54 protein-coding genes, 3 tRNA genes and 2 riboswitches (2 of these 59 only partly in view) are annotated in these 55,024 nt (G+C 64.7%); of the genes, 24 read left to right on the forward strand and 33 right to left on the reverse strand.

What is annotated here, in order from left to right; genetic code table 11:
- The 3 genes from AC0L3X_RS21540 to AC0L3X_RS21550 form a co-directional block, all read right to left on the reverse strand.
- Positions 1–605 carry the start of a caspase family protein gene (locus AC0L3X_RS21540; RefSeq protein WP_283016963.1) on the reverse strand. 748 nt of this gene lie to the left of the window's left edge, so only the first 605 of its 1,353 coding nucleotides appear in the window; the start codon lies at positions 603–605; the stop codon falls past the left edge of the window.
- Positions 606–715: 110 nt separating this feature from the next.
- Positions 716–1,354: a glutathione binding-like protein gene (locus tag AC0L3X_RS21545; protein ID WP_283016962.1), complete on the reverse strand. Its 639-nt coding sequence runs from the start codon at positions 1,352–1,354 to the stop codon at positions 716–718.
- Positions 1,355–1,366: 12 nt separating this feature from the next.
- Positions 1,367–1,960: a cysteine hydrolase family protein gene (locus tag AC0L3X_RS21550; RefSeq protein ID WP_283016961.1), complete on the reverse strand. Its 594-nt coding sequence runs from the start codon at positions 1,958–1,960 to the stop codon at positions 1,367–1,369.
- 127 nt (positions 1,961–2,087) lie between these two features.
- Between AC0L3X_RS21550 and AC0L3X_RS21555 the strand changes: the two genes are divergently transcribed.
- From AC0L3X_RS21555 to lepB, 6 genes are all read left to right on the forward strand, one after another.
- Positions 2,088–2,921, forward strand: coding sequence for a LysR family transcriptional regulator (locus AC0L3X_RS21555; RefSeq protein WP_283016960.1), 834 nt, complete (start codon positions 2,088–2,090; stop codon positions 2,919–2,921).
- Positions 2,922–3,063: 142 nt separating this feature from the next.
- Positions 3,064–3,351 carry a GIY-YIG nuclease family protein gene (locus AC0L3X_RS21560; RefSeq protein ID WP_071912533.1) on the forward strand — a complete coding sequence of 96 codons (288 nt, stop codon included), beginning with the start codon at positions 3,064–3,066 and terminating at the stop codon, positions 3,349–3,351.
- 205 nt (positions 3,352–3,556) lie between these two features.
- Positions 3,557–3,626 (forward strand) — tRNA-Phe (locus AC0L3X_RS21565).
- A 4-nt stretch (positions 3,627–3,630) separates the two neighbouring features.
- Positions 3,631–3,696: transfer RNA gene (locus tag AC0L3X_RS21570), tRNA-Asn, on the forward strand.
- 335 nt (positions 3,697–4,031) lie between these two features.
- On the forward strand, positions 4,032–5,183 hold the full coding sequence (locus tag AC0L3X_RS21575) for a slipin family protein (RefSeq protein WP_283016959.1): 1,152 nt from the start codon (positions 4,032–4,034) through the stop codon (positions 5,181–5,183).
- A 163-nt stretch (positions 5,184–5,346) separates the two neighbouring features.
- Complete coding sequence (gene lepB, locus AC0L3X_RS21580) at positions 5,347–6,093, forward strand: signal peptidase I (protein WP_283016958.1); 747 nt, start codon at positions 5,347–5,349, stop codon at positions 6,091–6,093.
- Between the two features lie 96 nt (positions 6,094–6,189).
- On the opposite strand, the gene AC0L3X_RS21585 is transcribed toward lepB, so the two are convergent.
- The 3 genes from AC0L3X_RS21585 to AC0L3X_RS21595 all read right to left on the reverse strand — a co-directional run bounded on the left by AC0L3X_RS21585 (position 6,190) and on the right by AC0L3X_RS21595 (position 8,987).
- Entirely contained in the window at positions 6,190–6,807 is a 618-nt protein-coding gene (locus AC0L3X_RS21585; RefSeq protein ID WP_354102224.1) for an SEL1-like repeat protein, read from the reverse strand.
- 180 nt (positions 6,808–6,987) lie between these two features.
- Entirely contained in the window at positions 6,988–8,628 is a 1,641-nt protein-coding gene (gene groL / locus AC0L3X_RS21590; RefSeq protein ID WP_473316731.1) for a chaperonin GroEL, read from the reverse strand.
- 44 nt (positions 8,629–8,672) lie between these two features.
- On the reverse strand, positions 8,673–8,987 hold the full coding sequence (locus tag AC0L3X_RS21595; protein ID WP_008139213.1) for a co-chaperone GroES: 315 nt from the start codon (positions 8,985–8,987) through the stop codon (positions 8,673–8,675).
- 378 nt (positions 8,988–9,365) lie between these two features.
- Here AC0L3X_RS21595 and AC0L3X_RS21600 point away from each other — a divergent pair, with 378 nt between their 5' ends.
- On the forward strand, positions 9,366–9,653 hold the full coding sequence (locus tag AC0L3X_RS21600; RefSeq protein WP_014494242.1) for an usg protein: 288 nt from the start codon (positions 9,366–9,368) through the stop codon (positions 9,651–9,653).
- A 160-nt stretch (positions 9,654–9,813) separates the two neighbouring features.
- Positions 9,814–10,353 carry a cupin domain-containing protein gene (locus AC0L3X_RS21605; protein WP_283016956.1) on the forward strand — a complete coding sequence of 180 codons (540 nt, stop codon included), beginning with the start codon at positions 9,814–9,816 and terminating at the stop codon, positions 10,351–10,353.
- Between the two features lie 133 nt (positions 10,354–10,486).
- Here AC0L3X_RS21605 and AC0L3X_RS21610 read toward each other — a convergent pair whose 3' ends face one another.
- A complete protein-coding gene (locus tag AC0L3X_RS21610) occupies positions 10,487–11,737 on the reverse strand; it encodes a NupC/NupG family nucleoside CNT transporter (protein WP_283016955.1) in 1,251 nt (416 codons plus the stop codon).
- A 160-nt stretch (positions 11,738–11,897) separates the two neighbouring features.
- Here AC0L3X_RS21610 and AC0L3X_RS21615 point away from each other — a divergent pair, with 160 nt between their 5' ends.
- Entirely contained in the window at positions 11,898–13,136 is a 1,239-nt protein-coding gene (locus AC0L3X_RS21615; protein ID WP_283016954.1) for an MFS transporter, read from the forward strand.
- A gap of 210 nt (positions 13,137–13,346) precedes the next feature.
- Here the strand turns inward: AC0L3X_RS21615 and AC0L3X_RS21620 are convergent, their stop codons facing one another.
- The 7 genes from AC0L3X_RS21620 to AC0L3X_RS21650 form a co-directional block, all read right to left on the reverse strand.
- Positions 13,347–14,105 (reverse strand): SDR family oxidoreductase, encoded by a 759-nt coding sequence (locus AC0L3X_RS21620; protein WP_028150002.1) that lies wholly within the window; start codon positions 14,103–14,105, stop codon positions 13,347–13,349.
- A 33-nt stretch (positions 14,106–14,138) separates the two neighbouring features.
- Positions 14,139–14,897 carry a proteasome-type protease gene (locus AC0L3X_RS21625; RefSeq protein ID WP_283016953.1) on the reverse strand — a complete coding sequence of 253 codons (759 nt, stop codon included), beginning with the start codon at positions 14,895–14,897 and terminating at the stop codon, positions 14,139–14,141.
- A 114-nt stretch (positions 14,898–15,011) separates the two neighbouring features.
- Complete coding sequence (locus tag AC0L3X_RS21630) at positions 15,012–15,419, reverse strand: carboxymuconolactone decarboxylase family protein (RefSeq protein ID WP_283016952.1); 408 nt, start codon at positions 15,417–15,419, stop codon at positions 15,012–15,014.
- 54 nt (positions 15,420–15,473) lie between these two features.
- Positions 15,474–16,673 carry an acyl-CoA dehydrogenase family protein gene (locus tag AC0L3X_RS21635; protein ID WP_473316732.1) on the reverse strand — a complete coding sequence of 400 codons (1,200 nt, stop codon included), beginning with the start codon at positions 16,671–16,673 and terminating at the stop codon, positions 15,474–15,476.
- A gap of 150 nt (positions 16,674–16,823) precedes the next feature.
- Positions 16,824–17,672 carry a transglutaminase family protein gene (locus tag AC0L3X_RS21640; protein ID WP_283016950.1) on the reverse strand — a complete coding sequence of 283 codons (849 nt, stop codon included), beginning with the start codon at positions 17,670–17,672 and terminating at the stop codon, positions 16,824–16,826.
- A gap of 169 nt (positions 17,673–17,841) precedes the next feature.
- Complete coding sequence (locus AC0L3X_RS21645) at positions 17,842–18,786, reverse strand: alpha-E domain-containing protein (protein ID WP_028150006.1); 945 nt, start codon at positions 18,784–18,786, stop codon at positions 17,842–17,844.
- Between the two features lie 4 nt (positions 18,787–18,790).
- Positions 18,791–20,209 carry a circularly permuted type 2 ATP-grasp protein gene (locus AC0L3X_RS21650; protein WP_354102221.1) on the reverse strand — a complete coding sequence of 473 codons (1,419 nt, stop codon included), beginning with the start codon at positions 20,207–20,209 and terminating at the stop codon, positions 18,791–18,793.
- A gap of 277 nt (positions 20,210–20,486) precedes the next feature.
- On the opposite strand from AC0L3X_RS21650, the gene AC0L3X_RS21655 reads away from it, so the two are divergent.
- From AC0L3X_RS21655 to AC0L3X_RS21665, 3 genes are all read left to right on the forward strand, one after another.
- Positions 20,487–21,224 carry a competence/damage-inducible protein A gene (locus tag AC0L3X_RS21655; protein WP_166091725.1) on the forward strand — a complete coding sequence of 246 codons (738 nt, stop codon included), beginning with the start codon at positions 20,487–20,489 and terminating at the stop codon, positions 21,222–21,224.
- Between the two features lie 38 nt (positions 21,225–21,262).
- A complete protein-coding gene (gene gpt / locus AC0L3X_RS21660) occupies positions 21,263–21,790 on the forward strand; it encodes a xanthine phosphoribosyltransferase (protein WP_028150009.1) in 528 nt (175 codons plus the stop codon).
- Between the two features lie 86 nt (positions 21,791–21,876).
- Positions 21,877–22,497, forward strand: coding sequence for a hypothetical protein (locus AC0L3X_RS21665; RefSeq protein WP_135216894.1), 621 nt, complete (start codon positions 21,877–21,879; stop codon positions 22,495–22,497).
- Between the two features lie 37 nt (positions 22,498–22,534).
- Here the strand turns inward: AC0L3X_RS21665 and AC0L3X_RS21670 are convergent, their stop codons facing one another.
- The gene (locus tag AC0L3X_RS21670) at positions 22,535–22,765 is read right to left on the reverse strand and encodes a hypothetical protein (RefSeq protein ID WP_063982454.1); all 231 of its coding nucleotides are present in this window, start codon (positions 22,763–22,765) and stop codon (positions 22,535–22,537) included.
- A complete protein-coding gene (locus AC0L3X_RS21675) occupies positions 22,765–23,787 on the reverse strand; it encodes a methionine synthase (protein ID WP_354102220.1) in 1,023 nt (340 codons plus the stop codon). Before AC0L3X_RS21675 ends, AC0L3X_RS21670 begins: the two co-directional genes overlap by 1 nt.
- A 110-nt stretch (positions 23,788–23,897) precedes the next feature.
- Here AC0L3X_RS21675 and AC0L3X_RS21680 point away from each other — a divergent pair, with 110 nt between their 5' ends.
- The 3 genes from AC0L3X_RS21680 (at position 23,898) to AC0L3X_RS21690 (ending at position 26,356) form a co-directional block, all read left to right on the forward strand.
- Positions 23,898–24,599 (forward strand): glutathione S-transferase N-terminal domain-containing protein, encoded by a 702-nt coding sequence (locus AC0L3X_RS21680; protein WP_354102219.1) that lies wholly within the window; start codon positions 23,898–23,900, stop codon positions 24,597–24,599.
- A gap of 171 nt (positions 24,600–24,770) precedes the next feature.
- Positions 24,771–25,379, forward strand: coding sequence for a 2-hydroxychromene-2-carboxylate isomerase (locus AC0L3X_RS21685; RefSeq protein WP_354102218.1), 609 nt, complete (start codon positions 24,771–24,773; stop codon positions 25,377–25,379).
- Positions 25,379–26,356 carry an NADPH:quinone oxidoreductase family protein gene (locus AC0L3X_RS21690; protein WP_354102217.1) on the forward strand — a complete coding sequence of 326 codons (978 nt, stop codon included), beginning with the start codon at positions 25,379–25,381 and terminating at the stop codon, positions 26,354–26,356. Before AC0L3X_RS21685 ends, AC0L3X_RS21690 begins: the two co-directional genes overlap by 1 nt.
- A 106-nt stretch (positions 26,357–26,462) precedes the next feature.
- On the opposite strand, the gene AC0L3X_RS21695 is transcribed toward AC0L3X_RS21690, so the two are convergent.
- The 9 genes from AC0L3X_RS21695 to AC0L3X_RS21735 form a co-directional block, all read right to left on the reverse strand.
- A complete protein-coding gene (locus AC0L3X_RS21695) occupies positions 26,463–27,353 on the reverse strand; it encodes a crotonase/enoyl-CoA hydratase family protein (protein WP_473316734.1) in 891 nt (296 codons plus the stop codon).
- A 138-nt stretch (positions 27,354–27,491) separates the two neighbouring features.
- Positions 27,492–28,913, reverse strand: a complete 1,422-nt coding sequence (locus AC0L3X_RS21700; RefSeq protein ID WP_354102216.1) for an amidase — start codon at positions 28,911–28,913, stop codon at positions 27,492–27,494.
- A 2-nt stretch (positions 28,914–28,915) separates the two neighbouring features.
- Positions 28,916–30,079, reverse strand: a complete 1,164-nt coding sequence (locus AC0L3X_RS21705) for a M20 aminoacylase family protein (RefSeq protein WP_354102215.1) — start codon at positions 30,077–30,079, stop codon at positions 28,916–28,918.
- Positions 30,080–30,092: 13 nt separating this feature from the next.
- Complete coding sequence (locus tag AC0L3X_RS21710; protein WP_354131451.1) at positions 30,093–31,598, reverse strand: M81 family metallopeptidase; 1,506 nt, start codon at positions 31,596–31,598, stop codon at positions 30,093–30,095.
- A 213-nt stretch (positions 31,599–31,811) separates the two neighbouring features.
- Positions 31,812–33,461: an ABC transporter ATP-binding protein gene (locus AC0L3X_RS21715; RefSeq protein ID WP_354102213.1), complete on the reverse strand. Its 1,650-nt coding sequence runs from the start codon at positions 33,459–33,461 to the stop codon at positions 31,812–31,814.
- A gap of 14 nt (positions 33,462–33,475) precedes the next feature.
- A complete protein-coding gene (locus AC0L3X_RS21720) occupies positions 33,476–34,363 on the reverse strand; it encodes an ABC transporter permease (RefSeq protein ID WP_028150021.1) in 888 nt (295 codons plus the stop codon).
- Between the two features lie 20 nt (positions 34,364–34,383).
- Positions 34,384–35,325 carry an ABC transporter permease gene (locus AC0L3X_RS21725; protein ID WP_014494267.1) on the reverse strand — a complete coding sequence of 314 codons (942 nt, stop codon included), beginning with the start codon at positions 35,323–35,325 and terminating at the stop codon, positions 34,384–34,386.
- Positions 35,326–35,506: 181 nt separating this feature from the next.
- Positions 35,507–36,808, reverse strand: coding sequence for a D-amino acid dehydrogenase (locus AC0L3X_RS21730; protein ID WP_354102212.1), 1,302 nt, complete (start codon positions 36,806–36,808; stop codon positions 35,507–35,509).
- Between the two features lie 67 nt (positions 36,809–36,875).
- Positions 36,876–36,989, reverse strand: a riboswitch (glycine riboswitch).
- 3 nt (positions 36,990–36,992) lie between these two features.
- Positions 36,993–37,096: riboswitch (glycine riboswitch) on the reverse strand.
- Positions 37,097–37,189: 93 nt separating this feature from the next.
- Complete coding sequence (locus tag AC0L3X_RS21735; RefSeq protein WP_354102211.1) at positions 37,190–38,320, reverse strand: M20/M25/M40 family metallo-hydrolase; 1,131 nt, start codon at positions 38,318–38,320, stop codon at positions 37,190–37,192.
- Between the two features lie 267 nt (positions 38,321–38,587).
- Between AC0L3X_RS21735 and AC0L3X_RS21740 the strand changes: the two genes are divergently transcribed.
- Entirely contained in the window at positions 38,588–40,198 is a 1,611-nt protein-coding gene (locus AC0L3X_RS21740) for an ABC transporter substrate-binding protein (protein WP_063982465.1), read from the forward strand.
- 213 nt (positions 40,199–40,411) lie between these two features.
- A complete protein-coding gene (locus tag AC0L3X_RS21745) occupies positions 40,412–42,007 on the forward strand; it encodes a glycosyltransferase family 39 protein (RefSeq protein ID WP_283016938.1) in 1,596 nt (531 codons plus the stop codon).
- 203 nt (positions 42,008–42,210) lie between these two features.
- On the opposite strand, the gene AC0L3X_RS21750 is transcribed toward AC0L3X_RS21745, so the two are convergent.
- Together AC0L3X_RS21750 and AC0L3X_RS21755 are read right to left on the reverse strand one after the other, a co-directional pair.
- Complete coding sequence (locus tag AC0L3X_RS21750) at positions 42,211–43,413, reverse strand: multidrug effflux MFS transporter (RefSeq protein ID WP_404979444.1); 1,203 nt, start codon at positions 43,411–43,413, stop codon at positions 42,211–42,213.
- Between the two features lie 180 nt (positions 43,414–43,593).
- Positions 43,594–44,172 (reverse strand): TetR/AcrR family transcriptional regulator, encoded by a 579-nt coding sequence (locus AC0L3X_RS21755; protein WP_473316736.1) that lies wholly within the window; start codon positions 44,170–44,172, stop codon positions 43,594–43,596.
- 98 nt (positions 44,173–44,270) lie between these two features.
- On the opposite strand from AC0L3X_RS21755, the gene AC0L3X_RS21760 reads away from it, so the two are divergent.
- A complete protein-coding gene (locus AC0L3X_RS21760; RefSeq protein ID WP_354102209.1) occupies positions 44,271–45,050 on the forward strand; it encodes a crotonase/enoyl-CoA hydratase family protein in 780 nt (259 codons plus the stop codon).
- Positions 45,051–45,300: 250 nt separating this feature from the next.
- Positions 45,301–46,584: a hypothetical protein gene (locus AC0L3X_RS21765; RefSeq protein ID WP_354102208.1), complete on the forward strand. Its 1,284-nt coding sequence runs from the start codon at positions 45,301–45,303 to the stop codon at positions 46,582–46,584.
- A gap of 120 nt (positions 46,585–46,704) precedes the next feature.
- On the opposite strand, the gene AC0L3X_RS21770 is transcribed toward AC0L3X_RS21765, so the two are convergent.
- Positions 46,705–46,793 (reverse strand) — tRNA-Leu (locus tag AC0L3X_RS21770).
- A 175-nt stretch (positions 46,794–46,968) separates the two neighbouring features.
- On the opposite strand from AC0L3X_RS21770, the gene AC0L3X_RS21775 reads away from it, so the two are divergent.
- A complete protein-coding gene (locus AC0L3X_RS21775) occupies positions 46,969–47,394 on the forward strand; it encodes a twin-arginine translocation pathway signal (RefSeq protein ID WP_354102207.1) in 426 nt (141 codons plus the stop codon).
- A gap of 21 nt (positions 47,395–47,415) precedes the next feature.
- On the opposite strand, the gene AC0L3X_RS21780 is transcribed toward AC0L3X_RS21775, so the two are convergent.
- Both AC0L3X_RS21780 and AC0L3X_RS21785 read right to left on the reverse strand, forming a co-directional pair.
- Positions 47,416–48,618, reverse strand: a complete 1,203-nt coding sequence (locus AC0L3X_RS21780) for an FAD-dependent monooxygenase (protein WP_354102206.1) — start codon at positions 48,616–48,618, stop codon at positions 47,416–47,418.
- 19 nt (positions 48,619–48,637) lie between these two features.
- Entirely contained in the window at positions 48,638–48,883 is a 246-nt protein-coding gene (locus AC0L3X_RS21785) for a zinc-finger domain-containing protein (RefSeq protein WP_008562814.1), read from the reverse strand.
- A gap of 318 nt (positions 48,884–49,201) precedes the next feature.
- On the opposite strand from AC0L3X_RS21785, the gene AC0L3X_RS21790 reads away from it, so the two are divergent.
- Together AC0L3X_RS21790 and AC0L3X_RS21795 are read left to right on the forward strand one after the other, a co-directional pair.
- A complete protein-coding gene (locus AC0L3X_RS21790) occupies positions 49,202–50,338 on the forward strand; it encodes a hypothetical protein (protein WP_354102205.1) in 1,137 nt (378 codons plus the stop codon).
- A gap of 38 nt (positions 50,339–50,376) precedes the next feature.
- Positions 50,377–51,132, forward strand: coding sequence for an alpha/beta fold hydrolase (locus AC0L3X_RS21795; RefSeq protein WP_166091920.1), 756 nt, complete (start codon positions 50,377–50,379; stop codon positions 51,130–51,132).
- Here the strand turns inward: AC0L3X_RS21795 and AC0L3X_RS21800 are convergent.
- The gene (locus tag AC0L3X_RS21800) at positions 51,118–52,494 is read right to left on the reverse strand and encodes a hypothetical protein (RefSeq protein ID WP_354131454.1); all 1,377 of its coding nucleotides are present in this window, start codon (positions 52,492–52,494) and stop codon (positions 51,118–51,120) included. The two genes, AC0L3X_RS21795 and AC0L3X_RS21800, sit on opposite strands and share 15 nt — an antisense overlap.
- A gap of 277 nt (positions 52,495–52,771) precedes the next feature.
- Here AC0L3X_RS21800 and cysE point away from each other — a divergent pair, with 277 nt between their 5' ends.
- Positions 52,772–53,596 carry a serine O-acetyltransferase gene (cysE, locus tag AC0L3X_RS21805; RefSeq protein WP_014494283.1) on the forward strand — a complete coding sequence of 275 codons (825 nt, stop codon included), beginning with the start codon at positions 52,772–52,774 and terminating at the stop codon, positions 53,594–53,596.
- Positions 53,597–53,720: 124 nt separating this feature from the next.
- On the forward strand, positions 53,721–53,939 hold the full coding sequence (locus tag AC0L3X_RS21810; protein ID WP_007602550.1) for a DUF3126 family protein: 219 nt from the start codon (positions 53,721–53,723) through the stop codon (positions 53,937–53,939).
- A gap of 116 nt (positions 53,940–54,055) precedes the next feature.
- On the opposite strand, the gene AC0L3X_RS21815 is transcribed toward AC0L3X_RS21810, so the two are convergent.
- A complete protein-coding gene (locus AC0L3X_RS21815; protein ID WP_473316737.1) occupies positions 54,056–54,451 on the reverse strand; it encodes a PaaI family thioesterase in 396 nt (131 codons plus the stop codon).
- A gap of 72 nt (positions 54,452–54,523) precedes the next feature.
- A protein-coding gene (locus tag AC0L3X_RS21820; RefSeq protein ID WP_085401688.1) for a hypothetical protein crosses the window boundary here: on the reverse strand, positions 54,524–55,024 show its 3' portion. The gene runs 207 nt beyond the window's last position; 501 of the gene's 708 nt are visible here — the last part of the coding sequence; the start codon falls outside the window, past its right edge — the gene reads right to left on this strand; it ends in the stop codon at positions 54,524–54,526.

Raw genomic sequence — 55,024 nt, forward strand, 5'->3', positions numbered from 1 at the left:
GTGCCGTCGGCGGCGACCTGCCCTGATTGCGTCGAGAACGACACGATCGTGCCGCGCGGCGCCTCGACTTTCGACAGGCCTCGTCCGATCGAGGCGGCGCGCGTCGAGCCGGCAGAGCGCTTCAAGGTTTCGGCCAGCGGATTGTCGCGGCAGGAATCGAGCACGAGGATTCGCAAATTCTTGGCCTGCTGCAGATCGTTCACGATGTCGTCGACCCGCACGAAGCGCTTGAGGTCTGCTTCATCCGTCAGCACGGCGTCGACAGGCATTAGATAGTTCACGCCGTTGTACTGCATGGCATGGCCGCTGTAGTAGAACATGGCGACATCGGCCCGGCTCGCGGCGCGCGCGAAGCGGATGGTCAGGTCCTGCATGTCGGCCTGGCGCAGGTCGATACCCTGGAACACCTCGAAACCGCTGCGCTTGAGCGAGGCTGCGACGTCTTCGGCATCGTGCGACGGGTTGGGTAGCTGCGCCGTAGAGACATAAGCGCCGTTGCCGATCACCAGCGCAACCCGCGTGTCCGCCGATGCGGGGCCAAGGCTCAGCCAGAGGGCGAGGAGGGGCAGGAAAAAATGACGCAAAATTCCAGAAGGAGCACGCATGAATGCCTTCCAGGGAAATATCGAAAAATATTCACCCAGATTAGCGCATGCCGCGTCGGTATCAATGCCCTCGCTGCGGACCCGTCAGATTTAGCGACCGTGACATCCTGTCACGCCGGGTTTGCCGCCACCGTCTTGCGCAGCTCCATCTCGGTCGCAATCGCCTCCCGCACGCTGGGCCGCCCCTGCATGCGCGCGAGATAGGCCGACAGGCTTGGCCATTGCGCGATGTCGACGCCCGCGGGACGGAGCAGCAGCAGGGCCCAGGCGAGGTGGGCATCTGCGACGGTGAAACGGTCGCCGACGAGGAATTCGCGGTCGGCGAGATGTGCTGATGGCACCGCCAATGTCTGCGTGATCCTCGCACGCGGCTTGGCGAGCGAGCCGTCGTCCTTGTACCAGAAGGTCGGAAACAGGAAGGCCTTGTGGATCTCGGCGCCGATGAAGCTCAGCCATTCCTGCAGGCGGTAGCGGTCGGGATCGCCGAACCGGGGCGCCAGGCCCGCCTCCGGCTTCGCATCGGCGATGTATTGCAGCACCGCCGCGCTTTCGGTCAGCCGTTCGCCGTTCTCCAGCACCAGGACCGGCACCGCGGCCTTCGGCGACACGCCGCGGAAATCGCCGTCGTCGTCGGCGACCGTCTTGGTCCGGAGATGCACCAGATGATAACGCGCATCGAGGCCGGCCTCCATCAGCGCGATGCGGCTCGCAAGCGAGCAGGCCATCGGCGAGAAATAGAGCTGCAGCATCGCGTTGCTCCGTTATTTCAGCGCATCGCCGCGCGCGATGATCGCGAAGCGGTCGGATAGCTCGGCGAGTGCAACCTCGTGGATGGTCCGGGCGTCCAGCGTGCCGCCGCGGCCGTCGGGCAGGTCGCGCGTGGCGCAGGCATCGGCGTCAACAGTCGTGCGAAAGCCGAGGTCGAGCGCGGCACGGGCGGTGGAGCTGACGCACATATGCGTCATGAAGCCGGCCAGTACGATGTTCTTCCTGTCGGTTGCGGCAAGGCGCGCCTGCAGATCAGTGCCGGCAAATGCATTGGGCAACTCCTTCTCGATCACCAGCTCGCCGGCACGGGGGCTCAGCTCGGCGACGATGGCGCCGCGGTCGGCGCCGCGATCGAACAGGCTGCCGGCCTTGCCGCGATGGGCGATATGGATGATCGCGGCTCCGCTCTCGCGTGCCCGTGCCAGGAGCGCAGCCGCCCGCGCGATCGCAGGTCCCGCGTCGGGCAGAGCGAGGGGACCCGCGAGATATTCGTTCTGGATATCGATCAGCACCAGCGCGGCGTCGCCAAGACGCGGCGGGTTGAGATCGGCACCGGCGAGCTGCAGCAGGGTCTTTGCGGTCGTCATGGTCTGGAAATCTCCGGGGCAAGAGGCTGCACAAACATAGCCTCGGGAATGCCTGCCGATATGCAGGGATATTGCAGCGGGTGGCTGCGATATTGCAGGCTGCTCCCGGCCGGTATAACCTGACGCAATGAACTGGGACGATCTGCGCATCATCGCTGCCGTCAGGGACGAGGGCACCTACGCGGGCGCCAGCGCGCGGCTGCGCATCGACGAAACCACGGTCGGGCGCAGGCTGTCGCGCATCGAGCGTGCACTCGGTTTGCGTCTGTTCGAGGCGGCCGACGGCGTCCGCAGGCCGACGCGGAGTTGCGAGGCGGTGCTGGCGCATGTCGAGGCGATGGCCGCACATGCCGCCGAGATCGGTCGCGTCGGCGCGAGCCTGGCAGGTCCGGTGGGACGCCTGCGCATCGCCTCCACCAACACGTTCGCTGAGGAGGTGCTGTCGCCGCGCGCGAGCGACTTCCTGCGCGCCAATCCCGGCCTGACGCTGCAATTCCTCACCTCGAGCGAGAACGTCAAGTTCTCGCGCTGGGAAGCCGATCTCGCCATCCGGCTGCGCAAACCCGACAAGGGTGACTTCGCGATCTCCAGGCTCGGCGACGTCAAGCTTTATTATTTCGAGCCTGTTGCGACCGAGGGCGAGCCGGTGCTGTGCGCCTATCCGGACGAACTCGGTGCCATTCCCGAGATGCAATTCCTGCGCATGAAGCAAGCCCGCGCGCGCTGCGTCACCGACAACGTTCGCGTCATCCGTAACCTGATCCGCGCGCATCGGGCCGCCGGCGTGTTGCCGGAGTATGTTTGCGCGGACTTGCTCGGCGATCGCCGCCTGCGCGCCACGCTGCTGCCGAAGCGGCGCGACGCCTGGCTGCTGGTGCAGAACCACCTCAAGCGCGATCCCGCGACGCGTGTGACGATCGACTGGGTGAGGGCGTGTTTTCAGGAAACGTCGCGCGGTTGACGTCACGCTTCAGTCATTCGACAGCAAGATCTCTTGTTGCATCTTTTGGTTGAGATTGTCTTCGCGTGATTCTAACATCCGGTCGTCATTCCGGGGCGGCGCGAAGCGCCGAGCCCGGAATCCATAACCACAGGCTGGAGGAATGGCCTACTACGTCTACATCCTGGCAAGTAGGAAGTACGGCACGTTGTACATCGGTGTAACGAGCGACCTCGTTCGACGCGTCTACGAGCACAAGACCAAGATCGTCCCGGGTTTCACCAAGCGATACGGGATCGACAAGCTGGTTCTGTTCGAGACTTTCGATGACCCCGTAAGCGCAATCGCTCGCGAGAAAGAGCTCAAGAAATGGCGGCGGGATTGGAAGACGCGATTGATCGATGAACAGAATCCGAATTGGGATGATCTCTACAGCGGCATCTCCAATTAGGGCCTGTGGTTATGGATTCCGGGCTCGCGGCTTCGCCGCGCCCCGGAATGACAAACCAAAAAAAATCTCGCACCACCCCCTTGCAACCCGAACGTGCTTCGTCTATTAGCGCCCTCCTTCGCTAGGCCATGGGTTCGGGCTCTCTGAGATCCCGGCTGGCGCGAGCCGCTCTGCGGTTTCGTGTTCCGCCGAATGAAGGGCAAACGCAGGACGTAGCTCATGGAGAGCGTCGGGCTGAACACCCGAAGGCATCGGTTCGATTCCGGTCTCTTGCACAAAGGATAGCTCAGTTTGGTAGAGCAGATGACTGTTACTCATCCTGTCGCGGGTTCGAATCCCGCTCCAGCGCTCCGTTTCAGCCTGAAAAGCTGATACCTCTGACGAGGACCGGACGCGCGCTTCAGTCGCAGTCCGGCCGTTTTGCCGAAAGGCTTACCGTCCGAACCTAGACACTGTGAGACCGGCTTTGCGCCGCGGGTCGATACCGCTTGCGCTGATGCCGGGTGGCTCCGCATGACCGCTCGACACGCGTCGAGCGATCGCGCGCGTGCGCCCGTCATCATGCAAGTTCAAGCCCCGGCCCGCTGATTTCCCGGGAAGCGTCGTCCGCGTCCTCACGTCCTTTGCAAACGAAACCTGCTGTCCGGCATCCGGCCGGGCGCAAACGAAGGAGGCGTGCCATGACCTGGCACTTGCTGATGTTGAACGTGACGGTGAAGGATGGCGAGCGTGCGTTGCTCACGCGCAACGGACAGCTCGTGCGCGTGCTCGCGCCCGGCAAGCATCGCTTGTTCGATCCCCTGCACGAGCTGAAGGCCGAGGTGCTCGACGTGGTGCGCAGCGAATTCCCCGCGGATCGCTACGCGGTACTGAAGGCCGCGCGGCCTGATCTGGCCGCTGAGCTGTTCGAGGCGATCGAGACCAAGGCGGACGAGATCGCCATCGTCAGCCTCGACGGCCGGCCCGTGCATCTGATGACGCCCTGGCAGGCGCGCGTCTACTGGAAGGTCGCGACCCGCATCGATGTCGAGCGCATCGATGTTTCCGCCGATCCTCGGGTTGGCGCGCGGCACCTGACCATGATCGAGCGCAACCGCTCGACCGTCGTGATGGAAGCGGTGGTCGAGAACCACGAGGCGGGCCTGCTCTATGTCGAGGGCCGGCTCGTGGAGCGGCTTGCGCCCGGCCGGCACGCCTTCTGGACCGTCGGCCGCAAGATCGAGGTGAAGCGCCTCGACCTGCGGCCCCAGGCGGTCGAGATCACCGCGCAGGAGATGCTGACCAAGGATCGCATCGCGCTGCGGGTGACGCTGACGGCGTTCCGCAGGATCGTCGATCCCGAGCGCACGGTTGCGACCGTGCCCGACGTGGATGCGTGGCTGTACCGGCTGGTGCAGTTCGCGATCCGCGAGGCGGTGGCGGGCCGGACGCTGGACGAGGTGCTGTCTGCGAAGGCGGCGCTGGATGCGGAGCTGCGCGACTATGTGCGTGCACGCGTCGCGGAGTCCGGCATGGAGGTGACCGAGCTCGGCGTCAAGGACGTGATCCTGCCCGGCGAGATCCGGGAGCTGGTGAACAAGGTGGTGGAGGCGGAGCGGGTCGCGAAGGCGAACCTGATCCGCCGGCAGGAGGAGACCGCGGCGACGCGTTCACTCCTGAACACCGCCCGCCTGATGGAGGAGAACCCCCTGCTGCTGCGGCTCAAGGAGCTGGAGTCGCTGGAGCGGCTGGTCGAGAAGGTCGGCCGCATCGACCTCCATGCCGGCAACGGCGAGGGCCTCGATGCCCTCCTGACCCGGCTCGTGCGCCTGAAGGCGCCCGAGAGCGCATGAAGCAGAAGGGCCGCCCACGGGCGGCCCTTCACATCTCCATTGTCGACGCTTGCGATGAACGCGTGCGCGCGCCCGTGCGACCAAAACCATGAGTGGGTATTGCACGCGCGCGAAGGTTGCGTAATCTCACGGTGACGACCACAATCTCGATCATGGCAAGCGAATGACCACTCTTCAGCAAACGATCCGCCCTACGGCCCGGCCGCGGGAATGGAAAGCGATCGTCGTCCTGATCCTGTTGATCCCGGTGCTGTGGTCGCCGCCGTTCCTGTTTCGCTTCTTCCTGTATCAGCCGTTCAACATTCCTTCCGGCTCGATGACCCCGACGCTGGTCGTCGGCGACTACGTCTTCGCCGCCAAATACGCCTATGGCTACGGCCGCTATTCCTTTCCTTTCGCACCGTCCTGGATCTCGGGCCGTGTCTTTGCGGCCGAGCCCGAGCACGGTGACGTAGTCGTGTTTCGCGCGCCAAAGGACACCTCGGTCGACTACGTCAAGCGCGTGGTCGGGCTGCCCGGCGACCGCATCCAGATGCGGCAGGGACAGCTTGTCCTCAATGACAGACCGGTGACGCGCGTCGCGCTCGCAAACGGGCTCGCCGGCACCGCCTGCGGTCTGGATGGCAGCGTCAAGGTCAAGCGCTGGCGCGAGACGCTGCCCAATGGCAATTCCTACATCACCTACGACTGCGTCGAGAACGGCTACTACGACAACACCAATGTCTACACCGTGCCGCCCGGCCATTTCTTCGTGCTGGGCGACAACCGCGACAACTCGAGCGACAGCCGCGTGATGGCAACGATGGGTTTCATCCCGATGGACAACCTCGTCGGGCGGGTGACGCGGATCATCTGGTCGCTCGACGAAGACGGCGAGCCGCACATGGAGCGGCTGGGGAAGGTGTGGTGAGGGGCGCCGCCGTCATTCCGGGGGGGCGCGTAGCGCTGAGCCCGGAATTCATTCGTCCGCAAGGTTCGTTTTCCGAAGGTCGTCGGGCCGAGCCCTTCAGTCGCCAATCTCTTTCAGAAAGGCCTTCGCGTTTGCGCAGGCTTCGTCCGTGACGCCAAAGCGGCAGGATTTCGCCAAGAAACGCCGCGCCCGGGCGTTGTTCTTTTCGACGCCGATACCTTTGATCAAGTGAAATCCCATCATCGTGCATGCCCAGGGATCGTCTCGGCCGCATGCCAGTTCATACGTCCGATTGGGACAGGCATAGTCGCCGCTGTCTTCCATGCTGGCGGCAACGTTCGTACAGCCTGAAGCAACGCCGAGCTTGCAGGCCCTCAGAAACAGCGCATCGGAGAGCGGCCCGGTCTTGATCATCCGCTGGACGACGAGTGCGGCTGCGTAGCAGTCGCTCGCGTTGCCCGCCCGACAGCGATCAAGGCACTGCTCCGCCGCAGCCGAGCATCCTTCGATCGAAAAAGCAGGTGCGCCCGCGTTCGCCGGCATGGAGTCAGCGGGGCATTGCTCGGCTCGCGGAAGCCAATCCGGCCATGTCCCTTCCATCTTCCCAATCGCGTCATTGTTGTCCGCCGCGTCTACGGGCGTCGGCGCGGAAAGGCCCGCAGCGGAGATGATGACAAGGGCTGCCAGCAGCGGACGTATCTTGCGGTGCGGCATTGCAATTCTCGTCAGGGCTCCACGGGATCCTGCAGCATTAGTGATCCGAAGGATACACCTTTGAATTGTAGGTGCGCTCGCAGGTCGCCACAAGGCGTTGCATCGGGGCGCCGCCCCAAAACAAAAACCCCGGCATCGCTGCCGGGGTTTCGCATTCCGTATCGTATCTGAACGGCTGGATCAGAAGTCCATGCCGCCCATTCCGCCGCCCGGGGGCATCGCCGGACCGGCGCCGCCCTTCTTGGGCAGCTCGGCGACCATGGCTTCCGTGGTGATCAGGAGCGCGGCAACCGAGGCTGCGTTCTGGATCGCGGTACGGACCACCTTGGTCGGGTCGATGATGCCCTTGGTGACCAGGTTGACGTACTCGCCGGTCTGGGAGTCGAAGCCGTAAGCGTAGGTCTTGTTCTCCAGGATCTTGCCGACGATCACCGAACCGTCTTCACCGGCGTTGATCGCGATCTGGCGAGCGGGAGCCGACAGCGCCTTGCGCACGATCTCGACGCCGGTCTTCTGGTCGTCGTTCTTGGTGCGCAGACCCTTGAGCTGCTCGGAGGCACGGAGCAGGGCGACGCCGCCGCCCGGGACGATGCCTTCCTCGACCGCCGCGCGGGTCGCATGCATCGCGTCATCAACGCGATCCTTGCGCTCCTTCACCTCGACCTCGGTCGCGCCGCCGACGCGGATCACCGCGACGCCGCCTGCGAGCTTGGCGAGACGCTCCTGGAGCTTCTCACGGTCGTAGTCCGAGGTGGTCTCCTCGATCTGCGCCTTGATCTGGGCCACGCGCGCCTCGATGTCGGCCTTCTTGCCGGCGCCGTTGACGATCGTTGTGTTCTCCTTGTCGATCATCACCTTCTTGGCGCGACCGAGCATGTTGAGCGTGACGTTCTCGAGCTTGATGCCGAGATCTTCCGAGATCGCCTGGCCGCCGGCCAGGATCGCGATGTCCTGCAGCATGGCCTTGCGGCGATCGCCGAAGCCCGGAGCCTTGACGGCCGCGACCTTCAGACCACCGCGCAGACGGTTGACGACGAGGGTCGCGAGCGCTTCGCCCTCGACGTCCTCGGCGACGATGACCAGCGGCTTGCCGGTCTGCACCACGGCCTCGAGCAGCGGCAGCAGCTCGTTCAGCGAGGAGAGTTTCTTCTCGTTGATGAGGATGTAGGCGTCGTCCATCTCAACGCGCATCTTGTCGGCGTTGGTGACGAAGTAGGGCGAGATGTAGCCGCGGTCGAACTGCATGCCCTCGACGACGTCGAGCTCGGTCTCGAGCGACTTGGCTTCCTCGACGGTGATGACACCCTCGTTGCCGACCTTCTTCATGGCGTCGGAGAGGAACTTGCCGATTTCGGCATCGCCGTTCGCCGAGATGGTGCCGACCTGGGCGATCTCGTCGTTCGAGGTGACCTTCTTGGAGTTCTTGACGAGGTCGGCGACCACGGCTTCCACGGCCAGGTCGATACCACGCTTCAGGTCCATCGGGTTCATGCCGGCGGCAACCGACTTTGCGCCTTCACGAACGATCGCAGCCGCGAGCACGGTTGCGGTGGTGGTGCCGTCGCCGGCCGCGTCAGCCGACTTGGAGGCGACTTCGCGCACCATCTGCGCGCCCATGTTCTCGAACTTGTCGTCGAGCTCGATCTCCTTGGCGACGGTGACGCCGTCCTTGGTGATGCGGGGAGCGCCGAACGACTTGTCGAGGACGACGTTGCGGCCCTTGGGGCCGAGCGTCACCTTGACGGCGTTGGCGAGGATGTCGACGCCACGCAGCATCTTGTCGCGTGCATCGACGCCGAATTTGACTTCTTTAGCTGACATCTGGATTTTTCCTTAGGTGTTTAGCTGGTGGGGAGAGGGGGCTCTTAGGCCGCCTTCTTCTTGGAAGCGGGGACGTCGAGGACGCCCATGATGTCGCTTTCCTTCATGATCAGCAGGTCGACGTTGTCGATCTTGACCTCGGTGCCGGACCACTTGCCGAACAGCACGCGGTCGCCGACCTTCAGGTCGATCGGGATCAGCTTGCCAGCTTCGTCGCGGCCACCGGGGCCGACGGCGACGACTTCGCCCTGCGAGGGCTTTTCCTTGGCAGTGTCGGGAATGATGATGCCGCCGGCGGTCTTCTCTTCTGCGTCGATACGCTTGACCACGACGCGGTCGTGAAGCGGACGGAATTTCATGCAGTCCTCCTAAGTAGTTGCACGGTATGGGAATTTTTTGGCGTTAGCAGTCTGTGCCCGCGAGTGCTAGCACAGGCGAAGCTGAAATAGGACAGGAATTTTGCGGGGGCAAGGGCTTCTAGCAGAAAATTCGGCACTCTGAAGGCCCGGGTGCCAGAATCTCTTTACCATCGTTAACCCGCTCGGTGACCGTATTAGCACGGAGCCGTCTCTGCTGCTAAAGCATTGAATTTCAACAGCTTGTTAAACTTTTGGGCTTGAGATGGATTGTCAGTTTGCGTCACATTTCTCTCATGTGAGCGCATCAGTACCGGGTGGCTCGTAAGGCGCACACCGACCAAGCCGCCCTTTGAATGCGCTCCTGCAAAGGAGGTTGGCATGGGCTTGCGGAGTGGGGGCGTTTCCGAAGATTTCCGGAAACAGCTTTTGGGTTACGGGCTGACGACGGCGCAAATTCTCTATCGGATGCCCGATCATCCCTCGCTTCTCCAGACCTACGTCTGGCAGAACTACGACATGTTTCCGAAATTTCCGGCGCTGAAGGATTTCCTGGCGTTCTGGCAGGAGAAGCTCGACGGTCCGCTCCATTCGGTGACCGTCGCGCATTCCAAGCTGATCAAGCCGGCCGAGCTGCGCGCCGTGGATGGCGTGTTCCGGCTGCATTGAACAGCGCGCCGGCATCGTAGAGTGGGCAAAGGCGCGCTCGCGCCGTGCCCACCATCTCTCCGCGATTGCATCTGGCAATGGTGGGCACGCTTTCGCTTTGCCCGCCCTACGATATCTCGTTCTGTGCTAGCCTCCGCCCATAACAACAGGGAGGCGGCCCATGGCCAAGAAAACAAAATCGCGCAGCGCAACCCAGGCCGCGGTGAAGAAGCGGAGCGGAGCCAAGGCCGTGGCACGATCCTCGGCGCGCAAGGCGGTGAAGGCGAAGGCGCGCACGACACCGGCGAAGGCCGCTCCGAAAAAGCCCGCCCGTCCCAAGCAGCGCATCGCCATCAGCCATCACCGCGAGGAAGACTTCAAGGCCGACGGCCTGCGCGCCTACGCAAAGTATCGCGACCTCGGCATCGCCGAAGCCAGCCACGGCCTCGCGCAAGCCCACGTGATCCGCCTGCAAGGACCCTGCGATCCGAACGAGGTGTCGAAGCTGCACTTCCACGACGTCGAATTCCAGATGGTCTACGTGCTCAAGGGCTGGGTGAAGACCTACATGGACGGCCAGGGCGAGACCTTGATGAAGGAAGGCAGCGCCTGGACCCAGCCGCCGAAGATCAAGCACATGATCCTGGATTATTCGGATGACGTGGAGCTGCTGGAGGTGATCCTGCCGGCGGAGTTCAGGACGGTGGAGTTGAAGGCGTAGACGCAGTCGGGAAGGGCGCGCACGTCTCTCCGCTCGTCATTGCGAGGAGCCCTTGCGACGAAGCAATCCAGACTATCTCCGCGGAAAGATTCTGGATTGCTTCGCTTCGCTCGCAATGACGGGTGGAGAGAGCCTAACTCAACACCCCCACCACCGCGCCCATCAAACACGTCGTCAGCGTTCCCGACACGATCGATTTCAGCCCGAGCGCGTTGATCTCCTCGCGCCGCCCCGGCGCCATCACACCTAAGCCGCCGATCATGATGCCGAGGCTGGCGAAATTGGCGAAGCCGCACATTGCGTAGAGCATGATCAAGCGCGAGCGCGGATCGAGCGTATCGGGCGGCAGCTTCGAGAAGTCGACATAGGCGATCAGCTCGTTGAGCACGGTCTTGGTGCCCATCAGGCTGCCGGCGGTCACCGCCTGGTCCCAGGGCAATCCCATCAGCCAGCACACCGGCGCCATCACGAGGCCGAGCAGCCGTTGCAGCGAGATCGCGGCGCCGCCGATATTGGGCAGCAGGCCGAGGATGGCGTTGACGAGATAGACCAGCGCCACCAGCACCAGCAGCATGGCGACGATGTTGATCAGCAGTTCGATCCCCGCGCTCGTCCCCTTCACGATCGCATCCATCGGGCCGGAGACGTCCATCTCAGGATCCTCCAGCGCGCCGCCGGTGCGCTTGTCGGAAGTCTCCGGCACCATGATCAGGCTGACGAGGATCGCGGCCGGCGCGCCCAGCACCGAGGCGATGACGAAATGGGCGGCGGCATCGGGAATGAGCGGCGCCAGCAGCGTCGCGTAGAGCACCAGCACCGTGCCGGCGATGCCGGCCATGCCGCCGGTCATCACCAGGAACAATTCGCTGCGCGTCATCTGCGCCAGATACGGCCGCACGAACAGCGGTGCCTCGACCATGCCGAGGAAGATGTTGGCCGCGGTCGAGAGCCCGACCGCGCCGCCGACGCCCAGCGTCCGCTCCAGCAGCCAGGCCATGCCACGCACGACCGGCGGCAGCACGCGCCAATAGAACAAGAGCGTCGTCAGCACGCTCATGACCAGCACGATCGGCAGCGCCTGGAACGCCAGGATGAAATCGGCGCCCGGCACCTTCGCGTCGAAGGGCAGGGGACCGCCCCCGACATAGCCGAACACGAAGGAGGAGCCGGCGCGCGAGGCCGCGGAGATCGCGCCGACAGCGTCGTTGATCGCCCCAAAAGCCCGTGCGACGACGGGCACTTTCAGGAGGACAGCCGCGGTGACGAAGGTCGCGATGAGGCCAATCGCCGCCTGCCGCAGCGATACGGCGCGGCGATTCTCCGCCAACGCGAAAGCGATCAACAGCAATGCGAAAATGCCGAGTGCCGACTGCAAGCGCAGCATGGTGTCCCCAAAACCCCCAATGATTATGGTCGCGCCCGCGTTGCAAACGCAATGCCGGGAGATGACCTGAACCTCCCGCTGTTGACAAGCAGGTGCGCCTCAGTCACGCGAGGGCACGTCGACATCAGGGGGCGGACGGTCCAGGGTGACCCAAGAGGCGATGCCAGAGCAGCCAATATCAGCCAGTCCGCCGGTCAGTGCCCGCGCGCTCCTCGCCCACCGCGCTTTCCTGTTCTTCCTGCTCTCGCGCAGCCTGTCGCGCTTTTCCAGCCAGATCGCGGCGGTCGCGATCGGCTGGCAGATCTATGATCTCACCGGCTCGGCCTTCGATCTCGGCATGGTCGGCCTCGTGCAGTTCCTGCCCACCGCGCTTCTGGTGTTCGTCGCCGGCCACGCCGCCGACCGTTTCGAGCGCAAGCGCGTGGTCCAGCTCTGCCAGCTCGTGGAAGCCGCCACCGCGCTCTATCTCGCAATCATCACCTATCTCGGCCTGGTCAGCGAGGTGCAGATCTTCATCGCGACCTTCGTGCTCGGCATTGCCGGCGCCTTCGAGAGCCCGACCACCGCGGCTCTCTTGCCGCTGATCGCGCCGCAGGGATCGCTCCAGCGCGCAACCGCAGTCGCGAGCGGCGCGGGGCAGGTCGCGACCATCACGGGTCCGGCGCTCGGCGGCTTTGCCTATGCGGTCGCGCCGCATCTTGCCTTTGCCGTGATGCTGCTGTTCTGGATTCTCGGGATGATTTTGACTGGCTTCATCCGGCCGCGCCCGCAGGCGGTCTCCAAGGAGGGGACGGACGCCGACAACATCTTCGCCGGCGTCCGCTTCATCCGCAGCAATCCGGCGATCCTCGGCACCATCTCGCTCGATCTGTTTGCCGTGCTGTTCGGCGGCGTCACCGCGCTGTTGCCGATCTATGCCCGCGACATCCTCCAGACCGGCCCGATGGGGCTCGGGATCTTGCGCGCCGCGCCCGCGGTCGGTGCGCTGCTGATGACCATGGTGCTCGCGCGTCACGCCATCTCGCGGCATGTGGGCCTGCGCATGTTCCAGGCTGTGATCGTGTTCGGCGTCGCCACGGTCGTGTTCGCGCTGTCGTCGTGGATGTGGCTGTCGGTGTTGTCGCTCGCGGTTCTGGGCGCCGCCGACACGATCAGCGTCGTGATCCGCTTCTCGCTGGTGCAGCTCTCAACCCCCGACGAGATGCGCGGCCGGGTCGGCGCGGTGAACTTCCTCTTCATCAACGCCTCCAACCAGCTCGGCCAGTTCGAGAGCGGCGTCGCAGCCGCGCTGCTCGGCGCGATGCCTGCGGCCGTGCTCGGCGGCGTCTGCACCGTCGCGGTCGCGCTGCTGTGGATGAAGCTGTTTCCGGCGCTGCGGCAGGTGGAGAGCTTGGAGTAGGGCTCCGCTCTATCATCCGTCGTTGCGAGGAGCAAAGCGACGAAGCAATCCAGAATCTCTCCGCGGAAACACCCTGGATTGCTTCGCTGCGCTCGCAATGACGATTGTGGAGGCAGCGCGGGGATTTAGCCGACGTCACCGCGTTTGCCAAAGGCAAGTCGCAACCCCACGCCGCCTACTGTGCATGGGGTTGTTTTTCACTTTTTTAGTTCAGCCCCGTCCGACAAACGGCATCTTGGTCGCCATGACCGTCATGGTCAGCACGTTGGCATCGAGCGGCAGGCCGGCCATGTAGGCGACGGCGTCGCCGACCGCCTTGGCGTCCATGCGCGGCTCGTGCTTGGTGGTGCCGTCGGGCTGCAGCACGCCGGGGCCGTTGACCATGCGATCGGTCATGGGCGTCGCGGCATTGCCGATGTCGACCTGGCCGACCGCGATGTCGTACATGCGGCCGTCGAGGTTGGAGGCCTTGGTGAGGCCCGTGATGGCGTGCTTGGTCGAGGTATAGGCCGCCGAGAACGGACGCGGCGCGTGCGCCGAGATCGAGCCGTTGTTGATGATGCGGCCGCCGCGCGGGCTCTGGTCCTTCATGATGCGGAAGGCGTGCTGGGTGCACAGGAACGGGCCGGTGAGGTTGGTGTTCACCACCGCCTGCCACTGCTCGAGGCTGAGATCCTCGAAGTTCACCGCCGGCGCGCCCATGCCGGCATTGTTGAACAGCACGTCGAGCCGGCCGTAGGTCGCCTTCACCTTGTCGAACAGCGCGGCAATGGAGTCCGGCTTGGTCATGTCCGCGGTGACGCACAGGCTCTTGCCCGCGGGGCCGAGCTTCGCGGTCTCCTCGAGCATGTCGAGCCGGCGCCCGACCAGCACCACGGTGAAGCCGATGTTCATCAACGCCAGCGACGCCGCGCGCCCGACACCAGTGCCCGCGCCCGTCACCACTGCGATCTTGTTTGCTTCACTCATCGTTTCCTGCCTTTTCTCTCTTCAAGTTGGCTGTCAGGTTTTTGGTTCTTTTTCGTTCTTGTAGGGCGGCCGCGGAATGTTCTGATGCGCCGCGCGCAAGGCCGCCGACCAGCGCGAGCGCAGGTCGTGGAAATAGGGCTCGCCCGCCTCGATGCGGTGGTTGAGATCGGCATCACAGGCGTCTGCACGCACCACCAGCACGTCGATCGGCAGCCCAACGCCGAGATTGGAGCGCATGGTCGAGTCCATCGAGATCAGGCTGGTCTTCAGCGCCTCGTAGAGCTCGACGTCGTAATGCATGGCGCGGTCGAGCACCGGCTTGCCGTATTTGTGCTCGCCGATCTGCAGGTAGGGCGTGTCCGTGGTGCACTCGATGAAATTGCCGGCGGTGTAGACCATGAACAGGCGCATGCGCGCGCCCTTGATCTGGCCTCCGAACAGGAAGGAGACGTCGAAGGAGACGTCTTCGGATCTCAGCGCCGGTCCTTCGGTCGCGTGCACCGCCCGGATCGCCCGGCCGATGCGCTGGGCGGCCTGGAACATGGTCGGCGCGTTCATCAGCGTCTCGATCTCGCCCGTGGTGGGGTCCTCCAGGCCTTCGGTCAGTGTCGACAGCACCGACTGGCTGATGGCGAGGTTACCGGCGCTGGCGATCGCCATGATGCGGTCGCCGGGTTTGGAGAAGATGTGGAGCTTGCGGAAGGTCGAGACATTGTCGAGCCCGGCATTGGTTCGGGTGTCGGCGATCATCACCAGACCGTCCCGAACCAGGATTCCGCAACAATAGGTCATTTCCCGTCCCCGAACGCGTTTGCGCGGAATTACTAGCCAATTTCGGGGAGGCATGAAACCCCCGATTCCCCGGGGGAGGTCGTCATTCTCCGGCGAAACGGTTGTCTCTGCCGCTCATTCAGCGGCATCGACGAGAAACGCCTCGTCGACGGGGACGCCGAGCGCCGTGACCAGCCGGTTGGTCTCCGCGGCCATGCCGACGATGGCGAGCATCTCGCCATATTCGGCCTCGGTCATGCCCTTGGCCCGTGCGCCCGCGGTGTGCGAATGGATGCAGTAGCTGCAGCCATGCGCGATCGAGACCGCGACATAGAGCATTTCCTTGATCTTGGGATCGAGCGCGCCGGGTGCCATCACCTCCTTGATGCTCTCCCAGGTCCGCCGCAGCGTCTTCGGATCATGCGCCAGCGCGCGCCAGAAATTGTTGACGAAGTCCGACTTCCGCACCTTGCGGATATCGTCGAAAACGGCGCGCGCCTCGGCGGAGAGTTCATCGTCCGAAAGCAGCTTTACGGTCGCCATGGGGTACCTCGCGGGGTCAGGTCTGATCCCGCGAGTGTAGCACGGCTCGAGCGCTCAGCCGGCATGCCCGGCCGAGCGGCGCAAGGCCAGCTTGCCGACGTCGACATATTGCCGCTGCTGCGCATGGGCGTGCTGCGCCCCGACGTGAACGTCGCGCAGGCGCCGCTGCAGCGGCGAGCTGTCGTAGACCGCGCTGCTTCCGGCCAGCGCAAAACAGGCATCCGCGATGCCGACGCAGGTCGTGGCGAGCCAGACCGCGGATCGGGCGCCCTCGATCATGAGGTCTTCGTCTCTCAGCGTGCCGGCGATCGCGCGGCGCCAGTGGCTGGCGATCTGCACCTCGAGCAAGGCCTGCGCAGCCCGGAGGTCGGCGGAAATCCGGCCGAGCTCGTACTGGAAGGTCTCGGACTCCCGCATCGGGACGGCCGCATACAATTGCTGCCTCCCGGTATGGGCCAGCGCAAGCAAGTCGTCGACAGTGCCTTCGGCGAGACCCACCGAGAATGCGCCGTGCACCAATGGCAACCATTGCCGCAACGCCTGATAGAGCGGACCCGACATGCGAGGGGGAGCTTCGACATCGAAGACATGGGTCTCGGGAACCAGCGTCTCCCGTAGCGTGATGTGATGGCTGCCGGTGCCCTTCAGCCCTGCCGCGTGCCAGGTGTCCTCGATCTCCCAGTCACGCGCCGGCAGCACAGCGACGCGAACCTGCGGCTTGCCTTGCGGGCCGGGGACCGGCTTGCCATTTTCGGTGACGATGCAGAACCCGCCGATCCAGTCGGCGTGGGTGCAACTGCTGGCGAACGGCCAGCGGCCCTTGACGCGATAGCCGTCGGCCACGCGCTCTGCCGTTCCACCCGGTTGGGATGAGCCGCAGATCGCCACGTCCGGACCGTCCTTATAAATTTGCTGGTACAGTTCAGGGTGTGCTGCGGCGGCGAAAAGGCTGCCGACTCCGCCGACAATCGAGATCCAGCCGATCGAGCCGTCGAGCTGGGTCAGTGCCTTGATAACCTCCAGTCCGGCCGGAAAATCCAGCTCCAGCCCGCTTTGGCTGCGCGGAACGAACATCCGGAAGAGCCCGATCGACCGCAGCCGTTCCACGAGGTCGGACGGGACGCGGCGTGCGGCTTCGATCTCCGCGGCGCGGGCCTTGATCTCGGGAGCCAACTCCCGGATCCCCGCAAGCATGTCTTGGTGGGGATCGCGCAGGGGCACGGAATGCTTCTTGTTCTTTTCGTGAAGCCGCATCTGTCTCAACCTCTGTTGCGGAAACGGATCACAACGGAGGTTGAAGAGATGGCGCTACGGGACGGTTTCAGCGCGGGCCGTCGTCGATTACAGCTGTAACGCTGCGACGTGATTGCGCCGCAGATGCCTCGTGACGAGATACCGCAGCGCCTAGCTTTGCCGCTGTGACTGCGACTGCGATTGCCCGCCGCGGCCGGCCTGCTCGACCTTCACGGCCACCGTCAGCGTCTCCGCACCGCCGCCATAGCGGGTGCCGCGCACGGGGGCTGCGCCGAGATAGTCGAGCCCGATCGCAACGCGGACATGGGCGTCGGTGGTGCAGATGCAGTTGGCGGGATCGAAGCCGACCCAGCCGAGACCGTCGACGTAAGCTTCCGCCCAGGCATGGCCGGCATCCTGGTGCACCGTGCCGTCCGAGCGCAGGAAATGGCCGGAGACGAAGCGCGCCGGCACGCCGCCGCTGCGGGCGCAGGCGATGAAGATATGCGCGTAGTCCTGGCAGACGCCGCGCTTGAGCGTGAACGCTTCGGCCGCCGAGGTGCCGCTGTTGGTCGGATCCTCGTCGAAGGTCATGTGATCGCTGATTTGCGTCATCAGCGTGTGCAGGAAGCCGAGCGTGTCTCTCTCGGCCTCGCTGCGCAACTGCCGCGCGACCGCCGTCATCGCCGGATTGACGGTGGTGAGGTCGGTGGCGCGCAAGAACATGCCGGCCGGAAAGCGCTCGTCGGCGCCGCGCAGCACGCCGCCGGTGTCGTGGGTCTCGATCAGGCCCTCGGCGGTGATCTTGATGTCGCCGACGGGTCCGCAGGACAGCACATGGGTGACGTTGCCGAAGGCATCCTCATGGGTGTCGAGCTTGGTGTCAGTCGAGACGTCGATCTGCCACTCCGCCACATACTGCCCGTCATGGCTGCCGGGCGTCATGCGCAGGATCTGGATCACGCTGGTGGCCGGCGGCTCGTAGCGATAGGTCGTGGTGTGCAGGATTCGCAGGCGCATGGTGGACCGTGAAGTTAGTGGTTAGACCCGCTGCCTATTGCGAAGAAGCTCGTCATGCCCGGGCTTGTCCCGGCCATCCACGATCTTCCTCGCCGCGCAAAAGCAAGAACGTGGATGGCCGGGACAAGCCCGGCCATGACGATATCCCGTTTTCGTCAGCCGGGGGACATCAGATCAAATACTGCTTCGTGATGATTTCGCCCAGCCTGGAATTGTCCGTGATGAATTCCTGAATGAATTCATGCACGCCGTGCTGGAAAATGTCGTTCATATTGCTGTGTTCCAGCCGGTTGCGGATGCCGCGGGCATGGCGCTGGGCGGGGCCCTGGCGGCCGTAGGCGACGCCGATCTGGTCGAGGTTGCGCACGAGATTGCCGTAGCAGCTTGCCAGTGAGCGCGGCAGCGTGTCGTTGAGGATGAGCAGGTCCGCAATCAGCCACGGCTTCAGCGTCTCGCGATAGACCCAGTGATAGGCTGTCAGCGCCGAGACCGAGCGCAGGATCGAGCTCCACTGATAGAAGTCGAGCGGGCCGCCGACATGCTCCTCCTCGGGCAGCAGCACATGGTACTTCACGTCGAGGATGCGCGCGGTGTTGTCGGCGCGCTCCAGATGCACGCCCATCCGCGAGAACCAGTAGGCGTCGTTGCGCAGCATGGTCCGGTAGGCCGAGCCGTCGAAGCGCAGCGAAGTCTCCTGCACGAAGCGCAGGAATTTGGCGAGATCCTCGCGCGTGGAGGTGCCCTTGCTCCAGACCTCCTGGAGTTCGATCCAGGCCGAGTTGATGGTGTCCCACATCTCGCTGGTGAGCGCGGTGCGCACCGAGCGCGAGTTCAGCCGCGCCGCCTCGATGCAGTTCCTGATCGATGATGGATTGCTTGCCGAGAACGAGAGGTAGTCGACGACGTTGTGCTCGTTGGCGACTTCGTATTGCTGATAGAAGCTCGCGGCGACGCCGGCGGTGAGAAGCGCCGAGTCCCATTCATTGGTCTTGCCGATATAGGCGGCGGGAAGCGCGGTGACGCGCAGCGTCGCATCGATGGTGCGCGCGAGATATTCGGCCCGTTCGACATAGCGGGCGAGCCAGTAGAGGTTTTCGGCGGTACGCGACAGCATCTGACTACTCGTCCAGGATCCAGGTGTCTTTGGTGCCGCCGCCCTGGCTCGAATTCACCACCAGGGAGCCTTCCTTGAGCGCGACCCGTGTCAGCCCTCCGGGCACGATCGTGGTGCTCTTGCTGCCGGTGAGCACGAAGGGGCGCAGGTCAACGTGGCGTGGCGCGAGGCCGCTTGCCGTACAGGTCGGGCAGGTCGAGAGCGCCAGCGTCGGCTGCGCGATAAAACCTTCCGGCTCGCGCTTGAGCTTTTCGCGGAAGGCCTCGATCGTCGCTTTCGTCGCGGCGGGGCCGATCAGCATGCCGTAGCCGCCGGAGCCGTGGACCTCCTTCACGACGAGCTCGCCGAGATTGTCGAGCACATAGGCAAGGTCCTTCGGCTCGCGGCAACGCCACGTCGGCACGTTCTTCAGGATCGGCTCCTCGCCGAGATAGAATTTCACGATGTCCGGCATGTAGGAGTAGATCGCCTTGTCGTCGGCGATGCCGGTGCCGACCGCATTGGCGAGCGTGATGTTGCCGGCCGCATAGGCCGACATCAGCCCGGGCACGCCGAGCACGGAGTCGGGACGGAAGGTGAGGGGGTCGATGAAATCGTCGTCGACGCGGCGATAGATCACGTCGATCCGCTTCACTCCCTCGGTCGTCCGCATGAACACTTCGTTGTTCTTGACGATGAGATCGCGGCCTTCGACCAGTTCGATGCCGAGCTTGTCGGCAAGGAAGGAGTGCTCGTAGTAGGCCGAATTGTAGACGCCGGGCGTGAGCAGGGCGACGGTCGGCTCGCCGGAGGCGCCTTGCGGCGCCACCGAACGCAGCGCGGAGAGCAGTTCGTCCGGATAGCGTTCGACCGGAGCCACCCTGTGGCGGGCGAACAGGTCCGGAAACAACCGCATCATGATCTCGCGGTTTTCCAGCATGTAGGACACACCCGACGGCGTACGGGCATTGTCCTCCAGCACGATGAAGTCCTCGGCATCGATCCGGACGATGTCGATGCCGGCGATGTGCACGTAGACGTCGTGCGGCACCTGCTGGCCGTTCATCTCGGGGCGGAACACCGGGTTCTGGAAGATCAGGTCGTCGGGCACGACCTCGGCGCGCAGGATGTCGCGGCCGTGATAGATGTCGCGCAGGAACATGTTGAGCGCGCGCACGCGCTGCTTCAGGCCCTTCTCCAGCAACGCCCATTCCTTGCCGGACATGATTCGCGGGATCACGTCGAAGGGGATCAGGCGCTCGGTGGATTCGGAATCGCCATAGACGGCAAAGGTGATGCCGATGCGGCGGAACAGGAGCTCGGCCTCCTGGCGGCGATATTCGAGCGCCTCGGGAGGCGTCTCCTTGAGCCAGCGCGCCAGCTCCTGATAGGCGGGGCGAAGGTCCCCGCCGGGAATGTTCATTTCATCAAACGCGACTGCCATAGATCCCGACTTGTCTCCGCAAGGCGTTGCGCCATTCGACAGGTCGCTAGGCCTTGGTGAAGACCGCAACGTCCTGGCCATGCGGCAAGAGTGCATGACTCTGAGGAGGTAGCAAGGGCTGGGCCAGCGCGATAAGCATGGAGTTGTGGCATTTGCCGGGGACAGCCGGGAGGGTGCCTCAAAAAATGGCTGAGGACTGCTTATTTCGGCAGCAAAACCGCGTGACTTCAACGCGTTACCTCGGCAAAGTCGGGCCGACAGGTGAGGGACTTAAGGTATGAGCGACATCGTCACGGCGGGCATTCTGGTCATCGGGGATGAAATCCTGTCCGGCCGCACCAAGGACAAGAATATCGGCTTCATCGCCGAATACCTGACCAATATCGGCATCGACCTGAAGGAAGTCCGGGTCGTCTCCGACGACGAGGACGACATCATCGCGGCGTTGGATGCACTGCGGCATCGCTACGCCTATGTCTTCACCACCGGCGGCATCGGGCCAACCCATGACGACATCACCGCCGACAGCGTCGCCAAGGCGTTCGGCGTCGGCATCGACCACCATCCGGAGGTCGTCGCCCGCTTCCGCGAGCGCTGGAGCGAGCAGGACCTCAACGAGGCCCGCCTGCGCATGGCCCGCATCCCCGATGGCGCCGAGCTGATCCAGAGCGCGACCATCCTCGCCCCCGGCTTCAAGATCGGCAACGTCATCGTGATGGCCGGCGTGCCCTCGATCATGCAGGCGATGATGGACATCGTCTCGCCCAAGCTGAAGTCGGGCGTGCGTATGCTCTCCGAATCGGTCCGCGCCAATGCGCGCGAAGGTGACATCGGCAGCCCGCTGCGCGCGATCGCCGCCGCCCATCCCGACACCATCATCGGCAGCTATCCGTTCATGGACGAAGATCAGAAGCCGAACACCAATCTGGTGGTGCGCTCGCGCGACGCGGACAAGCTGGCAGCGGCGATGGCGGCGGTGAAGGAAATGCTGGCAGGATTGAACATCACCCGGTAGCAGAATGGCTGCCGGATGAAGATTGGCAGGAGACAACAATGGCTGGCGAAGCACCGGAACTGAGCGCGCAGGAGCGGGCCGGCAAGGCCTTTCCTGTTTCGTGGGACCAGTTCCACCGCGACTGCCGGGCGCTGACCTGGCGGCTCAACGAGGTCGGCCCGTTCCACGCCGTCATCGCGATCACCCGCGGCGGGCTGGTGCCGGCCGCGATCGTGGCGCGCGAGCTCGGTGTCCGCATCATCGATACGGTCTGCATCGCCAGCTACGACCACGACAAGCAGGGCGAGCTCCAGGTCCTCAAGGGCATGTCCGAGGCGGCGATGAAGCTCGGCGGCGGCACGGGGAAAGGGCTGTTGATCGTCGACGACCTCGTCGACACCGGCAAGACCGGCAGGCTGGTGCGCGACATGCTGCCCGATGCGCATTTCGCCACCGTCTACGCCAAGCCGAAGGGACGCCCGCTGGTCGACACCTTCATCACGGAAGTCTCGCAGGACACCTGGATCTTCTTCCCCTGGGACACCGCGCTGTCCTACCACCCGCCGCTGCGCGACGGCGCGGCGTGAGGGAAGCGACGAAGCAAGCCAGACGATTTCCGCAGACGCATTTCTGGATTGCCTCGCTTCGCTCGCAATGACAGGTGGAGGTGGCCATGCCCCTGCAAAACCGTGTCACGCCGACCGGCGACATCATCGCCACGCCGCACCGTGGCCTGTTCACCGGCAATCGCGGCATCATCCATGATCCCGCGACCAGGACGCTGCTCAAGAAGCGGTGGTCGTCGCCGGCCTGGCTCACCTGTGTTTGCGAATTCCGCGGCCGCCGTCGCGAGGTGATGACGACGCATAGCTGGACCGAGCTGTTCTTCCTCGACGAGGCCACCGCGCTCGCCGCCGGCCATCGCCCCTGCTTCTACTGCCGCCGTGACGACGCCAATCGCTTCCGGGCCGCGTGGGAGAAGGGCAACCGCGTCCGTGACGTTCGCATGCACGATATCGACACGGTGCTGCACCACGAGCGGCTCGATCACGGCAAGAAGCGGCTTCACGCGCTGCTGGTGCCGCTCGACCAGCTTCCAGACGGCGCGATGCTGCAGCAGGGCGAGGAAAGCTTTCTGCTGATGCGGGGCGGGACGCTGTTGTGGTCGACGGCGGGTTATGTTGAAGGCGCGCGAGAGCTTGACGATGCGCAGTTGCTGACCCCGCCATCGACGCTGCGCGCGATGAGCGCCGGCTATGAGGTCACATTGCACCCCAGCGCGCACCGCGCCTGACCGTCCCCGCAAGGGGGGGAAAGCAGCGAGCGTGTGGCTATTTCAGCGGCCGCCCCTGCTCATCCACTGTCGTCCGCGCATCGCGCAGCGCCCATTCGCGCATGATCTGGCGGCAGCGGGTGAGCTCGGCCTCGGTTGCCGTACCCGTATCCTTGGACGCACGCTCGACCATGGCCTTGCAATTCAGCAGCACCGAGCGATCCTCCGCGCGCGCAGCGAATGTGATCCCCGCAAGAGCCGTGACGACGAGTGCCGTTCGGAGCACCATCACCCCAGCTTCTCGCGCGCCAGCGCGGCACCGGCGCCGAGCGCCATCAGCTTGGCCTCGGCGATCTCCCGCCGCATCGGCGCCATGCCGCAATTGGTGGTGGCGATGATGTTGCCCTTGGGAACGAACTTCGACACCGCGTCGATCACCTGCACGACGTCCTCGGCCGTCTCCACCGTGTCGCTGGCGACGTCGATCACGCCGGCCTGCACGATCTTGGTCTTGAGCAGCGCGAGCAGGTCGAGCGGCACCTTCGAGTTGCGGCACTCGATCGCGACCTGCTGGATCGGGCTCGCGTCGATCGCCGGAAAGATCTGCTCGTACTGCCGCCACTGCGCGCCGAGCGTCTCCTTCCAGTCTGTGTTGGCCTTGATGCCGTAGCCGTAGCAGATGTGCACGGCGGTGGCGCAGGTCAGCCCCTGCGCGGCACGCTCCAGCGCCTTGATGCCCCAGTCGTTGACCTCGTCCATGTAGACGTTGAAGGCGGGCTCGTCGAACTGCACGAGATCGACGCCGTCGGCCTGCAATGCCTTGGCTTCCTCGTTGAGGAGATCGGCGAAGGCAAAGGCCATCTTGACGCGATCACCGTAGTAGCGGTCCGCAATCGTGTCGATGATGGTCATCGGGCCGGGCAGGGTGAACTTCAGCTTCTTCTTCGTGTGCGTGCGCGCCACGCGCGCCTCGTCGGCATGAACACGACCTTTGAGCTGAAGCGGCGCGACCACCTGCGGCACCATCGCCTTGTAGCGGTCCTTGCGGATGCCCATCTCGACCTTGTGGGCGAAATCGATGCCGTCGATCTTCTCCAGGAAGCCGTGCACGAAATGCTGGCGGGCCTGCTCGCCCTCCGTGACGATGTCGATGCCGGCATCCTCCTGGACCTTGACGGCAAGCATCGTCGCGTCGCGCTTGGCGCGGAGTAGCTCGGCGCCTTGCGACTTCCAGGGTGCCCAGAGCATGTTCGGCTCGGCGAGCCATTCCGGCTTCGGCAAGGAGCCGGCGATCGTGGTTGGAAACAGCATGGCGGCTCTCCCGGCAGGTTGTGTTGCGCCCCTTCCTGCCATGTCTTAACGTCAAGGTACAGAACAACAAAAGTCGCTCTCTATTCCATTGGCGACGACAGGGAAGGGCGATGATCGACCTCTTTTATGCGCCGACGCCGAACGGCTGGAAAATCTCGATCATGCTGGAGGAACTCGGGCTCCCCTATAACGTGAAGCCCGTCAATATCCGCGCCGGCGAGCAGTTCAGCCCCGAATTTCTGGCGGTCTCCCCCAACAATCGCATTCCCGCGATCGTCGACCACGCACCCGCCGACGGCGGTGCGCCGTTCTCGGCGTTCGAGACCGGCGCGATCCTGATTTACCTCGCCGAGAAGACCGGCCGCTTCCTGGCCAGCGATCTGCGCTGTCGCTCGACGACCATCCAGTGGGTGATGTGGCAGATGGCGGGCCTCGGGCCGATGCTCGGCCAGCACGGCCATTTCGCGCTCTATGCGGCGGAAAAGATCCCTTATGCGATTGAGCGTTACCGCGACGAGGCCGCGCGGCTCTATGGCGTGCTCGACCGGCAGTTGGCCAAGACCGGCGCCTATGTCGCCGGCGACTATTCCATCGCGGACATCGCCTGCTTCCCCTGGACCATGACCCACAAGGCGCAGGGCTTTACGCTCGACGACTATCCGAACGTGAAACGCTGGTACGCCGAGGTGCGCGCACGGCCGCAGGTGCAGGCGGGGCTTGCGATCGGCAAGTTCGTGAAAGAGCCGTTCGACGAGGAATCACGCAAGATCATGTTCGGACAGCGTGCCAGGGAAGTGCTGGGAAAGAAGTAGGCTGCTCGCCCCATCGTCATTGCGAGGAGCGAAGCGACGAAGCAATCCAGACTGGTTCCGCGGAAAGATTCTGGATTGCTTCGCTTCCGCCGTCGCTCTTCGAGCTATGGCGGACAAGTCGCTCGCAATGACGGGGATAGAGCACGACAAACAAGACGCAAAGGAAACGCCATGATTGAATTCTTCTTCGACTGTTCCAGCCCCTGGACCTATCTCGCCTTCCACAACATCCAGCCGCTGGCAAAGGAGTTGGGGGCCGAGATCATCTGGCGGCCGATCCTGGTCGGCGGCATCTTCAACACGGTCAATCCGAGCGTCTACGCGCAGCGCGAGACGCCGGTGCCGCTGAAGGCGCGCTACATGAAAAAAGACCTCGCCGACTGGTCGCGCTCGGCCGGCCTCGCGATCAAGATGCCGCCGACGGTGTTCCCGGTGAACAGCGTGAAGGCCATGCGCGGCTGCATCTGGCTGGGGAAAGACATGGTGCCGTTCGCCACTGCCGTGTTCGAGACCTATTGGGGCGGCGACAAGGACATCTCGCAGGACGCCGTGCTCGCCGAGATCTGCAGGAAGGTCGGTGTCGACGAGCAGAAGTTCTTTGCCGGCATCTCCGAGCAGGCAATCAAGGACCAGCTCAAGGCCAACACGGAAGAGGTCGTGGCACGCGGTGGCTTCGGCTCACCGACGATCTTCGTGGGCAAGACCGACATGTACTTCGGCAACGACCGCCTGCCGCTGATCCGCGAGGCGCTCGAACGCAGCAAGGCGAGTGCGGCCTGATGGTGCGGGCTGTCGTCTGCCGCGAACTCGGCGCGCCCGAGACGTTGCGGCTGGAGGAGTTTCCGTCGCGCGCCGTCAAACCGGGTGAGGTGCGCGTTGCGATCCGCGCCGCCGGATTGAACTTTCCGGACGTGCTGATGGCGGCCGGCGAATATCAGCTCAAGCCGGAGCTGCCGTTCACGCCCGGCATGGAGGCCGCCGGCGACGTCACCGAGGTGGGCGCAGAGGCAAGCGGCGTAACCGTCGGCGACAAGGTCATCGTGAAGATGCGCCATGGCGCCTTCACCGACGAAGCGGTGGTGACGCCGACGCAGCTAACGCCGATGCCGTCGACGTTCGACTATGCGGAAGCCGCGACCTATCTGGCCGGCCATGGCACCGCCTATCACGCGCTGATCGATCGCGGCCGGGTCATGCCGGGCGAGGTGTTGCTGGTGCATGGCGCCGGCGGCGGCGTGGGGCTTGCCGCGGTCGAGATCGGCAAGATGCTGGGCGCGACCGTGATCGCGACGGCCTCCAGCGACGAGAAGCTCGCGATTGCGAAATCGCGCGGCGCCGACCATCTCGTGCGCTACGATCGCGAGCCGTTTCGCGATGCCGTCAAGCGCATCACAGACGGCCGTGGCGCCGACGTCGTGTTCGATCCCGTCGGCGGCGAGGTGTTCGAGAACTCGATGCGCTGCATCGCCTGGGGCGCGCGGCTGCTGGTGATCGGCTTTACCGGCGGCATCGGCTCGGCGAAGACAAACCTCTTGCTGATCAAGGGCGCCAGCGTGCTCGGCGTGCGTGCGGGTGAGGCGGTACGGAAGAATCCCGCGCTCGGCGAGGTGCGCCTGAAGGCGCTGTTGCAATGGGCGGAAGAAGGCAAGCTCCGCCCCAACGTCTCGCACCGCCTGCCGCTGCAGGATTATGCTAAAGCGATGCGGCTGTTGATCGACCGCAAGGCGATCGGGCGTGTGGCGCTCGTGATGGATTGACGGTGCCGTAGGGTGGGCAAAGCGAAGCGTGCCCACCATTCTGGTTTCGATTGCTGATAGATGGTGGGCACGGCGCAAGAGCGCCTTTGCCCACCCTACGATCCCTCTACTTGTATTCCCGCTCGCTCCACCACGGAAAATAGTCCGGCATATCGCTCGACACCTTGTTCTTGAACTGCGCCGGGCGCTTCTCCAGGAACGACACCACGCCTTCCCTAACGTCGTCCGAGCGGCCGCGCGTGTAGATGCCACGGCTATCGACCTTGTGGGCTTCCATGGGATCGTCGGCGCCCATCATGCGCCACATCATCTGACGGATCAGGGCGACCGACACCGGCGCGGTCTTGGCGGCGAATTCCTTGGCCAGCGCGCGGGCGGTCGGCAAGAGATCATCGGGAGCTACGACCTTGCTGACGAGGCGGCCGGCGAGAGCTTCCTGGGCCGGGAAGACGCGGCCGGAATAGCACCATTCCAGCGCCTGCGAGATGCCGACGATGCGCGGCAGGAACCAGCTCGAGGCGGCCTCCGGCACGATGCCACGCTGGGAGAACACGAAGCCGAAGCGCGCGGCATCCGACGCGATGCGGATGTCCATCGCGAGTTGCATAGTGACGCCGATGCCGACGGCAGGGCCGTTCACGGCGGCGATGACTGGCTTCAGGCACTTGAAGATGCGCAGCGTCACCTGGCCGCCGCCGTCGCGCACCTGCGGATCGCTGTAATCGACCTTGCCGTCCGCGAAGCGCTTTACCGGGCCGCGCCGCGCGGCGCGATCGAAGGTGTCCGCACCCGAGGAAAGATCGGCGCCCGCGCAAAAACCGCGGCCGGCGCCGGTGACGATGATGGCGCGGACGTCGTCGTCCTTGTCGGCGGCGTCGAACGCGTCGATCAGCTCGGCCTGCATCTGCGCGTTGAAGGCGTTGAGCTTGTCGGGCCGGTTCAGCGTGATGGTGAGGATCTGTTCGGCGACCTCGTATTTGATCGTCTCATACGCCATGGTGGTTTCCTTCCTCATCTTAAGTGCGATCTCAATGAGACGAGACGCATGGTCGCCGTTGTCCGTCTTGCGCGGACTGGGCATGCGAGCAGTACAAGAACGTGGATGGCCGGGACAAGCCCGGCCATGACGGAATGCTTACTTTGCCGGTGGGCTCGGCCAGGGCTTCTGTGCGCCGCGCAAGCCCTCGAACGCCTTGGCCATGCCGAGCACGCCAATATCATCGAAGCGACGGCCGACGATCTGCACGCCGATGGGAAAGCCGTTGGCGTCGAAACCGCCGTTGAGGGAGACCGCAGGGTTCTCCGACATATTCCATGGCACGGTATAGCAGATGTGCTCGAACGGCCGCATCGGATCGTTGGTGGGCGAGGCCCAGTCCGCAGGGTAGTTCACGTTCGGCGCGGTCGGCGAGATCACGTAGTCGAGCTCGCAGAACAGCTTTGACGCAGCGGCGCGGATCGCCATGGTCTGATTGAAGCCGCGGATGACGTCCACACCCGAGAGCTTTGCGCCGGATGCGCCCCATTTGAAGATGTAGGGCAGCACCTTTGCCTGTTCGGCCGGCGTCAGCTTGGCCAGATCGTCCCACATCCGCGCGCGCCAGAAATTGTCGAGGCCGTCGAGCATCTCGCGGGTCAAAATGCCGTCGACCTCGGTGACGACGCTACCTGCAGATTCGAACGCCTTTGCGGCTTTCACTGCAACATCGCGGACCGGCCTTTCTGCCGGCAGGCCGACGCCGGCATCGAGCATCAGGCCGATGCGCAGTTTGCGCGGGGATTTCTCCAGTCCCTTCCAGTTGAGAGGCTCGGCGGGCAGGCTCATGCCGTCGCGCCGGTCGGGCTTTGCAATCACGCTCATCATCAGCGCGCAATCGTCGACCGTGCGGGTCATGGGACCGGCGACACGGCCGACATAGGTCGGGTCGATCGGCACGCGGCCAAAACTCGGTTTCAGGCCGACGAGACCGCACCAGCCCGCAGGCAGGCGGACCGAGCCGCCGATATCGGTGCCGAGATGCAAGGGGCCATAGCCGGCCGCAGCCGCCGCGCCGGCGCCCGCGCTGGAGCCGCCGGGATTCTTGGAGAGATCCCAGGGATTGCGCGCCAGCGCGTGGAAGCTGGAGAGTCCCGAGGACAGCATGCCGTAATCGGGCATGGTGGTCTTCGCGAAGATGATCGCACCGGCCTCGCGCAGTCGCGCAGCGGGCGGTGCGTCCTTCTCGGCTGGCACGAGCTTCACGCTGGCGGCGCCGAGCGGGACGGGCACGCCCTTGGTCGCGATGTTGTCCTTCACCGTCACAGGCACGCCGTCGAGCGCGCCGGATGGTTCGCCCCCGCTCCAGCGCGCGGTCGAGGCCTTGGCGGCCTCGCGCGCGCTGTCGGGATCGAACGCGTAGAGCGCCTTGAGATGCGGTTCCCACGCAGCGACGTGCGCAAGCACGTCCTCCAGCACCTCGCTCGGCGAGAATTGCTTGGCCCGATAGCCCGCGATCAGATCGACCGCGGAGAGATCGTGCAGCGAGGTGACGGCCTCTTCGACGCTCTTTTTGTGCATTGCTAACCTACCGGCATGCGCGTTTCGATGATCCGGGCGAACATGCTGGCGCCGATCGGCAGGATCTTGTCGTCGAGCACAAAGCCGGGATTGTGCACGGGCACCGAGCCGTCGTGGCCGATCCAGAAATAAGCGCCGGGGATGGTTTGCAGCATGTCGGCGAAATCCTCGCTGCCCATCTTCGGCTGGGCGCGGGTGATCACGTTGGCGGGGTTGACAACGGTGCGCGCGACCTCCTCGACCACCTTGGACTGCTCGACCTGGTTGACCAGCACGCCGAAGGTGTCGCGGATGTCGGCTTCGATCACGCACTGATAGGCGCTCGCGATGCCGGCGCAGATCGTGCGGATGCGTTCGGCGATCAGGGCGCGGACTTCATCCGAGAAGGTGCGGATGGTGCCGCAGAGATGCGCCTCGCCGGGGATGACGTTGTAGGCGGAACCGGCGTGAATCTGCGTGATCGAGATGACGGCGGCCTGCAGCGGCTCGACGTTGCGGCTGACGATGGTCTGGATCGCCTGCGCCAGCGTGGTCGCGATGATCACCGCGTCCTTGGAGCGCTCGGGCATCGCGCCATGCGCGCCGTAGCCGGTGATGCGCAGGTCGAAGAAGTCGGCGCTGGCCATCGCGGGGCCGGGCAGGATCGCGATCTCGCCGAGGTTGAGGTCGGGCGCGTTGTGCAGGCCGTAGAGCTCGTCGCAGGGAAACTTCTCGAACAGGCCGTCCTTGATCATCGCGCGAGCGCCACCAAGGCCTTCCTCGGCCGGCTGGAAGATCAGGTGCACGGTGCCGTCGAAATTTTTGGTCTCGGCGAGGTAGCGCGCGGTGCCGAGCAGCATGGTGGTGTGGCCGTCATGGCCGCAGCCGTGGAAGCGGCCGGGGATTTTCGAACTCCATTTCAGATTGGTGTTCTCTTCCATCGGCAGCGCGTCCATGTCGGCGCGCAGGCCGATGCGCTTGCCGCCCGAACCCTTGCCCTTGATCACGCCGATCACGCCGGTGCCGCCGAGACCGCGGTGCACCTCGATGCCCCAGCTCTTCAGCTTGTCGGCGACGATGCCTGAGGTGCGCACCTCCTCGAAGCCGATCTCGGGATGGGCGTGAAGGTCGCGCCTGATAGCGGTGAGTTCGTCGGCAAAGCCGTCGATGCGGTCGATCGTGGGCATGTGTCCTGTCCGGTTAGCGTGATGGGGGCGTGAAAACGGGGCCGTTCGGCTTGATGCGAATGCCCGGCCGCAGGCGCGTCCAGGGCAGGGTGGCTGTGTCGGCCGGCATCGCGCCGGGCGCGGCGCAGATCATCAGCTTTTCCGCGATCGGCTCGAAATCGGCGCGGAAGTGCACCGAGCTCTTGTTGACCAGAATCTTCTGCGCGGTCGGCTCGATGCCGACATAGCGGTACATCGCCTGATCGGCGAGCTGCGCCTTGTGCGAGGAGACGACGATGCGGACGTCACCGATGCGCAGGCATGCGGAGGGACCCATCTCCATCTCGCGGCCACCGTAGTAGGGGCCGGGCGCGATGAAGCGGCCGTCGGAGAGCTTTTCGACGATGAAGGTTTCGCGATAGGGCTCGTCGCCGGGAATGCCGGATTTGCCGCCGAGCGACAGCGTCACTGTGGCGCCGACGCCGGCCGCATGCGCGGCCTTGGCCGAGGCCGGATCGTAGATCGCGCCGGTCGCGGCGCTCGCCTTGTTGCGCACCAGTGCGCGCAGCATGCCGGTGGTGTCGGAATCGCCGCCGGCGCCGGGATTGTCCTGGGTGTCGGCGATGATGATCGGCTTGCTCGCACCCTTGGCGAGTTCCATCGCCTGGCGCACGCCGTCGTCGGGCGACCAGATCTTGCCGTCGAAATCGTCCTCGTGGCTTTCGATCAGTTTGACGATCGCATCGGCCGCGCGGTCGGCATCGGCCTGCGTCTTGCCATAGGCGAACACGCTCGGGCCGCAGTCGCGGAAGTCGGCGGCGGGGAAGCCGGGCGCGAAGGACAGTGTCGGAACGGCGTCGCTCTCCAGCGCGGCCAGTTTTTCGTAGATGCCCTTGGTGGGAAAGTCATTGGTGCATTGCCAGCTGATCGCGATCAGGAACGGCAATTGGCGAAACGACTTTGCAAAGCGCTGCCTGGTCTGCAGCAGCAGGGCGAGGTGCCTTGCGGAGGCGCGGCCGGTCTCGGCCATGTCGACATGCGGATAGGTGCGGTAGGCGATCAGCGCGTCCGCGTGTTCCATCATCTCGGGCGTGACGTTGGCGTGCAGGTCGAGGCTGGCAACGAGCGGAACGTCCTTGCCGATGACGCCGCGCACGCGCGCCAAAATCTCGCCTTCGCCGTCGTCGAGATGCTCGGTCACCATCGCGCCATGCAGATCGAGATAGACCGCATCGAGCGGGCCGGCGGCGGCGATACCGTCGACCATCACCTTCACGATACGCTCGAAGGCGTCCCTGGTGACATGCGCCGACGGACTTGCGCCGCAGGCGATCGTCGGAATGAGGTTCCAGCCATTCGCTTCGGCGCTGTCGACGAAGCCGGCGAGACCGACATTGATGCGGCGCATCACCTTCAATACGTCGGCGCCTTCCGTCATGGCCGGCCAGCCGCCGCCATGCTGGAAGTCCGCGAAAGTCGCCTTCGTCGGGGCGAACGTGTTGGTCTCGTGCAGGAAGCCGCCGACGGCGATACGTGTCATTAATTCTGGTCCAGCGTTTGAAAGTGCGCGACGTTAGCCTTGGCTTCGAGGCGGGGGCAAGCGAGGAGCCCATGCCGCCGCGCATGGCTTTAAGTCATTTTCGAATGATGATGGTCGCTACCCGTCATTGCGAGCGAAGCGAAGCAATCCAGACCGTCTCCGCAGAGGGACTCTGGATTGCTTCGCTCCGCTCGCAATGACGAGTGGACAAACCTAAGCCGTCGCCGCGACGCCTTCCGACACCGGCCTGAAGTTCGCAAAATCCCAGCCGCGGCCCGGTGCGGCCTCCAGCAGCGCCCTGGTGTAGGCTTCCTTCGGATGCGTCAGCACCTCGGCGGCAAGGCCCTGTTCGACGACACGGCCGTGCTGCATCACCACGACCTCGTCGCAGATCTGGGCTGCGACGCGCAGATCGTGGGTGATGAACAGGATGGCGATGCCGAGCCGGTTCTGGATCTCGTCGAGCAGTTCCAGCACCTGCGCCTGAACCGAGACGTCGAGTGCCGAGACCGCTTCGTCCGCGACCAGCACGTCGGGGTCGAGCGCGAGCGCACGCGCAATGGCGATGCGCTGGCGCTGGCCGCCGGAGAACTGGTGCGGATAGCGCGTCACTGCGTCCGCGGGCAGGCCAACGAGCTCGAGCAGTTCGCGCGCCCGCTTCATCGCATCGGCATGCGAGGTGCCGTAATTGATCGGGCCTTCCGCGATGCTCTCGCCGACGGTAATCCGCGGGTTGAGCGAGCGATAGGGATCCTGGAACACGATCTGGATCTTCTGCCGGTGCGGCTGGAGCAGGCGGCGCGAGATGTCGGCGATCTCGCGGCCGGCGAGACGCACGCCGCCGGAGGTCGGATCGATCAGGCGCACGATGCACCGCGCGACGGTGGACTTGCCCGAGCCGCTCTCGCCGACGATGCCGAGCGTGCGGCCCTTGCGCAGCGTCAGCGTGACCTTGTCGGCGGCGACGACCTCGCGGCCTTTGCCGAAGAAGGCGCGCTCCTTATAGACCTTGCCAAGCTCGTTGGCCTCCAGCACCACCGGCTCCTTGGTCTCGGGCCGCGCCGCGCGCGGCACCAGGCTCGGCACCGCGGAAAGCAAATTGCGTGTGTACTCCATGGTCGGGTTGCGCAGCACGGTCTCGAGCGGGCCGGTCTCGACCAGCCGCCCCTGCCGCATCACAGCCACGCGGTCGGCGATCTCGGCCACCACACCCATGTCATGGGTGATGAACAGGACGGCCGTGCCGTGATCGCGCTGCAGGTCGCGGATCAGCGTCAGAATCTGCTTCTGCGTGGTGACGTCGAGCGCGGTGGTCGGCTCGTCGGCGATGAGCAGCTTCGGCTCCAGCACCAGCGCCATCGCAATCATGATGCGCTGGCGCTGGCCGCCGGACAGGCGATGCGGATAGGAGGCAAAGATGCGCTCGACCTGGGGCAGGCGGACCTGCTCCATCATGTCGAGAATGCGCTTCTTCCGCGCCTTGGCGTCGAGATTGGTGTGGGCGCGCAAGACCTCGTCGATCTGGCGGCCAACCGGCACGACGGGATTGAGCGCGGTCATCGGCTCCTGGAAGATCATCGCCATCTGCGTCGCGCGCAGCTGCCGCAGGCGGCGGTCGGTCGCGGTGAGGATCTCCTCGCCGACCAGCTTGACGCTGCCGCCGGTCGGCACCAGCGTGCCCTTCGGCAGCAGGCCCATCGTGGTCAGCGACGTCACCGACTTGCCCGAGCCGCTTTCACCGACGAGGCAGAGCGTCTCGCCCTGGTGCACCTGGACCGAGATGCCGTCGATGATGTTGGCGCCCTTCGGCTTCTTGCCGATGGAGACGACGAGGTTGTTGATGTCGAGGACTGGCTTGGTCATCACTTGATCCGTCATCACTTGCCCTCCCGCTGCTTCATGCGGGGATCGAGGGCGTCGCGGGCGGCGTCGCCGATCAGATTGATGCTGAGGATGGCGATCGAGAGCAGCAGGCCCGGCCAGAAGATCAGCGTCGGCTTGAGCTGAAAATACTGACGGCCCTCGGCCATGATGTTGCCCCAGGTCGGCGTCTCCGGCGAGATGCCGGCGCCGAGGAAGGAGAGAATGGCCTCGGTCAGGATCGCGGAGGCGCAGACATAGGTGCCCTGGACGATCAGCGGTGCGATCGTGTTCGGCATCAGATGGCGCCACATGATCTTCGGCAGGCTGGAGCCGACCGAGATCGCAGCCTCGACGTAAGGCTCCTCGCGCGCGGACAGCACGACCGAGCGTACCAGGCGTGCCACGCGCGGTATTTCGGGGATGGTGATCGCGACCAGCACGGTCCAGATGCTGGCGCCGGACAGCGACACCACGGCGATCGCGAGCAGGATGCTCGGCATCGCCATGAGGCCGTCCATGACGCGCATCAGGACGGCATCGACCAGCTTGAAGAAGCCGGAGACGAGGCCGATCGCAAGGCCGATGACGATCGACAGGATCGCCGAGCCGATGCCGATCAGGAGCGAGATGCGGCCGCCATAGATGACGCGCGACAAGAGGTCACGGCCATAGGCGTCGGTGCCGAGCAGGAACTGCGCCGAGGCCGGCTTCAGCCGCTGCGAGGGTGCAAGCTGGACCGGATCGTGCGGCGCGATCAGCGGCGCCAGGATCGAGACCAGCACGATCAGCGCGAGCAAGATCGTGGCCGCCGCGATGATCGGCGTCGAGGTGAGGAACCCGAAACGCGGCCGCAATGGCGACGTGATCGGAATGGACGACTGGGGAAGGCTATCGACGGACATTTTTGTTGCTATCCTTAGCCCTAGTACCGGATCCGGGGATCGAGCAGCGTGTAGGCGACGTCGATCAGGAGATTGACGACGACATAGATCAGCGACGTCAGCAGGATCATCGCCTGGATGACTGGGTAGTCGCGCGCCAACACCGCGTCCACCGTGAGGCGGCCGATGCCGGGGATGTTGAACACGCTCTCGGTGACGACGACGCCGGAGATCAGCAGCGCAAAGCCGGTGCCGATCACGGTGATGACGGGCACCGCGGCATTGCGCAGCGCATGGCGCATCATCACGGCGACCTCGTTGATGCCCTTGGCGCGGGCGGTGCGGACGTAGTCCTCACCGAGCACGTCGAGCATCGCCGCACGCGTCATGCGCGCGATCAGCGCGATGTAGATGAACGAGAGCGCGCAGGTCGGCAGGATGATGCGCTCGAAGAACGGTCCAAAGCCGTTGAAGATGCTGCGGAAGCCCTGCACCGGCACCCAGCGCAGGTCGATCGCGAAGACCTCGATCAGGAGATAGCCGACCACGAACACCGGCACGGAGAAGCCGAGCACGGAGAGGCCCATCACGAAACGATCGATCCAGGTGCCGTGCTTCCACGCCGCGATGACGCCCAGGGGCACGGCGACGATGACGGCCAGAATGATTGTCGAGAGCGCGATCGAGATCGACGGTTCGACGCGCTGGCTGATCATCTTCATGACTGGCAGGTTGGAGATCAGCGACGTCCCGAGATCGCCGTGCAGCAGCTTGTTCACCCAGGTGATGAATTGCACGATGAGCGGCTCGTTGAGGCCGAGCGAGTCGCGGATGCGTTCCAGCCGTTCCGGCGTCGCGTTATCGCCGGCGAGAATGGCGGCGGGATCGCCCGGCGTCAGCCGCAGCAGCAGGAAGACGAACAGCGCGACGACGCCCATCACGGGCACCGCGGCCAGAACGCGGCGAATGAGATAACCTAGCATGCACCTATCTCCGGCTGCGGAACTTGTGGGGCCGAGAGGCCCCCGTGGAATCGGTTCTGTCTATCATGCACGCCTGTCACTCGGGCTGGAAAGCCGGCCGGAGAAGCCGACCTTTCGGGGCAAATTGTGTGCCAAGGGCAAGGCGGTCGCAAGAGGCCGCCGAGCCTCCGATATCGGCCACTCAGGATGCATGGCGGAACTCGCGCTCAACCCTGAGTGAGGGTGCGGTCGGCGGTGCGTTGAGCCCGCGCCAGCCGTCGATGGTCCCGGTAATCATCTGCGCGGTCGCCGCCGACAAGGTCCAGCCGAGATGGCCGTGGCCGGTGTTGAAGAACACGCCCGGCATCCGTCCTGCGCGCACCACGGGCATCATGTTCGGCATCATCGGCCGCAGCCCGGCCCAGGGCACGACCTTGGACGTTTCGACGCCGGGGAAGTTGCTGCGCACCCAGTCGACCAGCGGCTGCACGCGGTCGGCGCGGATGTCGCGGTTGAAGTCGTTGAATTCGGCGGTGCCTGCGACGCGGAAACGATCGGCACCGAGCCGGCTGGTGACGATCTTGGCGGCTTCGTCGAGCAGGCTCACGGTCGGCGTGGCATTGCGGCTTGCGGCAGTGTCGAGCTGAACGGTGATCGAATAACCCTTCACCGGATAGACGTTGACGCGCTCGTCGAGGAGGGCGGCGAAGTGGCGGCTGGCCACACCGGCGCAGACCACGACGCCATCCGCCTTCAGCATGCCGCGCGCGAATGCGACAGCATCACTGGCCGAAAGACCAGCCCAGCCGATGACAAAGCCGCCACCTGCCTGGGCAATGGAATCGATGTTGGCTTCGTGGATAAAGGTCGCGCCGCGCCGCTTGCAGGCTTCAGCAAGTCCGCGCGTGAACTTGTGGATATCGCCGGTCGCATCCGACGGCGTGTAGAAGCCGCCAAAATAGTCCTTGCGCAGCGTCGGCTCGATGGCGCGGATCTCCTCCGGCGTCACCGGGCGGCGATCGAGCCCGCCTTCCTTCAATAGCGCATTGACCTGCAGGCCGGATTCAAAACCCTTCTTGTCGTGATAGATGTGCAGGATGCCGCGGCGTTCGAGATCGAAGTCGATGCCTTCGCGCTCCGCGATCTCGAACAGATGCTTGCGGGCTTCGATCGCGAGCCGCGTGGTCTGAACCGTGTTGGCGCGGTAGTTGCCGATATTGGCGACGAACTCGCTCATCCACGAATATTTGTGCCAGTTCGGCCGCGGGTTCATCAGCAGCGGCGCGTCGCGCCGGAACATCCAGCGCAGGCCTTTCAGGATCGTGGCGGTGCTGTTCCAGACTTCGGCATTGCTGGCGGAGAGCTGTCCGCCATTGGCGAAGGAGGTCTCCATCGCGGCGTAGCGGTGCTTGTCGAGCACCGTCACCTTGTATCCGCGTTCGAGCAGGGCATAGGCAGTCGTTACGCCGGTGATGCCGGCGCCGATGATGGCGATATGGGTCATGGCAGGTTCGGGGCTCCCGTGAGTTAGAGTCGGCTAACCGCCGGCCAAAGGCCGTTGGCGGCGCCCCATCTGTCACGGTTACCTGAGAGCTTGATCCGTTGCGGACCTCGGCGAGGTCAGCTCCGGACTATCCCCTTCGGTGGACGTCACGATCCCAAGATCGCGCCGCCTCTCTCCAGATCGTCCTGACGATACGGTCCTTTTGCCTGAGAGTTTCCGGGGCGGTTGCTCCGTCGGCGCCGCAACGAAAGCCTGAACTCTCGTTGCGATCTCTCCCGCATCGTCGCGTGGACAATCGAGCAGTACGATGCGCCTCATTTTTAGACAAGGCTAAATTTAAACCGCGACTGCCAACGCATTGTGCAGTGCGAAGTTGCGTCGTCAGTCGAGCGTCGCCAGCAAGCCGGCCATCAGGCGCCCGCGTTCAACTAGGCTCTCGACCTCGATGAACTCCTCGAGCGTGTGGCCGTTGCCGCCGCGCACGCCGAGGCCGTCGAGCGTCGGGATGCCCATCGCGCCGGTAAAGTTGCCGTCGGAGCCGCCGCCGGAGCTCGCATGCGGCAGCTCAGTGCCGAGCGATTTGGCGATGCCGCGCGCCTTCTCGTAAAGCGCCATGGTGCCGGCATCCGGCTCCCATACGGGGCGCGTGACGCCGCGCGTCACCTTGAACGTGACATCATTGGACGTGCCCGACAGCGCCAGCATCCGCTCGACGCCGCGGTCGAGATCGACCTGGCGCTTGGCCATGGACAGCGCCTCGCCGGTGGCGGTCGTGGCAACGCAATTGACCCATTGTCCGCCATGCACGACGCCGACCGAGAAAGTGCAGTCCTCCGTCGTCATCGCGTCGATGGCGAGGATCTGCCGCGCCATCTCGCGGATCGCCGAGCGTCCGGCCGACAATGTCGCGCCGGCATGGCTCGGCCGGCCCGTCGCTTCCAGATTGAAACGCGCGATGGCGTAACGTCCGGTGGTGACACCGTTGTCGGCGCGGCCCGGTTCGGGCACCAGCACATATTTGTTGCGCGCAGCCTCCGCCTCGATGATGTCGCGCGTCGAGGGCGTGCCGACTTCCTCGTCGGGTGTAAACAGCACGGTGATCGGCAGCGGCGTGGTGAAGGACGCACGTGCCAGCTGCCGGATCGCTTCCAGCGAGAGATAGTTGCCGCCCTTCATGTCGTAGATGCCGGGGCCGTAGCACTTGTCGCCCTCGCGCCGCCATTTCAGCTTCTCGATGGTGCCGACCGGGTGGACGGTATCCATGTGGCCGGCGATCAGGATGCCCGGCTCGCCCTGTTTCGGATGCGGGAAGCGCGCGCGGATCACGCCGCCGAAGCCCTGTCGACCGCCGATGCGTTCGATCGTCGCACCCATGATCGCCATATCCCGCGCTGCGATATCGAGCATGCGGTTGACGGCACCCGCGTCCCAGGTCGGGCTCTCGCATTCCACCCAGGTGCGCAGGCCCTCGAGCATCGCCTCGGAATCGAAGGGTAGATTGGCTGGATTCATCTTAATGTCTCTCAAGCTTCGAAAGATGGAACGCGCATTGCATTGGCGCGGACGGGACTGGCGGAAAGCGTTGTAGAGCCAAACCGATCTTTGTGGAGCCCGTGGGCGCGCCGCTTGGGGCTGCAGCGAAACCGGATTGACGCGCTCAACACTGTCTGCAAGTCTCGAAAGACAAAGGCATCGCATGAGGTTAGTTCGCCTAAAGAACGAACCGAATGCTCAACCAATAACCTGCCTTTGAACAGTTTCACGTCAGGAGAAACTTTTATGTTGAGCTTGATGCGCCGGGGGCGTCGCGCGTTCGCCTCCACACTTGCGCTATCGGTCGTTGCGCTTTCGACGGCGATGGCATCGCCGGTACTTGCCGCCGCCAGCAAGACCATCACCGCGGTGATGCATTCGGATCTGCGCATCATCGATCCGATTTTCACCACCGCCTACATTACGCGTGACCATGGCTACATGGTCTACGACACGCTGATCGCGACGGACTCGAACTTCAAGATCCAGCCGCAGATGGCGGACTGGAAGATCTCCGACGACAAGCTCACCTACACCTTCACGCTGCGCGACGGCCTGAAGTGGCACGACGGTACGCCGGTGACGGCGGAAGACTGCGCCGCTTCGCTGAAGCGCTGGGCCGCGGTCGACGGCATGGGCCAGCAGATGATGCAGTTTACTGCGAGCATCGAGGCGACCGACCCCAAGACGATCACGCTGAAGCTGAAGGAGCCCTACGGCCTCGTGCTCGAATCCATCGGCAAGCCGTCCTCGCGCGTCGCCTTCATGATGCCGAAGCGTCTCGCCGAAACGCCGCCGGACAAGCAGATCCCCGAGCAGATCGGCTCGGGTCCGTTCAAGTTCGTGCAGGGCGAATTCCAGCCCGGCGTGAAGGCGGTCTACGTCAAGAACACCGACTACGTGCCGCGCAAGGAGGCGTCGAGCTGGACTGCCGGAGGCAAGGTGGTCAAGGTTGATCGCGTCGAATGGATCACCATGCCGGATGCGCAGACCGCAGTGAACGCGCTGCAATCGGGCGACATCGACTTCATGGAAGTGCCGCCGTGGGATCTGCTGCCCGTGCTTGAAGGCAATGCCGACCTCAAGACCGAGACGCTGAACAAGTTCGGCTACCAGACCCTTGGGCGCATGAACTTCCTCTATCCGCCCTTCGACAATCCGAAGATCCGCCGTGCCGCACTTCTGGCCATGAACCAGAAGGACGTGCTCGACGCGCTCGTCGGTAATCCCAAATACTACAAGATCTGCGGTGCGTTCTTCATCTGCGATACGCCGTTCGCGACCGACGTCGGCTCGGAATCGCTGGTCAAGGGCAACGGCATGGCGGAAGCCAAGAAGGCGCTCGCCGAGTCCGGCTATGACGGCACGCCCGTCGTGGTCATGGTGCCCGGCGACGTCGTGACGCTGAAGGCGCAGCCGACGGTCGCGGTGCAGTTGCTCCGCGAGGCCGGCTTCAAGGTCGACGCGCAGGCGACCGACTGGCAGACGGTGGTCAGCCGGCGCGCCAGCCAGAAGCCTCCGAAGGAGGGCGGCTGGAACATGTTCTTCACCAACTGGGTCAGCGCCGACGTGTCCAACCCGATCGCCAATCTGTCGATCGGCGGCCAGGGCAAGAAGGGCTGGTTCGGCTGGGCGGAAAACGCCAAGATCGAGAAGCTCAAGGACGACTTCGTCCGCGCCGCCTCGCTCGACGATCAGAAGAAGATCGCGACCGAGATCCAGAAGGAAGCCTATGACCAGGTGATCTACGTGCCGCTCGGCCAGTATCTGGCGCCGAGCGCGTGGCGGAAGTCGCTCACCGGCGTGCTCGACGGCCCGGCGACGCCGGTGTTCTGGAACATCGACAAGACCGAGTAAGGCGAGGGCGCGCCAGCGCGCCTTCCCCGAGCGTTACGCGGCGTCGCTGTCATCAGCGGCGCCGTTTTCGTTTGTCAGCCTCGCGTCAGCTTTTAACTCTTCCAGTGTCCAATCATTGCTATTTGTTTCTGACTTGAAATAGATGTGCGCGGTTCGCACATCACTTCCTTCCTGCATTTGAGTCCCGTGTCGATTGATTTTTCATTTCGGGCGATGGCCGAGCGGTCCGATCGCGCGCCGGCGCGATGGCGGCGGCCTTTCCTGCGCTGGCTCGACGGCGTCGAGGCGGGTTGGGCCGTTCCGCTTCTCATTGTGTGCTTTGTCGCGCTCTGGACGATCTATCTGGTCGTTGCCTATGCCGGCAGCGGCCTGCACCCTGATACCCTCGAGGCCTGGACGCTCGGGCGCCGTTTCGCGTGGGGCTACCACAAGCATCCGCCGCTGATGGGCTGGGTTACGGCGGTGTGGACCTCCGTCTTCCCGCTCAGCGACTGGTCGCTGCAATTGATGGCGATGGCCAATGCCGGGCTCGCCCTGTTTTTCGTCGACCGGATCGCACGGCAGTTCGTGACCGGGCACAAACGCATCCTGGTGCTGCTGCTCCTGATGCTGACGCCGGCCTATCAATTCCACGCCCAGCGCTTCAATGCCAATACGGTGCTGCTTGCGCTCTGGCCGCTCGCGACCTGGTGTTTTCTGCGCGCGTTCGAGACCCGCAGCGCGGCCTGGGCGGTCGCCGTAGGATGCACGACGGCGCTGGCGATGGTCGGCAAATATTATTCGGTCTTCCTCGTGGCGAGCTTTGCATTTGCCGCGCTGGCGCATCCCGCGCGCCGCGCCTATTTCGCGTCCGCTTCGCCGTGGATATCGGTCGTGGTCGGGGTCGCGATGTTGTCGCCGCATATCTACTGGCTCGCGACGACGGGCGCGTCGGCCTTCACCTACGCGATGGCGCACGCCAACGGCAACTTCGTGAGCTCGCTCGGCGAGGTGCAGAACTTCCTGCTCGGACTCGTGGCGGCCATCAGCGTATCGGCCGTCTTCTGGGTGATCATCGCCGGCACACGGCTGAAACAATTTGCGGCCGACTTCGCCGCGATGAGTTCCGGCCTGCGGCTTCTTTTTTACGTTGCGATCGGCACGATCGTGCTGCCGGTCCTGACGTCGCTGGCGATGGGCACCGATCTGCCGTCGCTATGGGCGCTGCAAGGGCTGTTCCTGTTCGTCGTGCTGATCGTTTGCGGCACGCGCTACCCGATCGAAAGATTCTACACCGTCAATGTCACGGTCATCACCGCAATCGTTGGGCTCGCCGCTGTCTTCGTCGCCGCTCCGATTCACGCCGTCTATCGCAACAATCACGGCTACGAAGAGGGCCGGAATTTCTACGCGCAGGTAGCCAGTGAGCTCACCCGGGAATGGCACGAGCTGACCGGCGAGCCCCTCAGCGCCGTCAGCGGCGACGATTCGCTGGCCTTTGCGACCGCGTTCTACAGTCCGGACCATCCGTACTACGCGCGGCCGTTCGAGTTTCAGTACACATGGGGCATGCCGCGAAAGACGACACTGGATCGCGGCTGGGCCGCGCTCTGTTTCAGCGGCCAGGACTATTGCGGCAGGTGGATGGAGTCCGTGTCCGCGCGCGCCGAGCATTTCGTCAAGCGCCAGTTCACCGTGCAGGCGACGCTATGGGGCAGGCCCGGCCTGACTCGAGACGTGGTCGTGCTGATCGTGCCACCGCGAACGAGCAGCGCGACGCCCGAGAGCGCCGCGCAGGACTTCAGCGCCAGCAGGCGCCCGACGGACTAGGCTTTGCGCTCAGCAGTGGCTGTCGCGGATTCGCTCGAGGCCTTCGCTCGCGAAGGGGGGAGTGAACGCAGTTCGGTCGGCGCCCGGCGTCGAGCGTTCCGTTTCCGCCCGATCCGGGGTGGTGTTGTCTTCGCGATGTTCCGGTTCCATGAGGCGGCCTTTCGAATTGCTGCAGTACAACATCGACGCGGCCGGGAAGTTCCTCATGCGATGGGACGATGATGCGGCTTGAACAGCCGTCCCTTTTCCACCACCAGCACGATCGCAAGCGCCGCCAGCGTCGACAGGAAGAAGCCGACCGAGAACGGCAGCAGCGTGCCGTCGAAACTCTGCCCGATCGCCATGCCGACGACGATGCCGATCAGCGTCGTGATCGAGCCGTAGAGCGAGGAGGCGGTGCCGGCGATATGGCCCTGCGGCTCCATGGCCAGTGCGGTGAAGTTCGCGACCATCATGCCGAACGAGAACATCATCAGGGCGGACAGCACCATGAACAACGAGAGCGGCAGCATGCCGAGGCTTTCCGTCAGCAGCATCACGCCCGCAACCGCGGTGTAGAGCGTCAGCGCGCCGTGCGAGATCACGCGCATGCCCAGCCGTCCGACCAGCTTCGCATTGAGGAAGCCGGCGATCGCGGTGCCGGCCGCGATCGCGGCGAAGGCAATCGGGAAATAATGGCCGAGATGATAGACGCCGGTGAAGACCTGCTGCGCCGAGAAGACATAGGCAAAGAGCGCGCCTATCACGCTGCCGGCGGCCGTCGCATAGCCGATGGTCTGGCGGTTGGTCACGGTCTGCCGGAACGCCGAGAGCACGTCTGCGGGCGCCAGCGACCTGCGCTCGGACTCCGGAAGGGTTTCGGGCAGCCGCAGCACGCTCCATGCGAGCGCGAGCAGTCCGTAGAGCATCAGTACGACGAAGATGCCGCGCCATTGCGTGACCAGCAGCACCGCCTGCCCGAACGAGGGCGCGATCACCGGCACCGCGATGAACACCATCATGGCGAGCGACATCACGCTCGCCATCCGGCGGCCGACATAGCAGTCGCGCACGATCGAGGTCGCGATCACGCGCGTCGCCGACGTGCCGAGCCCTTGCAGCGCGCGCGCCAGCAGCAGCGTCTCGAACGAGGGCGCGGCGACCGCCAGCACGCTCGCCACCGCATAGACGGCCATGCCGCCGAGCAGCACCGGGCGGCGCCCGAAGCGGTCCGACAACGGGCCCATGACGAACTGCCCGGCACCGAAGCCGATCAGGAAGGTCGAGAGCACCAGCTGAAGATGGTTGGCGTTGGGAATGGCGAAGGCTGCCCCGATGTTGGGCAGCGCCGGCAGCATCATGTCCATCGCAAGCGGATTCAGCGCCATGATGGACGCGATCACGATGACGAATTCTGGAAAACCCATGGGCCGGTGTCCCGAGGACACCCAATCGTCGGCATTGACGTCGGACAAAGCTCACCTCTGAAAATCAGAGGCTTTTCTATCGGTTATGCTGCGTCGCACAACCCATGTTTCGGGATGGCTGACAGGCGGGTGCACAAGAATTGGTGATGTCGCCGGGCTCGGGAAGGGCCGCCTCGTCCATCATCGTGCGCTAGCGGCCTGCTCGACCAGGCCGAGCGCCAACCGTCCCGCGGTGTCGACATAGTCGAGATCGCGATGGATCAGCATCACGGTCGTGGCGCCGTCGAGCAGGATCACGAGCTGGCGCGCGACCGCCGCTGCACCGGCAACGCCATGCCCGCGCAATTCGGTTTCGAGCCACGCTTCAAAACGCTTCTTGTGCGCCGCGCCGGCCTTGACCGCGGGATGTGCCGGGGTGTTTGCGAGCTCGGCGATGGTGCGCAGGAATCCGCAGCCGCGCCATCGCGGCGTATTAACGGAGCGTCCGAGCCTTGTGAAGAGACCGCGGACCTTGTCGGCCACCGTGCCCTCGGTCTCGGCGAACCAGCGCATATAGAGCTCCAGCGTCGGCTGGTCCCTGGCCGCGATGGTCTCGGCGACGAGCTCGTCCTTGCTGGTGAAGTGATAATAGAGCGTCTTCTTGGTGACGCCGGCCTCGGCGACCGCGTCCATGCTCACCGCCCTGATGCCTTCGCCATAGAACAGGCGCGTCGCCGCGATGACGATCTGCTCGCGAGTGGTGTCGCCTTTGCCTGACATCGCGAATGTATACTGTCTAGTGAGTATACACGACAAGACCGCTGTGGCTGACTTCCGCGCCTGTTCGACCTGGAATTCGACCTGGAAGGAGCCTGCACTTGTCCGATCTCGTACTCTCCGAAACGCGAGGCGCTGTCGCGCTGCTGACGTTCAATCGCCCGAACAAGCTCAATGCGCTGAGCTACGCCCTCGTCGACCGCCTGATGGCGATCCTCGATCGTATCGAGGACGATGCCGATATCCGCGCCGTGATCCTGACCGGGGCGGGCGACCGCGCCTTCTCGGCCGGCGCCGACATCGCCGAGTTCTCGGAGAGCGTGAAATGCGGGCCGGACGCGGCGGTAAAGGCCTTCGTGCGGCGCGGGCAGGCGATGACGGCGCGCATGGAGGCGTTTCCGAAGCCGATCATCGCCGCCGTGAACGGCATCGCCTTCGGCGGCGGCTGCGAGATCACGGAAGCCGTGCATCTCGCCGTCGCGAGCGAGCGGGCGAGCTTTGCCAAGCCCGAGATTGCGATCGGAATCACGCCGACCTTCGGCGGCACGCAGCGCCTGCCACGGCTCGCAGGCCGGAAGCGGGCGCTCGAATATCTCCTGACAGGAGATTCCTTTTCACCACAGCGGGCTCATGAGATCGGTTTGGTCAACCAGGTCGTGCCGCACGGGCAGCTGCTGGACGCAGCCTTCGCGCTGGCAGGCCGCATCACGCGGCATTCGCACCTGGCGGTGGCCCGGGTCATCACCGCCGCCACGCGGGGCCTCAACGTCTCGATCTCGGAAGGCCTCGCCATCGAGAGCGAGCAGTTCGCACGCATGGCGGCGACACGGGACACGCGCGAAGCGCTCGACGCCTGGCTTGCCGTCCGCGCGTCGCGGTAGGGCTGGCGCGGCGGATTTGGCGGTCGTGGCAACAGGGAACCGGTTCCCCGCCGTCCAGGCGGGCGGCTGGCAACCAAGGATTCACCATAAGCGCGAGCGCAACGCACAGGGGAGATGAATCCGCAACCCATCCTGTCCATGGTGGCACGGGCTGGCGCCGAGTTGGCGCCGGGAGAGACCCGGCCAAACAAGGTATCCGATTGTGTCCGACGTCACCGGTGCAGCACGATGGTTGGAACCCTCGGCCGACATGGCTTCGCGGCGGAATTTCTGGCTTGCCTGCCTGGTCGCACTGACTGCACTGCTGGTGCTCGGCAATCTCGCCAACGATGCCGTGCTCGATATGAAATATGGCTGGGACACCCGCGTCAATTGCGCGGCGGTCGATGCGTATGCCAGCGGGCTCGATCCCTATTTCGTCAAGAACCTGAAGGGCACCAAGCTCTCTTATCCCTATCTGCCGGTGACGCTGGATATCTTCCGTCCCTTGTGCGCGGGTGGACTTCTGGTCGATCACTACAAAGGCATCTTTCCTGTCCTCGCCGTGCTTTGCGGGCTCCTCTTGCCCGGTCTTGGCCGAACGCGCCCGGGCGCGCGCGATGTTGCGCTGAGGGTGCTCTGCGCGCTCGGCGCGTTCGTCGGTTTCGAATGGGTGCAGGCGTCCGGCAACTTCGCGATCCTGAGCGGCGTGCTGACCGCGGTCGCGTTGAGGTTTCTGCTTTCTCCGTCTGCGTCCGGCGCGTCTGAGGACCGCAGCTTTCCGTTGCGGCTCGCCGGCGCCGCGCTGCTCGGCCTCGTGACGTCGTTCAAGCTGGTGTTCTTTCCCGTGCTGGCCGCGCTCTATTTCCTGCCGCTGCCGCGCGGCCGCAAGCTCACGCTGATCGTGGTTGCGGCGTTCAGCTTCGCATTGCCGATCCTGATATCGCGGCTAATGTACCCCGAGCTGTTCGCGAGTTGGCAATTGGCGATGGGCGGAAAGATCCCCGACCAGCATCTCGTCGATCTCTTCGAGATCAATCCGTCGCTGCTGCTGGCGGCGCGCGACCTTATGGATCATGCCGGCCTCGGTGACAACAAGGCGGCGACGTTCGCGACCTATGCATTCGCAGCACTCGCGCTCGTGCTGGTGCCGTTCGCCTTGTCCATCCTGCGCGTGGTCAAGAGCCGGCCGGCGCAGGAAGGCGGATCAGTTCTTGCGCGACTGGATCGCTGGCTGATGGATCATCCCCGCGTCGCCATGCGCATCACGGTGTTCGCGATGTTTGCGCTCTATCTCAGCTCGCCGCGCCTCAAGGAATATGCCTTCTTCGAGCTCGCGCTTTATGCCGCGATCCTCGTCGTCGATCTTCCGGCCCTGGCACTTGCCGCGTTCCTCGCCGCCGGCCTCGCCTTTCCGGCACTGATCTCGATTCTGGGCACGGCATTCGAGGGCAGCTTCATCCTCCTCATCATTGCGCTGACAAGTTTCTGGATCCTGCTGCTCGACTTTCGCGCCGAACCGAAGCGCCTGGAGACGGAAGGCGCGCAGTCATAACGCATGCCGCGGTGTCCGCCGGAAAAGGACGGCGCCTTGCCCCGCGCGGGCTCCAGCCGGTTCGTGACTGCATCGGTCTTCCGTCCGCCTTTGGGCGGAGGCTCGCCCCGTCAGCTCCGATGGTGCGGGCAGCCGGGGTCGAACCGGCACAGCGCTTGCGCGCCGAGGGATTTTAAGTCCCTTGCGTCTACCAATTCCGCCATGCCCGCTTGATCCAACGAGATCAACTAGTTAAGTCCACCTCCGGCCGTCTGGAATTGGCGCGTTTCGCGGGCCGGATGGGCGGTTCTTCCTTAAGCGAGCCGGCTGCGCAAGGCAAAGCCTCAATCCGGACATCTGTTGTTGCTTTAGGCATTCTCAATCCACGGGGACTATTTATCCGGCATGGCTGCTTCGTTTTTCTCTCGCCTGCGCGACTCGGGCGCATTTCTGGCGCTGCTCGTGGCGGGCGCGGCGCTGTCCGGCTGCGCCGGCATGAGCGAGACAATCGCACCGGCCTTTGCCGATCCGGGCAAGTACGAATTGTACGACTGCAAGCAGCTCGAGGCCGAGCGCAAGGGGATCGCCAGCCGCACCGAGCAGTTGCAGAAGCTGATGGAGAAGGCTGAGACCGGGGCGGGAGGTGCGGTTGTGTCCGAGCTCGCCTATCGCAACGACTACATCGCGGTGCGCGGGCAGTCGCAACTTGCCGAGGAGGCCTGGCGCCGCAATAGGTGCCGGGAAACGCCGCCCGGTGCGGCGCCGGCGGCCTCTGCTCCGCAGCGGCCGGACATCAAGCCCGCCCCGAAATCCGGTAGCGCCGTTCGCTGAGTTGACACGATTGCGCCCGCCTCACGGCCGCCAGCCGTAGATCCAGTCCTGCCGCGCCAGCATGCGCTCCGGGCCGAGCGCGCGGATCGCAACATCGCGCGCGATCGCGAACGGCCCACCGAGATGATAGATGCGGCCCTGCCGCCGCGCCGTCCGCTGCACCTGCCGCACCCGCGCCTGCCGCGCGCGGCCATATTGCTTGAGCGCCGCCGTGATGCCGGCCGCGCTCTCGGCAGCCTCGAGGCTCAGATGCCGGGCGAGCACGGCGGCATCCTCGATCGCCATGCCGGCGCCCTGGGCGGCGAATGGCAGCATCGCATGCACGGCGTCACCGAGCAGGCCGACCGGTCCTTGGCTCCAGGGGCAGCCGTCGGGCACGCCGAACAGCGCCCATTTGCGCCAATTGTCGACGGCAGTGAGCATCATCCTGGCCGCCGATGGCCAACGCGGTGCCGCGAAGGCGTCCATCACCTCGAACGGGTCGCCCGGCGTGCTCCAGCCGGGCCTGTTCCAGGTCCCCGGTAGCACCGCGACCACGTTGATCTGGCGTCCGCCGGCGATCGGATAAGCGACGAGATGGGCGTTCGGACCCATCCAGAGCTGCACCCGCCGCGCGGTAAAATCCTTCGGCAGTTGCGTGGCATCGAGCGTGCCGCGCCAGGCGATCAGGCCGGAGAAGCGCGGCTGCACCTCGGGAAACAGATGCTGGCGTACCGTCGACCAGATACCGTCGGCGCCGATCAGTGCGCTGGCCAGATCGCTGCGGCGTATCGTGCCGCTGCGATGGACGACCGTCAGCCCCTTGGCGTGGGGCGCCACATCCTCGAAGGTCGCACCTAACTTCAGATCGATATCGGGATGGTCGGAGACCGCACCGGCCAGCGCGGATTGCAGGTCGGCGCGATGCACCACCCAATAGGGTGCGCCGGCCCGCGCGGAAGCGGCTTCGCCGAGCGGCATGCGCAGCAGTTCGCCGCCGGCCCGCGCGCTCATGACGCAGAGCGCCTCAGGCGTGACGGCGCTTCGCTTGAGCCGCTCGGTGAGGCCGAGCTCGACCAGCACGCGGCTGGCGTTGGGGGAGAGTTGCAGGCCGGCGCCGACTTCCTCGAGCCGCTCGGCCTTTTCCAGCACGACGATGCGGAAGCCACGGGCTGCGAGCGCAAGCGCGGCCGTCAGTCCACCTATGCCGGCACCGGCGATGACAATCGTTCGGGAGAGCGCCACCCCTGACCGTGAGAGGCGGTCAGGCCACCTTGTCCTTCAGCACGCATTCCGGCGGACGGGCTTCGCCCGGCTTCAGGTCGGCGGCGAAACGGTACAGCGTCGAGCAATAGGGGCAGATGATCTCGTTGTCGTTGCCGAGGTCCAGGAAGACGTGCGGATGATCGAACGGAGGATTGGCGCCGACGCACATGAACTCTTGCGAGCCGATCTCGATGACGGGGACACCGGCATCGTTATGGAAGTGCGGGACGACATGGTCGGACATCGTAGTTCATCCTGGAGTGGCAATGGCGGCAGACACAATCAAACACTGACGCGGCATCTTTGAGGCGCCGCGGACCATACTGTTGGGTGCAGATGATTGCTAGTCCAGCGGAACCGAAAGGTTCGCAATCGCCCCATGCTCATTTGCTCATGCAAATTCGACACAATCTTGCGGCCTGAGAGAAGCCCTTCTTTCGTCGGGGACGTTGTGTCGCAATTTTGGCATACTATGTCTTTGGACAAGCGGAATTGCGACGAAAGACGAACCGTCAGGCGCAATGATCTCGGGATCGTCCAGGCTCTTGGTATGACTCTTGGCATGAAGTGGCTGCGAATCAGCACGGCGTTGACCGGTATTGCAGCATGCAGCTTCATGCTCGCGCAGGTAGCGCCGCATGCCCGCGAGGCCGGCGCGCTCCTCTCTGCCCAGGACGATCCGGCGGCGCTCTCCGAGCTCAAGCTCGATGCGCTGCTGCGGCAGAACGACCGCCTGGTTCAGGACAATATCGAGACCGCGCTCGCCGCCGGCGACGCTGATCTCGCCGACAGTTTTGTCGCGCTGGCGCGTGAACGCAACGTCGCGCTGCCCGACGACCTCCTCAACCGCGTGAGCGATGCGGTCAAGGAAGAAAATTCCACGCGGCATTTCGCCAAACGGTTCGCCACCGGCCTCGTCACCGGCAACGCCGACGATGTCGCGAGCCTGTCCGGAACCGTCGTCGGCGATCTCTTCGTGATCGGCGACATCAGGGACGTCGTGCGCGAGGGCAAGCACCTCGCCATGGGCGAGGACACCGATCGCCTGGTGCTCGGCCTTGCGACCGCCGGCCTTGCGGTGACGGCGGTGACCTACGTGTCGGTCGGCGGCGCCGCGCCCGTGCGCGCTGGACTGACGCTGGTGAAGGATGCCCGCAAGGTCGGACGGCTCGGCGAGGGACTTGCCGCATGGGCCGGCCGGTCGGCGCGTGAGGTGGTCGATACGCCAATGCTCCAGAACGCCGTCGCCAAGGGTTCGGTGTTCCGCCCCGGCGAGACCGCGAGCGCGATCAAGGCCGCGTTCCGCGCCGAGAAGGCCGGTGCGCTGGTCCGGCTCGGCAAGGACGTCACCCGCGTTGCCGAAAGGACCGGCACGCGCGGCGCCATGGACACGCTGCGCATCGCCGAAGGCCCGAAGGACGTCGCGCGCGCGGCCCGGCTGGCGGAAGCGCAGGGCGGCAAGACCCGCGCGATCATGAAGCTGCTCGGCCGCGGCGCCCTGCTGCTCGTCGGCGGCATGTTCGATCTGGCGCTCTGGCTGTTCGGCGCGGCACTGACGCTGTTCGGCCTGCTGTCCTCGATCAAGGCGGCGACGGAGCGCCTGACCCAGGCCTGGTGCGATCGCAGAAGGGCGCGCCGGCTCCGCCGGGCGCAGATGGCGGCCCAATCCGCTCTGGCGGACGCGGCGCTTACCGCCTAAGATCGATCTCTCCCCCACAACGACTTCCGGAACTGCTGATGCCGAGCTTTCACAACGGCGCCGTTGAAATTGCCTATCTCGACGAAGGCGAGGGCGATCCGATCATCCTGGTGCACGGCTTTGCCTCGAGCAAGAACGTGAACTGGGTCTATCCGACCTGGGTCTCGGAACTGCGCAAGAACGGCCGCCGTGTCATCGCGCTGGACAATCGCGGCCATGGCGAAAGCGCAAAGCTCTACGATCCCACGCAGTACTCGATCCCGACCATGGCCGGCGACGTGCTCGCGCTGATGGATCATCTCGCGATTCCGCAGGCGGACATGATGGGCTATTCGATGGGCGGGCGGATGACGGCCTGGCTCTCCCTCAACGAGTCGCAGCGCCTGCGCTCGGCGATCCTCGGCGGCATCGGCATCGGCGGCCTGATCGAGGGCACCGGGCCCGGCGAGAACGTCGCGAAGGCGCTGGAGGCGCCCACGCTCGACGACGTCACCGATCCCGTCGGCCGCACGTTTCGCGCCTTCGCCGATCAGACCCGTTCCGACCGTCGTGCGCTCGCCGCCTGCCTGCGCGGCACCCGCGACCTCATGACGAAGGAAGAGGCCGCGCGCATCGACGTGCCCGTGCTGATCGCGGTCGGCAGCGCCGACGACGTCGCAGGATCCGCCAGCGCGCTCGGCGCCATCATCCCGGGATCGGAAGTGCTCGACATCCCCAATCGCGACCACATGCGCGCGGTCGGCGACAAGGTCTACAAGACCGGCGTGCTCGATTTCCTGTCACGCCGCGGCTGAGGTCTCGTCGTCAGGTTGGTCGTCACCGAAACGACGCGCCAGCGCCATCAGGACCACGAAGGTCGCGACCCACACCATCCGTGCGCCGTAGCGGTCGTGCGGACCCGAGATCACGCCGCAGATGAAGGCGTTGCCGAGCAGCGCCAGCGTGACGGTTGCCGCCAGCAGCGTCAGATCGTCGAGCCGGCGGCTTGCCAGCGCATGCGCGAGCAACCCGACCAGCGCCAGCATCGAGGCCAGCGCGACGGGAACGTGCAGCCAGTTGACGTGATCGAAATCGAGGCCGTGATTCTGCTGCCGCGCCGCGCGCATCGGCGCGACTTGCGCCGGGATGTAGCGCTCGATGATGCCGTAGGTGTGCCCGATCCAGACACTGGCGCCTTCGCCGGTGGCCACATGCAGCAATTGCTGGCCCATCGCCCGCAACGCCGCGCCGGCCTGCCACGCCGGATAGTCGGCGAGCGAATGCACGACGATATAGCCCATCTCGTCGTTCATGCCTTCGAAGCGGCCGAGCGTGTTGAACATGCTCTTGCCCCACAGGAACTCGTCGGCGGTCGCCGGCAATTGGTTGCGATAGGGACAGAGCTTGTAGTGCTCGCGCGGGCAATGATCGCTCAGGAAGCGCGCGACGATACCGTCCTGCATCATGCGTCCGAAAGCGACGCCATAGCCGCCGGGCGTCCAGGCCCATTTGCCCGACAGCGCGTGGTTTGCCGACACCAGCATCAGGCCGCCCGCGACGATGGTGAGGCTTGCCTGCGCCAATCCGGCGAGCGGCAGGCGCGCGCCGAGGAACGGCCGCACCATCCAGCCGGCGGCGCAGAGCCCGAACAGCACGCCGAGTGTGGCGCTGTGGGTTGCGGCGGCAAACGCGGTGAAGACGAACAGCGAGATCTTTTCGAGGCTCGATGTCCGGCTCGCGCCGACGACCAGCAAGAACAGGGACAGGATCGAGAGCCCCGCAAAGATGTCCGTGAGCAGCATGCTCGCGAGCCAGGGCAGCGCGGTCGACAGGATCAGGCAGAGGCTGATCGCGACGAAACGAGACGTCTGCATCAACCCGAGTACGCGCAGCGTCAGTTGCAACAGCCACAGTGTCGCCAGCGACTGGACCGCGAGATTGACCCAGAAGCCGAAAGTCTCGCCGTAGTGCAGATAGAGGCCGAACACGGTGGAGCGGCTCGGGACCAGATAGCCCTCGTACCAGCGCGCCAGATAGCCGCCGGTATCCCATTGCAACAGCGGATAGCCGTTCCAGAACGCCGGTGCGATCAAGAGGAGGGGCAGTCCCACCGCCGCCAGCCGCAGCCAAAGCGAGCCCGCGGCGCCCGCGCGCAATTGATCGGTGGTGATGCTCAAATCCGCTCCGTCGTGTTCCCCGACCATGCCGGCAATAGCGGTCGAGGCGGAATTCACCAATAGTTTGACGCTGCCCGGCTTGAATTTGGCAAAACCCTGACCATTTTGAGCCGACCTCGCCGCCTGGGGGCGTCAGAAGAAACTGTTGTGTTTCAGGGCGTTGTCGTGCTTTCGCGGAGCAACTCACTGTTCACTCTCAGGCAAGCCCGTCGGGACTTCGTCGGGTAGACTGTGGTATAGAGCCAGCAAAATGAGCCAATTCGAAAGAGCAGATCCTATGGCAGTGCATCAGGTCAGTCCGGGAGGAAAGCTCGCAACGCTCGATCCGATCTGGGATCGGATCCGCGGCGAGGCGGAGGACATCGTCCATCGCGAGCCGGAGCTTGCGACCTTCATCTACTCGACGGTGCTGCATCACAGTCGCCTGGAAGATTCGGTGATCCATCGTCTCGCCGACCGGCTCGATCATTCCGCGCTGTCGGGTGATCTCGTTCGCCAGACCTATGACGAGGCGCTGCGCGAGGCTCCCGATCTCGGCAACGCCTTCCGCGCCGACCTCGTCGCCGTCTACGACCGCGATCCCGCTACGTCGCGCTTCATCGACCCCTTGCTCTACTTCAAGGGCTTTCACGCCATCCAGACCCATCGCCTCGCGCACTGGCTCTATCTGAAGGGCCGCAAGGACTTTGCGTATTATCTCCAGAGCCGCGCGTCTGCGGTGTTCCAGACCGACATCAATCCCGCCGCGCGCATCGGCCGCGGCATCTTCCTCGACCACGCCACCGGCTTCGTCTGCGGTGAGACCGCGGTGATCGAGGATGACGTCTCGATCCTGCACGGCGTCACGCTCGGCGGCACCGGCAAGGAGAACGAGGACCGCCATCCGAAGATCCGTCACGGCGTCCTGATCGGCGCCGGCGCAAAGATCCTCGGCAACATCGAGATCGGTCATTGCGCGCGCATCGCCGCCGGCTCGGTCGTGGTCAAGCCGGTGCCGCACAACGTCACGGTTGCCGGTGTGCCCGCCAAGATCGTCGGTGAGGCCGGCTGCGCCGAGCCGTCGCGCACCATGGATCAGATGATCAACGCGATGGGACTTTGAGCGAGAGAAAAGGGCCGGATTCTCCGGCCCCGCTCGTCCCCAAATTCTTTGGCAATTCATGCTGGCGGTTCGTCGCGTCTCGTCCTAAAACCCCGCCAACCCAGATTTCGATTGGAGACTTGCCGTGGACGTCAAGGAAGTAAGGAAGCTCGACGCGTATCTGAAGCGCGTATTCGGCAATCCCAAGATCCGCGTCGTGCCGCGGCCGAAGAAGGATGATTCCGCCGAGGTCTATATCGGCGAGGAGTTCATCGGCGTGCTCTTCGTCGATGACGAGGATGATGATCGCTCGTTCCAATTCCAGATGGCGATCCTCGAGGACGATCTCGTCGATCAGGAATAGTTTCTCTCTCCGTCATTGCGAGCGAAGCGAAGCAATCCAGGATCTTTCCGCGGAGGGATTCTGGATTGCTTCGCTCTGCTCGCAATGACGAACGTTAACTCCGCGGTTCCGTAGTTCTATTTCTTCGCGAGAATGCGCAGCCGCGCCGTGGCATCAGCGACAGTGATGCCGTTCGCATCGACGAGCTCGGCCTGCACGACCATATCGCGATCCGTCCGTTCGACAACGCGCGCGCGTGCCGTGATGGCTCCGACCGCTGCAGGCTTCAGGAAACGCGTATCCAGACTTCTGGTGACCACTGTCAGGTCGGGAGACAGCGCTGCCAGCGCGCCAATCCCGGTGGCGGAGTCCAGCATCGCCGCGAGGAAGCCGCCCTGCATCGTGCCGTGCCTGTTGGTGAATGCGAGCTGCGCCTGAAAGCGGATCAAGGCCCGCCCGCCCTCGTCAAAGCCGAGCCATTCGCGCCCCAACAATTGGGCGCCCGGAGGCAGGTTTGCTGCTGCATCGGTCACGTCGATCACCGCGCTTGATGTTGTTGGCGACGAGCCTATCAGCCGGTCAATGCGGCGCAAAGCGATCGGGGGTCAGCCCTTCGGTCCGCGCAATTGCGCTGACAGCCGGTCCAGCGCTTCCGCGACATCGCGCCATTGCGACAGCCAGCTCCGCGGAAAACGGAAGGTGAGATCGGCGCCGTCGACACGGCGTTCGGAAAGGCACATGCCCGGCGTGGCGGCATCGCGCGTGCAGCGTGCGGTCAGCGCGGGGCTTGCGGCGGAATAGAAGTCCTCGCTGCCATAGGGCGTGTCGGCGCGGAACATCCGCATCGTCAGGCCGTCCGCCGCACTGGTCGCGGCCTGGTCGAGATAGCGCGGATAGATCGTGGCCGTTCGCTGCTCCGGCGCCAGCGCATCGTGATGCGCCGATATCGACAGGAAGACACGGTCGATCGGTTGCATCGCCTCTTCCACGGTGTCGGCGGTGACATGTTTCGGCGCGCCCGGCGGCTCAAGCGAAGGGTAGAGGAAGTCGAGATCGATGCGCTCCTGCGGCCCGGAGTGCCGCTGGATCTTCATCCTGATCGCGGT

The organism is Bradyrhizobium sp. MI1.7 (assembly GCF_055811795.1).

Excerpts from the sequence above, each read along its gene's own strand:
- AC0L3X_RS21545 (WP_283016962.1), bottom strand. The coding sequence starts at position 1,354 with ATGCTGCAGCTCTATTTCTCGCCGATGGCCTGCTCGCTTGCGAGCCGC.
- AC0L3X_RS21550 (WP_283016961.1), bottom strand. The coding sequence starts at position 1,960 with ATGACGACCGCAAAGACCCTGCTGCAGCTCGCCGGTGCCGATCTCAAC.
- AC0L3X_RS21555 (WP_283016960.1), top strand. The coding sequence starts at position 2,088 with ATGAACTGGGACGATCTGCGCATCATCGCTGCCGTCAGGGACGAGGGC.
- AC0L3X_RS21560 (WP_071912533.1), top strand. The coding sequence starts at position 3,064 with ATGGCCTACTACGTCTACATCCTGGCAAGTAGGAAGTACGGCACGTTG.
- AC0L3X_RS21575 (WP_283016959.1), top strand. The coding sequence starts at position 4,032 with ATGACCTGGCACTTGCTGATGTTGAACGTGACGGTGAAGGATGGCGAG.
- lepB (WP_283016958.1), top strand. The coding sequence starts at position 5,347 with ATGACCACTCTTCAGCAAACGATCCGCCCTACGGCCCGGCCGCGGGAA.
- AC0L3X_RS21585 (WP_354102224.1), bottom strand. The coding sequence starts at position 6,807 with ATGCCGCACCGCAAGATACGTCCGCTGCTGGCAGCCCTTGTCATCATC.
- groL (WP_473316731.1), bottom strand. The coding sequence starts at position 8,628 with ATGTCAGCTAAAGAAGTCAAATTCGGCGTCGATGCACGCGACAAGATG.
- AC0L3X_RS21595 (WP_008139213.1), bottom strand. The coding sequence starts at position 8,987 with ATGAAATTCCGTCCGCTTCACGACCGCGTCGTGGTCAAGCGTATCGAC.
- AC0L3X_RS21600 (WP_014494242.1), top strand. The coding sequence starts at position 9,366 with ATGGGCTTGCGGAGTGGGGGCGTTTCCGAAGATTTCCGGAAACAGCTT.
- AC0L3X_RS21605 (WP_283016956.1), top strand. The coding sequence starts at position 9,814 with ATGGCCAAGAAAACAAAATCGCGCAGCGCAACCCAGGCCGCGGTGAAG.
- AC0L3X_RS21610 (WP_283016955.1), bottom strand. The coding sequence starts at position 11,737 with ATGCTGCGCTTGCAGTCGGCACTCGGCATTTTCGCATTGCTGTTGATC.
- AC0L3X_RS21615 (WP_283016954.1), top strand. The coding sequence starts at position 11,898 with ATGCCAGAGCAGCCAATATCAGCCAGTCCGCCGGTCAGTGCCCGCGCG.
- AC0L3X_RS21620 (WP_028150002.1), bottom strand. The coding sequence starts at position 14,105 with ATGAGTGAAGCAAACAAGATCGCAGTGGTGACGGGCGCGGGCACTGGT.
- AC0L3X_RS21625 (WP_283016953.1), bottom strand. The coding sequence starts at position 14,897 with ATGACCTATTGTTGCGGAATCCTGGTTCGGGACGGTCTGGTGATGATC.
- AC0L3X_RS21630 (WP_283016952.1), bottom strand. The coding sequence starts at position 15,419 with ATGGCGACCGTAAAGCTGCTTTCGGACGATGAACTCTCCGCCGAGGCG.
- AC0L3X_RS21635 (WP_473316732.1), bottom strand. The coding sequence starts at position 16,673 with ATGCGGCTTCACGAAAAGAACAAGAAGCATTCCGTGCCCCTGCGCGAT.
- AC0L3X_RS21640 (WP_283016950.1), bottom strand. The coding sequence starts at position 17,672 with ATGCGCCTGCGAATCCTGCACACCACGACCTATCGCTACGAGCCGCCG.
- AC0L3X_RS21645 (WP_028150006.1), bottom strand. The coding sequence starts at position 18,786 with ATGCTGTCGCGTACCGCCGAAAACCTCTACTGGCTCGCCCGCTATGTC.
- AC0L3X_RS21650 (WP_354102221.1), bottom strand. The coding sequence starts at position 20,209 with ATGGCAGTCGCGTTTGATGAAATGAACATTCCCGGCGGGGACCTTCGC.
- AC0L3X_RS21655 (WP_166091725.1), top strand. The coding sequence starts at position 20,487 with ATGAGCGACATCGTCACGGCGGGCATTCTGGTCATCGGGGATGAAATC.
- gpt (WP_028150009.1), top strand. The coding sequence starts at position 21,263 with ATGGCTGGCGAAGCACCGGAACTGAGCGCGCAGGAGCGGGCCGGCAAG.
- AC0L3X_RS21665 (WP_135216894.1), top strand. The coding sequence starts at position 21,877 with ATGCCCCTGCAAAACCGTGTCACGCCGACCGGCGACATCATCGCCACG.
- AC0L3X_RS21670 (WP_063982454.1), bottom strand. The coding sequence starts at position 22,765 with ATGGTGCTCCGAACGGCACTCGTCGTCACGGCTCTTGCGGGGATCACA.
- AC0L3X_RS21675 (WP_354102220.1), bottom strand. The coding sequence starts at position 23,787 with ATGCTGTTTCCAACCACGATCGCCGGCTCCTTGCCGAAGCCGGAATGG.
- AC0L3X_RS21680 (WP_354102219.1), top strand. The coding sequence starts at position 23,898 with ATGATCGACCTCTTTTATGCGCCGACGCCGAACGGCTGGAAAATCTCG.
- AC0L3X_RS21685 (WP_354102218.1), top strand. The coding sequence starts at position 24,771 with ATGATTGAATTCTTCTTCGACTGTTCCAGCCCCTGGACCTATCTCGCC.
- AC0L3X_RS21690 (WP_354102217.1), top strand. The coding sequence starts at position 25,379 with ATGGTGCGGGCTGTCGTCTGCCGCGAACTCGGCGCGCCCGAGACGTTG.
- AC0L3X_RS21695 (WP_473316734.1), bottom strand. The coding sequence starts at position 27,353 with ATGGCGTATGAGACGATCAAATACGAGGTCGCCGAACAGATCCTCACC.
- AC0L3X_RS21700 (WP_354102216.1), bottom strand. The coding sequence starts at position 28,913 with ATGCACAAAAAGAGCGTCGAAGAGGCCGTCACCTCGCTGCACGATCTC.
- AC0L3X_RS21705 (WP_354102215.1), bottom strand. The coding sequence starts at position 30,079 with ATGCCCACGATCGACCGCATCGACGGCTTTGCCGACGAACTCACCGCT.
- AC0L3X_RS21710 (WP_354131451.1), bottom strand. The coding sequence starts at position 31,598 with ATGACACGTATCGCCGTCGGCGGCTTCCTGCACGAGACCAACACGTTC.
- AC0L3X_RS21715 (WP_354102213.1), bottom strand. The coding sequence starts at position 33,461 with ATGACCAAGCCAGTCCTCGACATCAACAACCTCGTCGTCTCCATCGGC.
- AC0L3X_RS21720 (WP_028150021.1), bottom strand. The coding sequence starts at position 34,363 with ATGTCCGTCGATAGCCTTCCCCAGTCGTCCATTCCGATCACGTCGCCA.
- AC0L3X_RS21725 (WP_014494267.1), bottom strand. The coding sequence starts at position 35,325 with ATGCTAGGTTATCTCATTCGCCGCGTTCTGGCCGCGGTGCCCGTGATG.
- AC0L3X_RS21730 (WP_354102212.1), bottom strand. The coding sequence starts at position 36,808 with ATGACCCATATCGCCATCATCGGCGCCGGCATCACCGGCGTAACGACT.
- AC0L3X_RS21735 (WP_354102211.1), bottom strand. The coding sequence starts at position 38,320 with ATGAATCCAGCCAATCTACCCTTCGATTCCGAGGCGATGCTCGAGGGC.
- AC0L3X_RS21740 (WP_063982465.1), top strand. The coding sequence starts at position 38,588 with ATGTTGAGCTTGATGCGCCGGGGGCGTCGCGCGTTCGCCTCCACACTT.
- AC0L3X_RS21745 (WP_283016938.1), top strand. The coding sequence starts at position 40,412 with ATGGCCGAGCGGTCCGATCGCGCGCCGGCGCGATGGCGGCGGCCTTTC.
- AC0L3X_RS21750 (WP_404979444.1), bottom strand. The coding sequence starts at position 43,413 with ATGGGTTTTCCAGAATTCGTCATCGTGATCGCGTCCATCATGGCGCTG.
- AC0L3X_RS21755 (WP_473316736.1), bottom strand. The coding sequence starts at position 44,172 with ATGTCAGGCAAAGGCGACACCACTCGCGAGCAGATCGTCATCGCGGCG.
- AC0L3X_RS21765 (WP_354102208.1), top strand. The coding sequence starts at position 45,301 with ATGGCTTCGCGGCGGAATTTCTGGCTTGCCTGCCTGGTCGCACTGACT.
- AC0L3X_RS21775 (WP_354102207.1), top strand. The coding sequence starts at position 46,969 with ATGGCTGCTTCGTTTTTCTCTCGCCTGCGCGACTCGGGCGCATTTCTG.
- AC0L3X_RS21785 (WP_008562814.1), bottom strand. The coding sequence starts at position 48,883 with ATGTCCGACCATGTCGTCCCGCACTTCCATAACGATGCCGGTGTCCCC.
- AC0L3X_RS21790 (WP_354102205.1), top strand. The coding sequence starts at position 49,202 with ATGAAGTGGCTGCGAATCAGCACGGCGTTGACCGGTATTGCAGCATGC.
- AC0L3X_RS21795 (WP_166091920.1), top strand. The coding sequence starts at position 50,377 with ATGCCGAGCTTTCACAACGGCGCCGTTGAAATTGCCTATCTCGACGAA.
- cysE (WP_014494283.1), top strand. The coding sequence starts at position 52,772 with ATGGCAGTGCATCAGGTCAGTCCGGGAGGAAAGCTCGCAACGCTCGAT.